The following is a 57,671-nucleotide window of genomic DNA, read 5'->3' on the forward strand; positions in this document are numbered from 1 at the left end:
GCAGCCGCCGAAGCCGCGCCCGCGGCGCAGCCGAGCGCCGAGCTTGCCGCCTTGTTCGAGGCTTATGACAAGGCCGAGCTTGCGATGTCGCCGCTCGGCAAGGCCTATCGCGGCATCCGCGATGCCGATTACGGCAAGTGGGACGATGTCGGCGACGCTGCGGACGAAGCCGATCGTGCGCTCGACCTGCGCACACTGGCCGAGCTGCGCAGCCGGTTCGATCGCGCTGCGCTCTCGCCCGGGGACCAGTTGAGCTACGACATCTTCGTCAACCGCGTCGAACGCGGCGAAACGCTTTATCCCTATCGCAAGCACGCTTATGTGTTCGATCAGATGAACGGCGCCCAGAGCGAAGGGCCCGCTTTTCTGATCAACATCCACCGCGTCGACAGCCTCGCCGATGCCGAGGCCTATCTCGCGCGCCTGCAGACCCTCGACACCTATCTCGACCAGTCGATCGCGGAAGCGAAGGCGCGGCAGGCGCTTGGCGTGCTGCCGCCCAAATGGGTGTTCCCTTATGTCATCGACGATGCCCGCAACATCATCTCCGGCGCGCCCTATGCGCCGGGCGCGGACAGCGCCCTCTTTGCGGACTTCAAGGCCAAGGTGAACAAGCTCGACATATCGGCGGCCGAGAAGACCCGGTTGATAGAGGCGGGGCGCAAGGCGCTCGTCGAGAAGGTGAAGCCTGCCTATCAGCGGGTGATCGCGCTGATGCAGGCGCAGCAGAAGGCGGCCGGCACCGACGACGGCATCTGGCGGTTCCCGAACGGGGCTGCGCAATATGAAGCCCTGCTGCGTTTCTACACGACGACCGGAATGGGTCCGGAGCAGATCCATACGCTCGGCCTTCAGCAGGTCGAGCGCATCCACGGCGAGATGCGCGGAATCATGACGCGGGTCGGCTTCGCCGGCACCTTGCAGCAATTCTTCGAAAAGATGCGCACCGACAAGCAGTTCCTGCTGTCCAACGACGAAGCCGGGCGGCAGGCCTATCTGGCGGAGACCCAGAAGGCCAATGCCGAGATGGAGAAGCTGCTTCCGGACTATTTCGGGACCACGCCGAAATCGCCTCTGGTTGTGAAGCCGGTCGAGCCCTTCCGCGAGAAATCGGCGGGCAAGGCCTTCTATCAGAGCCCGGCACCGGACGGTTCGCGGCCCGGTACCTATTACGTCAATCTCTACGATATGAACGACATGCCCGCGACCGAGATCGAGGCCCTGTTCTACCATGAGGGGATCCCCGGTCACCATCTCCAGCGGGCGGTGCAGACCGAGCTCGGCGGCAAGGTCCCGCCGTTCCGGCAGTTCGGCGGCTTCACCGCGTATAGCGAGGGCTGGGGTCTCTATTCGGAGCGGCTGGCCAAGGATATGGGCCAATACAAGGATCCGTATCGCGATTTCGGCCGGCTGCAGCTCGAGCTCCACCGCGCGATCCGGCTCGTCGTCGATTCCGGCATTCACCACAAGAGATGGACCCGCGAACAGGCGATCAAATATGTCGAGGACAATAGCGCCGACGCCAAAGGCGGGATCGTCAAGGCGATCGAACGCTACGTCGTCTATCCGGGGCAGGCGACCGCCTACATGGTCGGCAAGCTCAAGATCGAGGAATTGCGCGAGCGCGCCCGCGTTGCGCTCGGCGACCGGTTCGACATCAAGGGCTTCCACGACGCGGTGCTGCTGTCGGGACCGGTGCCGCTCGACATCCTGGAGCGCAATGTCGACCAGTGGATCGCCCAGCAGAAGGGCTGAGCCTCAAGGTCAGTCGGTCAGCAGTCGGACCCAGCCGCCGCGATCTTCCCGGATCAGCGGCGGCAGCCCCGCCTTGCGTCCGATCTCGTCGATGTAATCGGCGATATCGATCGTGCGGGCGCCCGCCGGGACGGGCCGCCCCGGCGGCTCGCTCCAGATCGGAATGAAGCCGGTTTCGAGCCGGCCGTCCGAATGCCAGCGCACACGGCCGATCATCCCGTTCACCGCCTCCGGGTGGAACGGCGCCAGCGTGTAGGCGGGATCCGGCTCGAAGCCGAACAGGCGCTTGCGCCGTTCGGCCCATTCGGCGCGGGCGGGGTGGTCCTGGGCGGGGCTGAGCGCGTGGGTAACCACCACGCCATTGCCGAGGCCGTGGAAGATCGGCCTGCCGCGATGGAATTCGATGCCGCGTGCGATATGCGCATGGTGGCCGACCACGATGTCGGCGCCGGCGTCGATTGCGGCGGTAGCGAGCGGACGCTCGTAAGGGGCGAGCGCGGCAGGCCTGTGCGTGATGCCCTTGTGCAGGGCGACGATGACGAGATCGGCGTCGGCTCGGGCCCGGGCGATGGCATCCGACATTGCGGCCACCGATTCCGGGTCGGCCTCGACGAGATCGGCCTGCGGGCGGCTCGGGCCGCCGTCGGCGGCGCGCACCGTCACGTAGGCGCTGCCGGCCTTGCCCGTCCCGGCCCAGCTGATTTCGGGCCCGACCGCATTGTAGCTCAGCAAGGCGATCCGGCGTCCGTCGCGTTCGAGGAGGGCAGGGGCAGTTGCGGCCACGAGGTCGGCGCCGGCGCCGCAATGGGCTATGCCGAGCCGATCGAGCTCGGCGATCGTGTCGGCGATGCCGATCGCACCGCAATCGGCGATATGGTTGCCCGCCATGCTGACCGCCGAAATGCCGGCACGGGCCAGAGCGGCGAGGTGATCGGGGTCGGCTCCCGGTGCGGGGACGTCCCCCGTCAGCTCGACACCCCGCCGTGTGTGCGGCACTTCGAGGTGGCCGATGGCCAGGTCGGCGGCGCGGGTGAGCGGCGCGATGCCGGCGAGCCAATGGTCCGGGTCCGGCACGTCGAGGATGATGTCGCCGAGAAAGAGAAGGTCGAGCGCGGCCATGATCAGACCACGCCGGACGCGTGCAGCCGTGCAACCTCCTGGGCGTCATAGCCGAGCGCGGCCAGGACTCGGTTCGTGTCGGCACCTAGCGCCGGCACCACCGGCGGTGTCGCCTCGCGCTCGGCAGCAAAACCGGGGCCGACCACGGCCAGCGGCCGGTCCGATCCCGGCAGTGTCGCCTCCTGGAGCAGCCCGCGCTGGGCGAGATGCGGATGGCCGGCAATCTGCCCGACATCGCGGATCATCGCCGCGGGAACGCCGGCGCCGGTGAGTTCGCGTTCGAGATCGGCGGCGCGCCGCTCGGCAAGGAAGTCGGTCAGCCAGGCTTTCAGGGCATCATAATTGTCGACCCGCGCCTGATGGTCGCGGAAGCGCGGATCGTCGATCATCGCGGCGTGACCGAACACCCTGAACATCGCCGCGATCTGGTGCTGGTGGTTAGCACCCAGCGCAATCCAGCCTTCGCCGGTGGGGTAGAATTCGGCCGTGGCGACGAGCCGGTAGCCCCGATTGCCGGTGCCCTTCGGCGCGTCGCCGGTATAGGACCAGACCGAGACTCCGGTGGCGATCAGCTTCAGCGCCGCATCGAGCATTGCCACGTCGCAATATTCGCCCAGGCCCGTCGCGTCGCGCTTTCTGAGCGCGGCGAGCAAGGCGATGACGCCGAGATAGCCGGAGAAGGAATCGACGATCGGCATACCCACCTTCTGCGGCCCGTCGGCATTGGCGTTCATGATCGCCATGCCGGAGACGGCCTGGGCGATATGATCGTAGGCGCCCCAATCCTTCATCGGTCCGGTCTGACCGAAGCCGCTCAACGAGAGCAGGATCACCCGTGGATTGTCGGCGCGCAGGATCTCGTAGCCGAGACCGAGCCGGGCGAGCACTCCCGGACGGAAATTCTCGACGACGATGTCCGCTTCGGCGGCGAGCCGGCGCGCGATGCCCAGGCCTTCGTCGCTCTTGAGGTTGAGCGTCACCGATTTCTTGCCGGCATTCACCGCGGCGAACGGGATGCTCATTTTCGGCACGCCGGCATGTTCGGTATAATGTCGAAAGGCGTCACCGGCCTCGGGCGGCTCGATCTTGATCACCTCTGCGCCGAGTTGGCGCAGCATCTGGGTGCAGGTCGGGCCCGAGATTGCGTGGGTGAGATCGAGCACCTTGATCCCCTCGAGGGCGTTCATCGTCTCTCTCCCTGGCCGGCGTCGAATGCGCCGCTCTTGGCCAGCGCCTCACGCGCCGCTTCATCAAAGCCGAGACGTTCCAGGATCGCCTCGGTGTCGGCGCCCGGCAGGCCGGCCACAACGGGCGCGCGCGGCGGGCTGTCGGACAGGTGAAAGGGCAGGCCAAGCTGCACGACCCCGCGATCGTCCCCGTTCACCGCCACATCTCTTACCATGTCGCGCGCACGATTGTGGGGATCGGCAAGCGCCTCGGCGATCGACAGCACCGGCATCGCCTGGGTGTCGGCGGCGGTCAGCAGCGCGAACCAGGAATCGCGCGGCCGAGTCCGGAAAAGGGCTTTCAGCTCCGCTTCGATCTGCGGATGACGGGCGATGTCATGTTGAAGCGGCGCCAGGTCGCTTCGTCCGATCGCCGCGCAGAAGCGGGCCCAGTAGGCCGGCTCCATGTCGGTCGTGCAGAGCCAGCCACCGTCGGCGCATTCCCACACGCCGCCTTTGGGATGCCAGGCGCCGCCGGGCGGTGCGAGCCCTTCGAGGTCGTCATGGCGGCCCATCGTCACCATCAGCAGCGGCATGCTCGCATCGGACATGGCGATATCGGCATGCTGGCCGCGTCCGCTTTTCGCGCGCGCCTGCAGCGCTGCGAGCATGGCGATCGTCGCATGACAGCCGGCGAGGACATCTGCGACTTGAAGCCCGGGCAATGTCGGCGTGGGGAGACCGTTCAGCCGCGACAGCGCACCGGCAAGCGCGAGGGCCGCGGGATCGTGGCCGGCCCGCGCGGCATAGGGCCCGGTCTGGCCCGCGAAGGAGACGGAGCAGTAAATCAGTCGCGGGTTGAGCGCCGCCATGGCGGCATAGCCGTAGCCCATCTTCGCGAGCACTCCGGGCCGGTAATCCTCGATCAGGATGTCGGCCTCGGCGATCAGCTTGTGGAGAACCGGCCGGGCCTGTTCGTGGCCCGGATTGATCAGCAGGCTGCTCTTGTTGCGCGTGTAGGTGGGTCGGGCACGGCGCCGCGCCGCCGCGCGCGGATCCTCGTCGCCGCCGAACATCGCCTTGTGCTTGGCGAGCTCGCGCGGATGCTCGATGCGGATCACCTCGGCGCCGAGATCGGCCGCTATCCAGCTCGCATAGGCACCGGGCAGGAAGCGCGAGAAATCGACGATGCGCAGTCCCTCAAGCGCGGACATCCGCGCCTCCATGGCGGGCGTCCGCGCGCGTACGCGCCTCGCCTTCGATGAAGGCAGTGACCTCGGCCTCAACGGCGCCCTGGTCCTCGCCTTCGCGGCTGAAATTGTCGACGCTCAGTTGCAGCACCGGGATTCCGGCATCGCGTAACGCCCGGACCACGAACGGATCGGCATCGCGCAGCGCCACCACGCCGTCGACCTGATGGGTCTGCGCCTCGCGCACGTTCCACGGTCCCGCCCAGGTCGGCATGCGCAATTCGTCGCCCATCGTCAGGAAGCGCGCGGCGAGCGCGCGCATCGGATCGCGGCCGCCTTCGGTGCTGCGGATATAGCCGTCGGCCGCGAGCGCGAGATACATCGACCAGACGAACACCGCGCCGTGGCTCTCCTCCCATTTCTGGTAGAAGCCCATGTCGCTCCACAGGCCGCGGCCTACCCACATCAGCCGAACGCGCTCGTTCGGCACCGCGGAGAGACCGCCTTCGACGCGTGCGACGACCTCCTCGTAGAATGCCTTGGCCGCATCGCGCGCCCACACCGTTCCGCGATGCCATTGCGGGACCATCGTCGCCGGCATTGAATCGACGATCGAGATCGGTGCCGGGATGGTCCTTGCCATCAGATCGCGGGTGCGGCGGTAATAATCCTCCTGCTCGTTCACCAGTGCCATCACCTCGGCAAAGCGATCGGGCGAGAAGGTCCGGCCGGTCTGCACTTCGATCGCGGCGATCACCGTCTCGAGCTCGGCGACCATCAGGTCGATCCGCTCGGGCTCGAGCACCGAGTCCCAGCGTTCGGGCAGATCCTCCCACCAGCGGGTCGTGATGTCGGGGCGCGGATCGACGGTTCGCTCGTACAGGAACGGAGTCGCGCCCGCCGCGTCCGCCCATTCGCGGAAGATCTTGGCCGTTGCATCGCTCGACAGGATTGCGTGCAGGAAGTTCGGCCGTGGCAGCCCGCCCCAGGGCGCAAGCGCCGCATCCTCGTCGAAGGTCGCGGCGAGGCCCTGCGCGCTATAGGCCTCGACGTCGGTCGGGAAGTCGCGCGCCGCGAGCAGGCCGAGATAGCGGCCGGATTGCTGCTTGGCGGCGACGATCGAGGCCCACCATTGGTTGACCACGAACGGCACGTCGAGCGCACGCAGAATCTCCTGCGGCGCGTTGGCATTGACCATCGCGAACGGTGCTCCGTCGGCGACCTGCTGGCGTACCGAGGCGAACCAGTCGCGCTGGTAGCTGCCGAAGGTCGCGACGGAGTCGAGCGACTTGCGGCTGCGGGCACCCGCGGGCGGCTTCGGCGTGCTTGCCTTGACCGCGGGAATCGCCGACGTCTCGGGCTCGCCCGAGAGGAAGCGCCGGACCTGCTCGCCGAACGCTTCGTCGCCGTCGAGCGAGGTTCGCACGGCAAGAAACGGCACATCAGGGAGCGCACGCCGCATGGCCGCGATATCCCAGGGTGCCGCCTCGTCGCCGTCGATGGAGATGTGGAGGATCATCTCCGCCCTGCACGCCGCGACCCGCTCGACGAGCTGTTGCGCACGGACCCCCGGCGGCACCGTCCGCGCCGGAGGGCGCAGGCGCGGATCGGCGCAGGCTTCGACCGTCGGGTGCGCGAGGTGCGCTTCAAGATAAGGTTCGCCCCAGCCATGATCCTCGCCGACGATGATCGCGCCGGCCCGTTCGATCAGGGCATAGAGATCGGCATGTTCGTGCGCGCTGCCTGTGACGAACAGGCGGGTGCCTGGGCGAGCGGCGAGGGCGTCGGCCGAACCCAGGACATCCCCCATCGCCGCATTATGCGCCTCGGGCGCCATGATCGCCGCTGCGCCCGCGATGCGCAGCATGTCCGTACCGGTGATCCGCGGGTCGTCCGCACGGCGGAGCTGCGCGAGGCGGGTGAACAGGGCATGCTGGCAGTCTGCCGTTGCGATCTGTGCGGCGAGGGCCGCGTCCGAAACGGTGCTGCCGCCGATCCGCTCGAGCCAGGCGGCGCATTGGGCGAGACGATGGCGATTGTAGCGGCGCGACGCTTCGCGATCGAGATGGAGGAGATCGAGGAAGTGGATCTGGCCCGGCACGGGCTCACCGAGCCGGCGAAGCTCGCGAAGCGCGGCGAAGATCTGGGGCTGCTCGGAATCCGCCTGCGTGATCAGCAGCGGAATGTCGCGGTGCGTGGGGTGGAGTATCTGCTCGAGCAGCCGCTTGCCGCGAAGGCCCATTGCGGTGTCGCCCATCAGCGCGTCGGCGCGGGGCGTCGCCAGTCCGGCCGGAGCGACGAGGCGGATCGGCAGCAGGCCGGCGGCGAGCAACATCTCGCGCGGGGCGTCGAGTCCAATCGTGCGCACCACCGGCCGGTCCGCGCCGGCGATGATCGCGGCTGGATCATCGAAGGCGAACCCGTCCGGCATCAGACCACGCCCGCCGCGGAGAGCTTCTCCAGCATTTCGGGCGAGTAGCCGAGCAGGGTGCGATAGATGGCGTCATTATGCTCGCCGATCCGCACCGGCAGCGCATCGTCGAATCCGGTGCGCGCCTCGGAGAATTGGATCGGGATTCCGGCGGTGCGAAGGTCGATCTCCGAGTCATAGTCGGGATGGGCAATCGGCATGGTCTCGTTGCGGCCGACGACCCGGGGATCGACCAGGGCATCCTCGGGGTGGCGGACGGGCGCCACCGGCACCCCTTCCGCTTCGAGCCGGCGGACCACCTCGGCGGTCGGCAGCCCGCGCGACCAGGCGTTGATCCGCTCTTCGAGATCGTGGGCATTGGCGACCCGCACGTCGCGGCTGGCGAAGCGGGAATCGTCGCCAAGCTCGGGCGCGCCCATCGCGCGGAACAGGCCGCGCGCGAGCTTTTCGTGCACCGCGACCAGCGCGACGTAGCCGTCCGCGCATTCGAACACTCCGAATGGGGAAAGCCGCCGAACGGTGAGCCCGGTCCGCGACGCCATGCCTGCCGCCGCCATCGCCGACCAATTCTCGATCGCGACGAACGAGGTCAGCGCACCGAGCATCGACACGTCGACATGCTGGCCGACCCCGGTGCGGTGACGCTGTTCGATCGCTGCGAGGATGCCGATCACCGAGAAGACCGGCGCGAGCATGTCGGCGATGGGAATTCCGAAGCGCACGGGCGGTTCGCCAGGCTCGCCGCTGCTGAACATCGCCCCGCTGAGCGCCTGAATGATCACGTCCATCGCCTTGCCGCCCTCGAGATCGTCGGCGCCGAAGCCGCTCAGGGAACAATAGACGATGCGCGGATTGGCGGCGCGCGCGGCTTCGTAGCCGACGCCGAGACGATCGGCGGTGCCAGCCGTGAAATTCTCGACGACGATGTCGGCCGTGCGCACCAGATCGGCAAAGACCTGTCGGGCCTCCGGCTTCTTGAGATCGAGCGCAACGCCATATTTACCGCGCGCGCGGGTGAGGTGCGAGATCGAGATGTCGTCCTCGTGCCGGCGCTCGACGACGATGCCGTCGCGGCCCACATAGGGGCTGTTCTCGCGGGCGAGATCGCCGCCCTGCGGCTGCTCGACCTTGATCACCTCGGCGCCGAGCCCGGCGAGAAGGAGCGTTGCATAGGGGCCGGCAAGCGCGCGGGTGAGATCGATCACCCGCAGCCCTTCGAGCGGGCGCGGTGGCGTTTGAGTCATCCTCTGGTCTCCAGAATCGGGGTTGCGGCCGGGCCGCAGCTGCTGTCGTTGCGCGATTTTCGCGCGGAAATAAGGGCCTGGGCGGCGTCGAGCACCGGCCGACCTTCGAGACCGAAGGCGGCGAGTTGGTCGGCCTGCAAGCGTGCATACTCGCCGTAAAGACGATCGAAGCTTGCCTGCTCGGATGCGGGCAGCGGCTGGAACTGGATGCCATGTTCGCGACCGAACGCGATTCCCGCCTGTTCCGCCTTGAGGATTTCCCGCCCGAGCGCGGCTTCCCAGACCGGCTTCGACGCCGCCAGCAAGGCCTGCAGATCCGCAGGGAGCCGGCGCCATGCCCGATCGGACATCGCGCGCGCGGGATAGGCGCCGCGGCTGAAGTGTACACTGGTGAAATAGCGCGCGACTTCGGAGAAATGAAGGCTGCGGATCGTGTCGGCCGGAGCGACGACCCCGTCGATCACGCCCTTGGCGAGCGCTGAATAGACTTCTCCCATCGGCATGTTGACCGGATCCGCGCCGAGCCGCTTCAGCACGTCGATCGCATCGCTCTGGGCACGCAGGCGCAGGCCCTTGAGATCGGCAAGCGAGCGCACCGGGCGGTTGCGCGTCAGGACCCCGGGAAAGTTGCCGCCCTGAACCGCCAGCACGTGCAAGCCTTCGAGTTCGTCGCCGAAGGCGGGGAATTTCGCCGCGAGGCAGTCATAGACCCGGACCTGATCGGCGAGATCCACGACCCCGCCGTAGAAGCCGGACTGGGCGCGCAGCATGTGGGCCCCGCCGCGCGAATAGATCGGCGTGATCAGCCCGATGTCCGCAACGCCATGGCGGATCTCGACCATGCTCATGTCCGACGAGATCAGCGCGCCCGCCCAGAAGGGCTTGAACGCGATGCGCCCGCCGCTCGCTTTCTCGACGTGGCGCATCCATTCGATATCGGCACGGCTGAACGGATGTGTCGGCGGATAGGGACTGGCATAGGTCAGCACATGATCGGCGGCCGGCGGCGGCGGCGAGCAGGCCGACGCGACGGCGGCAAGGATCAGCAGGAACAAGGTGCGCATGATCATGCTCCCGTCACTTGGGGCAGCCAAAGGGTGAGGGCGGGGACGGCGATGATCAGACCGAGATGAAGGAAGTCGGCGACCAGGAAGGGAATGATCCCGCGGAAGATCGTGCCGAGCGGGATGTCCTTCGCCATCGCCTGGATGACGTAGACGTTGAGGCCCAACGGCGGGTGGACGAAGCCGATCTCCATCGTGCGGACCAGGAAGATGCCGAACCAAATCGGGCTGAAGCCGAGATCGACGGCGATCGGCAGGAAGATCGGCGTGGTCAGCAGCATCAGGGCAAGCCCGTCGAGGAACGAGCCGAGCAGCAGCAGCACCAGCGCCATGACGATAATCGCGACGATGGGGCTGGCGTGGAAATCGGTGACCGCGCCTGACAGCACGTCGGTGATGCCCGTGACGCTGATGAAGGTGGCGAACAGGATCGCACCGATGATCACGACGTAGATCATGCCGGTGGTGCGCAGGGTCGCGCGCAGCGCTTCGCCGAATGCGGCGCGGTTGAAGCCGCCGCGCAGGGTCCACAGAAGCAAGGCGGCGACGACTCCGACGCTTGCCGCTTCCGTCGGCGTGAACCAGCCGACCATCAGGCCGCCGATGACGAACACGATCAGCAGCAGGATGTCGATGATCTTGCGCAGCGCCGGCAGCCGGTCGCGCCACGGCACCCGCTGTGCGCTCGGCCCCAGTGCCGGCTTGACTGCGCACAGGATCGCGATCGCGATCATGTAGAACAGGGCCTGGCTGAGGCCCGGAATGATGGCGGCGGCGAACAATTTGCCGATCGATTGCTCGGCGATGATCCCGAACACGATCAGTGCCCCCGATGGCGGGATCAGCGATCCCAGCGTGCCGCCGGCGGCGAGCGCGCCGGCCGCGAAGCCGGGATGGTAGCCGGCCTTGCGCATCTCGGGGAGCGCGACCGAGCTGATCGTCGCGACCGTGGCGAGGCTCGATCCGCTGATCGCCCCGAAGCCGGCGCAGCCGCCGATCGAGGCCAGAGCGAGGCCACCGCGGCGATGGCCGACGAATTTGGCGGCGACGTCGAAGAAGTCGCGGCTCGCGCCGGCGGCGAAACAGATATGCGCCATCAGCAGGAACAGCGGCAGCACGCCCAGTTCGTACTTCGAGATCGTCTCGAACGAGACGACGCCGCTCTTGATCAACGCCGCCTCGGGCGAGATCAGCAGGGCAAGGCCGCCGATCCCGACCAGCGCCAGGCTGACCCCGATCGGAACGCCGAAGGTCAGCAGCACCAGCAGCAGCGCGATTCCGGCAAGGCCGATCAATTCGGGGATCATGCGGAATGCCTCCCCGCCGCGCGGACGAAGGCCGATCGCAGGAAGAGAACGGCGATCAAAAGGGCCGCGGCGATCCACAACATCCGGAGCCAGCGGAGCGGAATGCCGAGCAATTCCGTCTGTTCGAAGCCGGACCACAGATCGGACGCGACCCAGATCGATCCTGCCGCCACCAGCAGGAAGAGCAAGGCGCCGAGCAAAGCTGCGCCACGGGCGAGCCGCTCGGCCGTCGCCGGCCTCAGCCGCTCGGTGAGGATGTGCACCGATGCGTGGGCTCCGACGATCGTCGCCGCGACCATCGCCGAAGAGGCGATCAGCACCACGGCCGCCTGGACGACCTCGATTGAGCCGAGCAGGTGGAAGCCGGTGTGGCGGCCTGCCACCGCGATTGCATCCGCGGCGGTGGCGATCAGCAGCCCGGCCGAACCGATCCAGTAAGCGGCATGGCCGAGCCGGCCGAGGCCGGCCTCGGGAGGCGGCGCGAGCGGCGGCTCGAGCGACTCCGTCTCGGCCGTCATTGCGCTTGATCCCGCATGGTCTTGATGCGCATCATTTCCTCTCCGGGCACCTGTTTGCGGCGCTGTCGGTTTCAGTCTCTTGAGCGGACCGTCCGAGTTGCAGAATAACGAAATGGTATGATAGATCAACTATCTGTTTCAACAACCGTGTCGATAGGGAAATGCGTGAGAGGAAGATCGTGAAGAACCCGTCGCGTGCCGTGGCGCCGCGCCCGGGTGCGCTGAACCTTGGCCGACTCGGCGAGTTCGTCGGCTTTCGATTGCGCCGGGTTCAGAACCAATTGTCCAAGGACTTTGCGTCGGCGACGGCGGATCGCGGTCTTCGCGCCGGCCTGTTCTCGTCGCTGTCGCTGATCGCCGCCAATCCGGGCCTCTCGCAGAACGAACTCTCGCGGGAGATCGGTCTCGACAAGTCGGTGACCGTGGCGATCGTCGACGAGCTGGAGCGCTCGGGATGGGCGGTGCGCGAGCGATCCGAGACGGATCGGCGACGTCACGCGCTGCACGCGACTGCCGCCGGCGAGGCCTATCTGGAGGAGTTGTTCGGGATCCTGGAGCAGACCGAGAATGCCGTTCTCCACCAGCTCTCACCAGCGGAATTGCTGCTGCTCAGCGAGTTGCTCGACCGGATGTATGCCGCCGCCTTGCACGAGGACTCCTGATTTCCGTCGCAGAACGTTACTGAAAATAACAGTTGACTAAATCCACCATATTGGACGAGACTTCCCGGACCTGAGGGGCTCGGCGCCCCGGCGGGACGGCGAAGACGCCGCCCGGCAGGCGAAGGTGAGAGGGTGCCCAGGTCGGTCCGCGATGCGCGGGCGCGCTCCCCTTCGGCAATGCGAGCTTGCGACGCCGGCACACCGGCGGGGAGGATTTCGATGGCCGTTTCTGCACTTCTTCGTTCCGGTGGTTCGCTGCTTGCTGTGATGGCGGCGCTCGGATCGGCTAATGCTTCCGCGCAACAGGCGGCCGGCCAGGCCAATGCACAAGCTGCCGAGCAGGCGCCTTCCACGGCCGACGAAGGTCCCGCCCCTGCGGGCGCAGACGTCGTCACCGATCAACCGGGGATCGTCATCACGGGAAGCCGCGTCCGCGGCGCTGCGCCGGTGGGCTCCACCGTCACCCTGCTCGGGCGCGAAGACATCGTGCAATCCGGGCAGGTGACGATCGATCGTGCGATCAAGGAGCTTCCGCAAGTCTTCGATCTCGGCGTCAGCGAGAATTCGCGGGGTCAATCCGGAGGCTCCGGCAACATCGTCTACGGCAATTCCATCAACCTGCGCGGCATCGGGCCGAATGCCACCCTGATCATCGTCGACGGCCACCGCGTCGTGAACAATGGCCGTTCCACCGATCCGTCGATCCTGCCGACGCTCGGCGTCGAGCGCGTCGAAATCGTCGCCGACGGCGCCTCGGCGATCTACGGCTCGGACGCGGTCGCCGGCGTGGTCAATCTGATCCCGCGCCGCAACCTCGACGGCGTCGAAGCCTTCGCCCGCGCCGGCGTTTCCGACGACGGTGCCTATCACGAATATTCGTTCGGTGCGGCCGCCGGGATCAAGTTCAGCCGCGGACAGGCGATGATCGCCTACGAGCATGTCGAACGAACCAATCTCAACGGCGACGATCGCAGCTTCTTTCGCTCGAACCAGACGGCGTCGGGCGGCCGCGACTACAGCGTGACACGCTGCGCACCCGGGACGATCCGCGCCGGTGGGATCAGCTATGCGATTCCCGCGGGCGGCGTGACACAGGCGGGTGCCGCAGGACTCGTGCCCGGAACAAGCAACCGCTGCGATGATCTTCAGGGGCAGGATCTGGTTCCGGCCCAGAGCTATGATAGCGTCAACGGCACCTTCACCTTCGAGGTGACCGACTGGCTCACCCTGTTCGCGGACGGGTTCTACAGCCGGCGCGAGTTCGAACGCAATCCGGCCTACGGGAACGCGACGCTGAACGTACCGCAGACCAACGCCTTCTTCGTACGGCCGCCGGGTTTCACCGGAACGAGCTATTCGCTCGATTACAACTTCCGCAACGATGCGCCGCGCAACTTCAATTTCGGACACGGCGAAAGCTGGCAGGTGACTCCCGGCGTGCGGATCAAGCTTCCGCACGAATGGCAGTTCGAGGCCCTGGTCGGCCATGGCAAGACCGACGACGATGCGGTCCAGCTCACCGGCGTCGGAAACGCCGCGCTGAATGCCGCTCTGGCGAGCAGTGATCCGGCGACCGCCTTCGATCCTTATGGCCTCGGACGCACCCGTCCGGAGACTCTGGCCCGCATCTTCAACCAGATTTCGTATAGCCCCACGGTCGGCCATTTCACCGGCTACGAGGCCCGGCTGAACGGCAGCCTGTTTCATCTGCCCGGTGGCGATGTACGGGCCGCGTTCGGCTATGAAGGCCAGGAATTCACCATCGATCTCGGCCGTGCGGTCGGCAATCCCGGCACGCCCGTCGTCTTCCGCACCTTCGATCGGCGGGTGGATTCCGGCTATGCCGAATTGCTGGTCCCGATCTTCGGCCAGGAGAATGAGACAGCCGGCTTCCGACGGCTCGAGATCAACGCCGCTGTGCGCTACGACCGCTACTCCGATGTCGGCGACACCACGAACCCGAAGATCGGAGTCAGCTGGTCGCCGTTCGAGGGCATGACGTTGCGGGGCAGCTACGGCACCTCGTTCCGTGCGCCGACGCTTCCCCAGATCTACGGCAACAGCAATCAGCTGTTCGTCCAGAATTATCAGAACCCCGCGGGCGGCGCGCCGATCGTCGGCGTCGCCCAGTCGGGCGGCAATCTCGATCTCAGACCCGAGACTGCCGAGACATGGTCGATCGGCGCGGACTTCGAGCCGGTCGATCGCCTCCGCCTGTCGCTGACCTATTTCAACGTCGACTATCGCAACCAGGTCATCGCTCTGCTTTCCGATCTCGCGGTCCTGACCCGGCTCAGCCAGTTCGACGGAACCGGACTGATCCTGCAGGGAACTCCCGCCGGGCAGCGGGTCGCGCAACTGATCGCCGATGGCCTTCCGGTCGCGGGCGCGCTCCCTGGCGGCAGCCCGCTCAACGTCAACGTCTTCGTTGATGGCCGAAGCCAAAACCTCGGAAGCTCGGTGACCAAGGGGATCGATTTCCAGGCGAACTACTCGCTGCCGACGGCGTCCGCGGGCACCTTCCGCGTCAATGTCAGCGGCACCTATCTGACCGGCTTCGAGACCGGCCAGACCCCGACTGCCCCGATCATCGATCAGCTCAACCAGATCTTCCAGCCGCTCCGCTTCAAGGCGCGCGCCTCGCTCGGCTGGGAGAAGGGGCCGTTCACCGCAATGATCCGTGCGACCCACCTCAACGGCTACAAGAATACCGCGATCACGCCGAACGAGCGCGTGAAGAGCTACACTCCGGTCGACCTGAACCTCTCGTGGCAGGTGGGCGATGACGCCAAGCCGATGACCTTCGGAATCGAAGTCCGCAATCTGTTCGATACCAAGCCGCCCTACGTCAATCTTGCCCCGAGCGTGAACGGCAGCGGCGGCTACGATGCGACGACCACCGATCCGATCGGCCGGCTGTTCGCGGCGAGCGTGAGGAAGACATTCTGATGCGCACAGTGGCTGTGGCGCTTGCGGCCGTTTGTCTCTCTATCGTCAGCGCTCCCGCGGTGGCCGGGAATGTGGTTCCGCCAGGCGCAGCTTTCGGCGCTTATGCATCGTCGCGCGCCTATACGGAGCAAATCTCCTCCACCTTCTATTTGCCGATGCGCGACGGCGTTCGCCTGGCGATGACCGTGTCGCGCCCGGCCCGCAACGGCAAGGCGATCGAGGGGCGCTTTCCGGTGATCTGGCATCACAGCCTGAGCGCCACCCAGGAGCCGAATGACGGCACCGGGCCGTTCTCCGGCGGCTTCCGATCGATGCCGCAGCTCACCGATTTCGGCTATGTCGTCGTGCAGGTCGCGCGCCGCGGCAACGGCCAGTCGTTCGGGGAGCGGCGCGGCTATCATGATCGCAACGAGGCGCAGGATGCCTATGACGTCACCCAGTGGCTGGCGGGACAGCCTTGGTCGGACGGCAAGGTCGGTATCTACGGCTGCTCCAACACCGGTGATGCCGCGCTGCATGCCGTCTCGATGCGACCGCCGGCATTGAAGGCTGCCTTCATGGGCTGCTTCTCGTGGCACAAATATGATGCGTTCCGGCGCGGCGGCATCTTCGCCCAATGGGGCACCGGGCCGGCCCGCACCGTCGAAGAGGACATGAAGCAGAAGGCGGTAGACGCCGATCCGCAGAAGACATTGCTTCGCCAGGCCGCCGAGGAGCACCAGCGCTCCACGCCGCTGTTCGAGATGTGGAAGGGCATGCCCTACCGCGACAGTTACTCGCCGCTCGTCGCCAGCCGCTTCTGGGCGGAAGGGAGCGCCGCCCATTATGCCGATCAGATCCGCCGCTCCGGCGTCGCGCTCTATGTGGTCGGCGGGTGGATGGACGAATTGCGTGATCAGGGGCTGATCACCTTTCTCAACGTGCCCGGATCGCGGATCGTCATTGGTCCGTGGAAACATTGCGCCAACGACGATTTCCCGCTCGTCGAGGAAGCACACCGCTTCTTCGACGAGCATCTGAAGGGCATCGACACCGGTCTCCGCAACGCGCCGCCTATCCACTATTTCGTCCAGAATGCGGGCACGGCCGGCGAATGGCGCAGTGCCGCGGCCTGGCCGGACGCGGCTGGAACGCTGACCAGCTTCGGCCTTGGCGCGGATGGGACCTTGGGCGGCAAGGCAGGCGCCGGTTCCCCCCGTGCGCTCGACATCAAGTACGATGTCGCCTGTCCCGACCCCGGCAGCGGACCGTTTGCGCAGCCCTGTCACGTTCCCGGCGCGGGCATTTCTTATGCCGGGAAGCCGCTCGATGCAGAGACCGAGGTGACCGGCAGCGGCGTCGCCGATCTGTGGGTCTCCGCCGATGCCGCCGACGCCAATCTGTTCGCCTATCTCGAGGATGTCGCGCCGGACGGTACGATCCGGGTGATCACCGAGGGGCGTCAGAAAGCCTCGCTGCGCAAGACCGCCGAGGCGCCGTGGAGGCTGCCCGCGGGCGTGCCCTGGCATCGCGGCTTCGCCGAGGATGCCGAGCCGCTGGTCCCCGGCACGCCGGTGCGGCTCACCTTCGAGCTGATGCCGACATCATGGGTGTTCAAGCCTGGCCACCGCATCCAGATCACCGTCACCGGCGCCGATTATCGCGAGCGGGCGCGGGACAAGGCGGCGCTCGCCACATCCGTGCGTATCTATAGCGATCGTGCTCGTCTCTCGGCGGTGATGCTGCCGATCGTCTCCCGCAAATGAGGCTGGCGGCCGCCGCGCTCGCTGCGGCCCTGCTCGCCGCCGCAGCGCCGGCCGCGGCCTCTCCGTGCGACGGAGTCGACACGATCCGGGTCGCGGACGTGCGCATCGTCCGAACGACGGAGGTCGGCCCGGAGAATCCGTTCACGCCGCCCTTCGCCGCTGCCCAGCCGCTCACCACGCCTTTCTGCCGGATCGAAGGCGTGATCGAGCGGGAGATCGGTTTCGAGCTGTGGCTCCCGGCCCCGGCGGCGTGGAACCGGCGGCTGCTGGTCGGCGGCGTCGGCGGGCAGGCAGGCAATCTCAACTATCGCGAGCTCGCCCGCGGCGTCACGCGCGGTTATGCGTCGGCGAGCAACGACACCGGCCACAAGGCGGACGATCGCCACTGGCTGCTGGGCCGGCCCGACCGTGCGGCCAATTACGCGCACCGAGCCAACCATCTCCTCGCCGTCAAAACCAAGACGATCATCGCCGCTTACTACCGGGCGGTGGTGCGCAATGCCTTCTTCGTCGGCTGCTCGGGCGGCGGCCGCCAGGCGCTGACCGAGGTGCAGCGATATCCGCAGGATTTCGACGCGGTCATCGCCGGCGCGCCTGGTGTCAACACGCCGGCGATGAGCGCGCGGCGGATGTGGGAGATGCAGCAGCATAGCCGCTGGGGTACCCTCCTCGACGCGGCCGACTGGAAGCGCGTCGCCGATGCCGCGGTGGCTTCATGCGACGGCCTCGACGGCGTCGCGGACGGGGTGATCGACGATCCCACGCGCTGCCGGTTCGATCCGGGGATCCTCGCCTGTGCCGCGGGATCGCAGGACGGCTGCTTGAGCCCGGAGCAGCTCGCCGCCGTGCGCACGCTCTACGCACCCCTGAACGACGAGAATGGTCGGCGGGTCGACGATGGCCTGCTTCCGGGCATCCTGGTGTCGCCGACGCAGTTGCCGGAGCCGTTCACGCCGGGGCCTCCCTACCTCGCCGTCTCTCTATTCGGCGACGGCGTTCACGCCGATCCGAACTGGGATCCACGCGGCTTCTCGATCGCCCGCGATTTGCCGGCGATCGACCGCGTGATGAACCTCCACGCCGACAATCCCGATATCCGCCCGTTCCTGCGCAACGGCGGCAAGCTCATACTTTATCATGGCTGGGCGGACCCGCTGGTCGCGCCGCAATCGACGATCGCCTATCATCGTGCGTTGCTTGCCCGGTCCGGAAATGAGGCGGTGCGGGGCGTGCGGCTGTTCATGGCACCTGGCGTCGATCATTGCGTCGGCGGCGCGGGGCCGGATCTTTTCGGCGGGGCAGGGGGCGATGCCCCGATCGCAGATCCCGAGCACGATCTCCTGTCCGCGCTCGAGCGCTGGATCGACGAGGGCCGCGCGCCGGAACGCATCGTCGCTTCGAAGCGGAAGGGCGACCGCATCGTTCGCACCCGCCCGCTTTGCGCCTGGCCCGCACGCCCCCGCTACCGCGGCAACGGCGACACCGACGATGCCGCAAACTTCACCTGCGAAGCGAAAGGACGCTGATGGCAAGCCGTGCATTCCGATCCCTGGTTGCGACGGTCCTGATCGGCTGGGCCGCCATGGCGCCGGCGCAGGAGGCGCTCCCGGAGCCGCTGCGGCCCGGCGTAATCGGAGCGGCTTCGGGCACCGGTCCATCCCCGGCGATCGCCGAAGTCGCCGCCGGTTTCCCCACCCACACGCTCTACCACCCGCAAAAGATGACGACAGGACGCCTGCCGATCGTCCTCTGGGGCAATGGCGCCTGCCGCGACAATGGCCTCGGCAATGCCCGCTTTCTGCGGCAGGTCGCGTCCCACGATTACTTCGTGGTCGCCGTGGGCCACGCCCGGCGCGAAGACCCGGTGCGGCCGCGACCGGCGCCGTCGACCACGCCTGCCGCGCCGGCCGGCACGCCGGGCGCGCCCGGCCCCGCGCGCGGCGCCGACGAGACCCAGGCGGCGCAGTTGATCGAGGGTCTCGACTGGGCGATCGCCGAGAATGGCCGCCGCGACAGCCCGTTCTACGGCAAGCTCGACACAGGCAAGGTCGCGGTGATGGGGCATAGCTGCGGCGGTCTGCAGGCGATTTCGGTCGCCGCCGATCCGCGCATCCGCACCGCGATGATCTGGAACAGCGGCGTCTACAATCGCGGCCCGGCAACGGGGCGCAGCGGCATCGCCATCACCAAGGAGGCGCTGAAGCGGATCCACACGCCGATCGCCTATGTGAATGGCGGCCCCTCGGACATCGCTTTTGCCAACGCGCTCGACGATTTCGAGAAGATCGACCACGTCCCGGCGCTGTTCGCCTGGCTGCCGGTGGGACACGGCGGCACTTTCTACACCGAGCCGAATGGCGGCGCCTATGCGGACGTCGCGGTCGCCTGGCTCGACTGGCAGCTCAAGGGGGCCGAAAGAGGTCGTGCGATGTTCGCCGGTGCGGAGTGCGGCCTGTGCAGGAACCCGGAATGGACAGTGCGCCGCAAGGGGTTCTAACCTGAGCAGTGCTGCCCCCCTCTCTGGCATGACTTGGCTGCGCGGCTTCGCATGCGTACGGCGTCCGCATGCCAGTCAGAGCCTTTCGACCCGACGATGCTGCGGCGATCGCCGCGCTCTTCTACGCCGCCGTGCACGAGATCGCCGGGCGTGATTATAGCGAGCGCCAGGTGAGGGCATGGGCACCCGACGTGCCGAGTGTCGACCGTATCCTCCGATGGGCTGGCGACGGCCGCCTGTTCCTCGTCGCAACGGATCGCGAAGACGCGCCGCTCGCCTTTTGCGATCTCGAGGCCGACGGTCATATCGATCACCTCTTCTGCCGCCCGGACGTCGCAGGCATCGGCGTCGCGTCCGGCCTGTACGACACGCTTGAGGCAGCAGCGCGAACCCAGGGGCTGGCCCTGCTCTACGTCGAAGCGAGCGAACCCGCACGCCGCTTCTTCCTGCGTAAGGATTTCGCCGTCACGGAGCGCCGCGACTTTGAGATCGGGGGTGTGCCCATTCACAACTACCGCATGGAAAAGCGGCTCTGACCCCTTTCAATGAGACATGGCCAGTAGCGGCGTCGCATGGCCGGCCCTGGCGGTGCTTCGGCCCCTTCGTGGGGCGTGATCGTGGAGCGGAGCCGGGGCCGGCAGGTCGTCGTCGATCATGATCGTCACGTCGGCATCAACCTCGCGAACGCATCCGTAACGAGTTGCCGACTTTGTCGAACAGTCCTTTCGAACATATCCGGCTTCACGCTGGCGCGCCGCAGCCTCACTTGTGCTCCAAGCCCGATCCGGGGCGCAGAACGGAGTGTGAGATGAGCTACGCAATCATTGGTTCGGGTGCGATCGGCAGCGCGCTCGCGCGGGCCTTCGCCCGCAAGGGGATCGACGTCGTCATTGCCAACAGCCGCGGCGCCGCGTCGCTCGGCGCGTTGACCCAGTCGCTCGGCGACACCGTGCGCGCCGCCGAGCTGACGGAGGCGCTCGCCGCCGACATCGTCATCCTTGCGGTGCCGTTTGACGCGGTCGGATCGGCCGTCGCCGGGGCGGACGCATGGAACAAGCGGATCGTGGTCGACGCAACCAACGCGATCGACTTCCCAGCCTTCACGCCGCGAGACCTTGGCGGGCGTCCATCGTCGAAGATCGTTGCCGAACAGGTGCCGGGTGCGCGCGTTGTCAAGGCGTTCAACACCATTCCGGCGGCGATCCTCGCCTCGGATCCGGCCGACAGCGGCGCCAACCGCGTGCTGTTCGTCTCCGGAAACGAAGCGCATGCCAGTCAAGAAGTGGCCGATCTCGCCGAGGAGCTTGGCTTCGCGCCGATCATCCTTGGCGCGCTCGACGACGGCGGCCGCCTCCAGCAATTCGGAGGACCCCTGACCGGCCAGAACCTGCTGCGGAGGAAATGAGCATGTTGTATCCGGGGATGGCCATGGCCCCGGATGCTGCGAACCGGGGCGTCAGCGCCCGCTGACGATCGGATGGCTGAGGCGGACATCATCGAGCAGTCGCTCGACTGCCGCGATCTCGCTATGGCTGCCGGACGGGGCAACCGACCAATTGCAATGCGGGTGGGTGGCCGCATCGAGAACCCGCACTGGTCCGATCGCGATCCGCCACTGGCGCCGGGATCCGCCCGCCTTGCGGACGAGGGTGGTGATCAGTAGATCCTGGAGTTCGCTTGCCGTCATCGCGCCTCCTTCTCCGGGCGCGCCGCGGATAGCAATCGCAAAAACTTCCAGGCCGGATGCGCGTTCAGGATGGTGCAGCGGTCGAGCCGCGGACGATCAGCTCGAACGGCAGCACGTTCGGAGTGTCGTATGCGAGCTCGCCATTTGCGGCCTGGATCAGCAAGCCGGCGGCGCAGGCGGCCATCGGTGCAATCGGCTGGCGGATCGCGGTCAGCGGCGGGACGCTGAACTTGACGATCGGGGTGTCGTCGAAGCTGATGATCGAGAGGTCGCGCGGCACTTCGAAGCCGAGGGAGCGCGCGACTTCCAGTGCGGCGAGCGACATCTGGTCGCTGCTCGCGATCACCGCCGTCGGCCGCTCGGCGAGCGACAGCAGCGATCGGGTCGCCTCCGCGCCGGAGGCGAAGGTGAAATCGCCCCGGGCGACCAGATCGGGAGCTTCGGGTAAACCGGCGGAGTGCATTGCTTCGCGGTAGCCCTCCAGCCGGGCACCGCTCAGCGCATATTCGTCGCTTCCGGTGATGAAGCCGATCCGGCGATGCCCGATGGCGAGGAGGTGCTCGGTGGCGGCGGCGGCGGCCCGCTTGTCGTCCATCGAAATGGCGAAGCCCGGGCCAGTGCCGGTCGAACCGATGCGCGCGAACGGGATGTGTCGTCCGGTCAGCATCCCGGTGATGATCGGATTGTCGCCGTGCGGCGGCGTGAGGATCACACCGTCGGGGTGCAAGGCGGCGAGGGCGGCGCCGAGCTCGCGCTCGACATGGGCGCTGTGGGTATCGACCAGCTCGACGATCATTCGATAGCCGTGCCGGGCGCATTCCAGCATGCCGCCGAGCATCATCTGATCGACCCAGTCGGTGCCGTCGCCGGAGCGCCACCCTTCGATCGTGCGATCGCGGTCATTGAGCGCGAGCAACACGTAGGAGCGGGTGCCGCCCATCCGCCGCGCCGCGAGGCTCGGCACGTAGCCGAGCTTCTCGATCGCCGCGCGGACGCGCTCCTTGATTGTATCGCGGACGTTCGGCCCGCCATTGATCACCCGCGACACCGTCTGCAGCGACACGCCGGCTTCGGCGGCGACATGTTTGATCGTGACGGCGCGCGGCCGCCGCGCCGCGCTGTCTTCGTTCGGCATATCGGTCAAGCGGCCCCCATCAGGATCACGGCCCCCCCGGGCACAGGTGCTTCGGTCACGCCGCCGCAGCCCGAACGGCGCCGCAATAGTGTTCGACATAGGCGGAATGCTGCGGCAGGCCCGCCACCGTCTTCGTCACGGTCTCCCGCAACATCGTCAGCAATCGCGCAAGTTCGTCGTCGCGCAGTTTTTCCGCGATCGGATGGTAGGCACGGGGCATGATCCCCTGGCCCATCATCACCTGCACCCAGCTGTTCTCGGCGAACAATTCCTCATTCTTGCGGAACACGCGCCCGGTTTCGCGGAACAGTTCGATTTTTTGCGCAAGCGTGTCCGGGATCTCCATCGTTCCGCAAAAGCGCCAGAAGGCGCTGTCGCGGCGTTCCGTCGCCTTGTAGTGCAGGATCAGGAAGTCGCGGATCTGCAGCATGTCGGCATGCTGCTGATCGTTGAATTCGGCGATGTCGCGCGCGCTGATCTCGTGCAACGGCATCATCCGGATGAAGCGCAGCACGGCGCGCTGGATGAGGTGGATGCTGGTCGATTCCAGCGGCTCCATGAAGCCGCCCGACAGGCCGATCGCGACGACGTTGCGATGCCACTGCTTGCGTCGCGCGCCGGCGCCGAAGCGCAGGAAATTGGGCTGGGTCAGCGTCTGCCCTTCGATGTTGCCGAGCAGCCGCGTCAGCGCCGCGTCCTTGTCGAGGTAGCGGCTGCAGTAGACGATGCCGTTGCCGGTGCGATGCTGCAGCGGAATGCGCCACTGCCAGCCGGAATCATGCGCCATCGCCCGCGTGTAGGGAACCGCCGGGCCGACGCTCTCGGTCTGGATCGCGATTGCGGAGTCGCACGGCAGATAATGGGTCCAGTCGTCGTGGCCGGCATGGAGCGCCTCCTCGATCAGCAGGGCGCGAAAGCCGGTGCAGTCGAGGAAGAGGTCGCCCTCGATCCGCAGCCCGCTGTCGAGCTGCAGGGCTGCGACGTTGCCGCTTTCGCCGTCGAGCTCGACCCGCGCGATCTTGCCCTCGATCCGGGTTGCGCCGTCGCCTTCCGCCATGGCGCGGAGGAACTTGGCGTAGAGCGTCGAATCGAGCTGATAGGCGTAGTTCATCGCCTCGTCGGGCAGATGGGCGAACTTGCCCTCGAGCGCCGCCTTCAGTTCCAGGCAATAAGCATCGTAGGGATCGTCATAACCCTTTTCGCGCCCATGGAGCCAGAAATGCTGGAAGCCGGCCGACCAATGATCCTTGCCGGTCATTCCGAACGAATGGAAATAGCTGTGGCCCGGCTCCTTCCAGCCGTCGAACGCGATCCCGAGCTTGAACGTCGCCTGGGTCGCCCGCATGAATTCGGCTTCGTTGATGCCGAGCAGGCGGTTGAAATTGACCAGCGGCGGGATGGTGGATTCGCCCACGCCGATCGTCCCGATCGCATCGGATTCGACGAGGGTGAGATCGACGGCGCGGCCCATCGTCCGCGCGATCGCCGCCGCCGCCATCCAGCCGGCGGTGCCGCCGCCAGCGACGACGATCCGGCGCAGTCGCCGATCCTCGGGCATGGTTTCGTTCATCGGCTGAGGGCTCGCAGAAGGAAAGCACGGATGCGTCCGGCGCTCTCGGGGGTGAGCGGCGCAAGGATCGAGCGTGCCTGGGGTGGGATATGGGCGACCACAGCCTCGTCATTGTCGAAGACATAGTGGTCGAACAGGTCGCGCCAGTGCTTCTTCTCGTGCGGAGGGAGATCGCGGATCGCCATCATCGCGTGGTTCAAGGCATCCTGTGGCTGACCCAGCCAGCGCGGTGTCTCTCGCCACCAATAATTGATCAACACGTTGAACGAATCCAGCCCTTCGACATGATGCCACCACATCGACGGAATGTAGAGCGCGTCGCCGGCGTCGAGCTCCGCCACTTGCGCCTGTTCGAGTGCCTGTCGGAAGCGCGGGTATGCAGCATAGTCCGGAGCATGGAAATCGACCATGCTGACGGCGCGGCCCGCAGGCGTATTGTCGACCGGGCCAAGATAGAGATTACGGAACTGATCCGGCGGAAACAATGTGAAGCGCCGGCGCCCGACGGCGACGCAGGCGAGATTGTCCGGAAAGTCGTTGTGCGCGGCAATCCGCGTCGGCGTGCCCATCCAGATGGAGGCCAAACAGGAACGCTCGCCGAGATCGACGTGGTTGGCTTCGTGCAGTCCGTCGAAGAACTGGCCGACGTCGATCGAGGCGAGATAGATCGGCGAAGTATCGCCGCTGTGCTCGCCCCGGTCGATGCGCTCGAATACTTCCGGCAGTCGTGCACTGACGTTGCGGAAGTTCATCGCCATGGCATCGTCGTAGAACATCCGCCCACAACTATCCGGGGCGCCGATCGAGACGACGAACGGCACATCACGATGCCGCTCCACCAGATAGTCTCGTGCCTCCTTTGCCGAGTTGCGGCCGGCCCGGACAAGCGGCCATTCGGACACCAGTCTCCGCACGACAAAGGGCGCCCTGGCGCTGCGGAGGGCGGCGTCGAGCTCCCCCGGATCGGCGACCGTGATCTCCGGAATTCGCGGCAGCATAGCCAACGGAGCACCTTCGGCGTCAGCCATAGGCTAGGCGCCGGTTCTTGCGTGCGACCAGCGCGCCCAGATTGGCAAGCGACGCGAGTGCCATGAAGATCGGCATCAGATGGCCGTCGGCGTGAAGGCTGGACAGGGACTGTGCATCGAGTGCTCGAAAGCGATCCTCGTCGATGACGTGAAAACCGACCAGCCGGTTCGTGCTTCCGTCGTCGAGGGTGATCTCGAGAGACATCGGTTCGAGCAGGTCGTGGCGCTTCAGCGCGTCGAGGAACGCGGCGGATCCCCGATAGCCTTCATCCAGCGCACCCAGTTTCTCGGTGATGCCGTCGAGATAGGGGGTGGGCTGCCCGAACTCGTCGAAGAGACGCATGCCTTCCTCGCCGGCGATGCGCGGGCTCGCCATATCTATATGCACCTGCCGCGGGCCGGTCCCGTCGATCGCGCCACCGATCAGGAACGGCTGGATATCGAGCGCGAGAGGAATGTAGCGCGCGTCCCAGCGTCCATTGTCGAGGTACAGATTTTCGCCCGCCTCGAAGCCGAACATCGCCAGGGCGTTGAAAGCATCCCGCTCCAGGTTGAGCCGGAACAGGATCGCATATTCGTTCTGTACCTGCCGGAACTCTGCCGGAACGGTGATGCAGCACATCATTGCATCCCCGAGTTCCGGGCTCCGGTCGGTGCGAATTCTGAGGTCGCGGTGCGCCGCGGTGTCGAGAATGGCATGTTCGGACATTTAGCAGGTCGTCACCAAAGGAGGGGAGGAAGTAGCCTGAGCGCGCAACGCATCGAGATAGGAACGATTGGTCGGCAGGCTGGCGGCGAGCGCCCGGCCACGCTGTTCCGCCTGGCGCAGCAGCGGCTCGACGGTGCTGGCTGCGTCCGCCTGCACCGGCGCCTGCGCGGGTGCCGGGAAGCCCATGCCGTAGAGCACATATTGGTAACTGGCCGCCGGAAAGATCTCGTCGGCCATCGGCAGATCGGCACGCGACGGCGCCTGGTGCCGCCAGATCTGCAACAGCTCCGACAGGCGGGCCGGGATCGAGGCCGGATCCCGGTGGGCACGCCAATAAGGCTCCGAGCGCCGGCTCAGCACATAGTGAAGCTTCAGGAACTCGACGATGCGATCCCAGCGGTACAGGAACAGCGCGTTGAACCGGCGCGCGTGGATGTCCATGATGCCGCGGGTCACGGGGAAATTGTCGAGCAAGGCGTCGAGCGAGAGTTCGATCAACACGATCGCCGAGGCTTCGAGCGGCTCGAGAAATCCGGCGGACAGACCGACGGCGAGACAATTCCGTTCCCAGAAGCGCTGGCGGTGGCCGGAGCGGAAGGTCAGCCGGCGGAACGCTCCGGGATCAACCGGGATGCTCGGCGCAGTCTTGCGCAAATAAGCTTCGAGCGCCGCCGCTGCCGTGTCGTCGCTGGCATGGGCCGACGCATAGACGCATCCGATGCCTCGCCGGGTGGGGAGGCCGATGTCCCAGATCCATCCGGCGGAATGGGCGGTTGCGCATGTCTGGGATGCGATCGGGCTCTCCGGCGCGACCGGCACCTGCACGGCAAGCGCGCGATCGTTGAACAGCACGTCCCTGCGATCGACGAACGGAACACCATAATGTTCGCCCAGCAACAGGGCTGAATGTCCGCTGCAATCGAGGAAGAGGTCGCCTTCTACGGTGCCCGTCGATCGAGTCCCCACCCCCGCGATATCGCCGCTTGCGGCGGCTTCGACCGAGACGACGTGGTCGCGCACATGGCGGACGCCCAGGCGCTGGGTCGCGTGGCGCCTGAGCAGGTCGACGAGCTTGCCGGCGTCAAGATGATAAGCGTAATTCAGGGCACCGGCGAAATCGGCCATGGTCCGCTGACGGGGCGCCAGATTGAGACCGCAAGCGCGTGCCTGCGGGCTCACCGTCTCGGCGAAGCTGCGGGCATCCGACGCTTGCCAGGCCTGCACTACCGCATCCGGATCGGCCTCCACCGGCGGCGTGAAGGGATGAAAATACTGGTCGTCGGCTTCGCCCGAGACCCAGCCGTCGAAGCGGGAGCCCTGCTTGAACGCCGCGTCGCAGAACAGCAGGAATTCGGCTTCGGATATGCCGATGCGCTGAAGCGTTCGGCGCATCGTCGGCCAGGTGCCTTCGCCGACGCCGATGGTCGGCACGTCGGGGGATTCGATCAGAGTGACGTGGAGCGGCCCGGCAGGAGCCCGTTCGGTCCGCGCCGCGATCAGGCATGCCGCGAGCCAGCCTGCCGTCCCACCACCCACCACGACGACGCGCGTGACGGCCGCTTCGCGCGGCGGAGGCAGGTCTTGTGTGTCTCGCTTGTGCACCGAAGGCGTCCGAATTTTCCTTGTGCCGGCAATCTGCCCGCGCGAGGCAGGAAAAGCCACCCTGAGACGGGAGGCATTCGATCAGGAATGCCTCCCGCGCTTGTACGCTCAGAAGGTGAAGCGAAGCCCTGCCGAGTAGCGGGCATAGCCCGGCTGCGAGAAGGTCACGAAATTATCCGACCGGCGGTGACCGCGGCGCCGCTCGCCCGTCAGGTTGATCGCTTCAACGAAGGCGGTCAGGCCCGGGATGAACTCGTAGCTGGCGCTTGCGTCGACCTGGCCATAGGCCTCGACATAGGTCGGGTCGAACGCACCCCCGGCGTAGAACTCATCGCGCCAATTGTATGCGACACGCGCCTGTATGCCGCCCTTGTCGTAGAACAGCACGGCATTGGCGCTGTCGCTGAGGCCGGTAAGTGCGAACTGGCCGATGTTGGGGTTGATGTTATTGTCGTACGTCGCGTCGCCCCGGACGATGGTATAGTTCAGGATCGCTCCGAAGCCAGTGTTCCAGAACTGGTGCTGGACAGCGAATTCCCAACCGTGGATCTTGGCGGTCTGATCGCTGTTGAACGGCTGGTTGATCTTGAAATTGAAAGGGTTATCTCCGGCTATTCCAAAGATATTTCCTCCAAGGTATGTTACTCCATCGATGATGGTCGAGCCCGTTACGTCCGAAGAGTCCGGGAAGTTGCGCAGGATGTAGTCTTTCACCCGGATCGCGTCGGTCGTGCCTAAGGCTGCCACGGCCGCCTGGTAGCGTGGCCCGTCGCCGGGGTTCAGTAGGCCAAATGCTGGAGTTTCGATCTGAGTCGTTCCAATGAAGTCCTGCACGTTCTTCCGGAAGAAGCCGACAGAGACGTAGCTGTCCAGGCCATAATACCACTCCGCCGAAAAGTCGATGTTCTTTGACTTGTATGGAAGGAGGCCAGGATTTCCTTGACTTCCGGTGCCTCCGAAAATGCGTGGATTCGAGTCGATCGTCCGGCCTCCCTGGAGGTTCGCATAATCGGCGCGCGTTATCGTATGGCTATATGAAGCACGCAACTTGACATTTTCCAATGGCTCGATGTCAAAGTCGATCGCTGGCAGCCAATTATCGTAATGACCCCTGAAGCGCGTAAAATCGCTCTCGCCCGAGTAGATGATCGCGAACTCATTGGCGGAAGTCCACTGGGTGCCGGTCGGTATCGGAACCAGTGCACGGGAATCGACGCTTGTCTGATCGTAGCGGAGGCCCGCGATGACGTGCGCCCGCCGGCTGAATGCGTCGAAGCCGGCGTTCAACTGGATGTATGGCGAGATCGTCTTCTCGCGGATCCGACGATCGACCGTAAAGTCGGCAAGACAGGTGCCCGCCTGCGCCGAGCCGGTCCGGGGATCGCTGCAAATTTGATATTTGCTCTCGAGCAGGTCGGCCATCTGCTCGAAATTGAATACGTAAAGTGACGAAATCATGCCCGACGTGCCGGCGCCTGGCACCCCATCGAACTTGTCCGGCACGGAGACGAGGTCGAACAGGTCGTCGGGAGTTTGTGATGCTCCGCCGGGGAGCCCGTCCCACCTGTCGTTTTGAATGAAGCCGTAAGCGGAGCGAACCTTGTTGTCGACGTAGGAGAAGCCGACGTCGATGCTGTCGAGGAAATCGCCGTCGTGGTCGTAGCGGCCTTTCAGCTGCACCTGGTTGATCTCGTCCCGGAAGTAAGCGTTGCGGAACGAATCGCCCGTAGGCGTGATCAGTGCCGCGTTGAGCGGGTCGATGCCGGGGTACATCGTCACCGAGATGACCGGCAGGTCCTTTTCGAAATTTACCGTCTGGCTCTGCACGCCGAAGACTGCGTTTCCAAGCGAGGTGCTGGTGCCGTACTTGTTGGTCGGCTTGGATTCCGCCGTCGAGTGATGCGCATCTAGCGACACCGTGACTCGGCCGGGTGCCTCCCAGGTGAGGTTGCCGCCGAGCGATTTGTTCTCGGTCCGATTGGCCGTGAGCGCGCCGCTGTAGGAGAGATCCTTTCCGGGCCCGAATCGCTCCGTGTAGAAGATCGGACCGGCATTCGGACCATCCGTCCAGGAGCTGGACGTGCCGCCGCTTTCGGAGTTGAACCAGATGCCGACGCTGCTGTCGCGCACTTCGACGGTGTTACGCGAGTAGGTGTAGTCGACTGTGGCCGTAACCGAGTCGATCGGCCGAAATTGCAGCGCGACCTGTCCGTTGATCCGTTCACGCTTGATGTCGATGAGGTCGTAGGCGGCGCCTTGCGGAATCTCGTAGACGTCGTTCGGGCCGGGGCGATTGGTGATGTTCGCTGCGCCGGGCGTGCCGGGCTGCGGCAGCAGCCCTTCACTACCGATAAAGCCGTCACGGAAACCGACGCTGGCAGAGTTCACGCTCGCCTTGCGCTTCTGGTACGAGCCAGAGAACAGGATGCCGAAACGACCGTCCGCGAACGTATTTGAGAAGATTCCGGACACTTCGGGCGTGATCGGATTGCCCTCGTTGCGTGACGTGTCCATCACGCCCTTGACGGCGATACTGCCGCGCATGCCCAGCTTGTCGAGCGCCCGCGGCGTGCGAATGTTGATGCTGGAGCCGATGCCGCCGGACGGGACGGCCGCCCTGCCGGTCTTGTAAACCTCGACCGCTGCGATGCCCTCGGACGCGAGATTGGCGAAGTCGAACGAGCGGGAGGCGGGCGCGCTGGCGCCATCGCCAAGCGAAGCGGTGGGCATTTGCCGACCGTTGAGCAGGACCAGATTATATTCCGGACCAAAGCCGCGAACGGTGACGGTGGAACCCTCGCCATTGGCGCGGTCGATCGAGACGCCGGGTATGCGCTGCAGTGACTCGGCGAGATTGGTGTCCGGAAACTTCCCGATATCTTCGGCTGAGATCGCGTCGACCACACCCTGGGCGTTACGCTTGATGTTCGCCGCAGCCTGCAAGCTGGCGCGAATGCCGGTGACGACGATCTCGTCGCCATCGGCCGGACCCGCCTCCGCGGCCTGCTCGGGAACCTCGGAATCGCCCGGTGCCCCGACGGTGTCGTTGGCATCCTGCGCGGCGGCAATGCCTGGCACGGCGGCGATCGCAAGTGCCGAGGCGCCGATGACGAGATGCGAAAGCGAACGAGCTCGGAAGCTGCGCATAGATCCTCCCCTGATTTTCTGACAGCGCTGTCTTGCGATGCCGTTGTGAACGTTCACTCTCGGAAGCAGGGGAGCCTGTCAAGATCTATTGAGGGTCCGAAACGGAGAAAATGAGAACGTTATCAGCAAACGGTTTCAAGCAGCGCACGAATGCTGGAAACCTGTGACCGCGCTGCAACGCATATCGGTCATGCGCGCTCTTAGAATGCCGTCCCACAAGGGGCCGTCATGCCACCGAGTCGGATACCATGCCGAGGCACTGCGGCAGGCGGTCGTACGCAACAATGCTGCGCTCCCGCCGCGGGAGCGCAGCCTTCCGGACTGTTCAACGAAGGTGCGGCCGCGTCAGAAATCCTTGCGCAGCAGCAGCCCCGCATAGCGCTTGTCGTCGCGCGGCACGAAGCGCGTCGAGCCGGCGGCGGATCCGTTCTGCAGGAAGCTCGAATAGCTCTCGTTGGCGATGTTCTTGACGAACAGCCGCGCCTGCCAGTCTCCCGGCGTCGACAGCAGGGCGATGCTGGCGTTCCAGATCGCGTAGGCGGGCTGGATCGTGTGCGCTGTCGCCGACAGGTTATATTGCGTCTCGGTGCGGAACGAGATGTCGGACTGGAGCTCCAGCTGCAGGTCCCCGCTCACCGCGAAGCGGTATGCAGCGTTGGAGTAGAGCTTGAACTTCGGCGCGAACGGCAGCGGCTCCCCGTTGATGTTGCAGCTCGTCGGCGCCCCGACCGGGCAGTTGAATTCGCGGACCTCGGCATCGGTGTAGGCCGCGGCGATGTCGATCGTGAATCCGCGCGTCGGCCGCAGCGTGAAATCGCCCTCGATGCCCTGTGCGCGGACCGAACCGGCGTTGATCAGACGGGTGACCTGCAGCCCCTGGACGGTGTCGGCAAAATTCGCCTGATAATCGTCGAAGTCGGTGCGGAATGCCGCGAGGCTGTAAGAGAAGCTGCGGTCTGCGGTGTTGCCCTTGATCCCGAACTCGAACGCCTTCGACGTTTCCGGCTTCAGCGGCACTTCGTCGAGCGGCACCACCGGCCCTGCCAGCGAGTTGGTGGTGTTGAGCGAGCGCATGTTGAAATAGACGTTGTAGCCCGGACCCTTGTAGCCGCGCGAATAGGTGAAATAGGTCTGCGCGCGCTCGCCGAGGTCGAGCTGCAGGCCGAGCCGGTAGCTGTCGCCGCGCTCGCTCAATTTGCCAGTGGCATTGTGGTAGGAACGGATGCCCGGGCGATCGAGCGCGGGGTTGATCGCACCCTGGTTCGTCGGATCGTTGGTCGACGTGCGGACGTGATAGAAGTCGATTTCGTCCCACACCGATCGATAGCCGGCGATGCCGCGGAAACGCTCCGTGAAGTTGATGTTGGCTTCGCCGAACAGGGCGTAATTGTCGTTGGTGATCCCGTAATTGGCGACCCCGGTGGTGGTGACCGGTCCGGGCAGGGTGGTGATCGTGCGCTGGTAGCGCTCGTCGGTGTCGGCATGCAGGTAATAAGCGCCGAGCACATAATCGATCAGACCGCCCTTGGGCGAAGTCAGCCGCAGCTCCTGGGAGAATTGGCGGGAGTCGACGTCGCCGAAATCCTCGCCCTGGGGAAATCCGACGGCGAGGGTTGCGATGCCGTCGAAATCCTGGTGCTGGCGGTTCAGCCATTTGCGCCAGGCGGTGATCGCGGTCAGCTGATACTCGCCGAGGCCGAGTTCGCTGGTCAGCGATACGCCGAAATTCTTGTCGCGGACATCGGCGTTGAAATTGTTCGCGGCGGTGCGGTTGGTCGGAGAGGCGACCACGCCAAGGCCGGCGAGGATACCGGCGAGTGCCGGTGAGTTATTGACGACGCCCGTCGGATAGACGGTCTGCGACGTGCGCTCGTAGATCGCGGTCGGCACGATGTCGTGCGAATTGAGATAGTCGCCGATCAGCGTGAAGCTCAGGTTCGGCGCCGGCGTGAACAGCAATTTGCCGCGGGCGCCATAACGACGGAAGCCGTTGACCTCGTCGCCGGTGACGATGTTGCGGGCGTTGCCGTCGAACTTGGTGTACAGGCCGCCGATCAGTGCCTTGAGCGTGCCGGGGATGATCGCGCCGGACACGCCGGCCTTGACCCGATATTCTTCGTCGGTCGTCGCTCCGACTTCGCCGAACGCCTGGAGCTCGTCGGTCGGATTGCGGGTGACGATGTTGACCACACCGGCGCTGGCATTCTTGCCGAACAACGTGCCTTGCGGCCCGCGCAGCACTTCGATCCGCTCCACTTCGCCGAGATCGAGCGTCGACTGACCCGGGCGCGTGAGGACGACTCCGTCGAGCACGGTCGAGACCGATGGCTCGACGCCGGGCGAGGTGGTGATCGTGCCGACGCCGCGGATGAAGATCGTTCGGTCCTTGTTGGACGCGCCGGTGCGGAACTCCACGGTGGGCACGGTGGTGCTGATATCCTGGATGTTGTGGAGCTGGCGGTCGTTCAGGGAGTCGCCGCTGATCGCCGTGATCGCCACCGGTACGTCGAGCACGGATTCGTTGCGGTAGCGCGCGGTGACGATGATCTCGCCTTCCTCGCTTGCGGGCGCCGCCTCGGGCGCCGCACTCTCGTCCTGCGCCTGCGCGAAGGCCCCGGCCGGCGCGACCAGGCTGCTCGCGAGTAGAAGGGCGCGAAGCGCGCGGAAGCGGTGATAAGGCTGCATGAAACGTCTCCCCGTATGTTATGTCGACCAATTTGGTAGAGAATCAACTTTGCGCCGTCAATGCGCGCCGGCGAGCCTGATTTCCGGACCGCTCGGCTCCGCACGCCGGATCACCGGGAGCAGCAGATGGATCCAGCCGAGAGCGAGCAGATACGAGCTTGCGGCGAACAGGAAGAGCGGCCCGTAGCCAAGCCCCGCGGCAAGGACGAGGCCGGCGATCTTGGCGATCGCCATGCCGCCGAGATTTCCGCAGAAGGCGCCGAAGCTGGTCACCCGGCCGACCTTGGCCCGCGGCGTGACGTCGGCGATCACGGCGAACAAGGTGGTCGAGAAAGCCTGGTGGCCGCCGAGCGCGAGCGCCAGCAGGAGCACCGACGGCCAATAGGAATCAAGCTGCAGCGCAAGCGGCAGCGGGGTGACGCACAGCGCCGCCACGAGCATCACGCTCTTTCGAACCGCGTTTTCGCTGCGGCCGCGATTGAGCAGATAGGCGGCGGCGGAGCCTGCGATCAATGATCCGATTGCGGATCCGCTGTAGGCGATGGCAAGCGGCGGCCCGAGTTCGGTTCCCGAAAGCCCGAACTGGCGATTGAAGAAATCCGGCATCCAGAACAGCATCAGCCACCAGGTGGAATCGGAGAGTATCTTGGCAACCGCGATCGCCCAGGTGCGGCGTTCGGTAAGGATCGGGCCGTAGGGGGCAACGGGCGCGTCGGCGTCGGCTGCATCTGCCGGCTGCGCGGTGTCGGAAAAGCGGATGCCCCTGGTCGCCAGCAGCCAGGCCGCGGCCCAGACGAGACCGGCAAGGCCGGCGATGACGAACGCCGATCGCCATCCCCAGAGCGCGGCCACGGCAGGGATCAGCAGAGGGGTCACGATCGCGCCGAGGCTGTTGACGCCGTTGAGCAGTCCGAAGGCCAACGAGCGCACGTCCGGCGGGAAGATGGTCGCGATGCTCTTGATACCGGTCGGCGTTCCCATCGCTTCGGTCGCGCCGAGCGACGCGCGGACCAGGATGAACTGTGTGAAGCTGCTCGCCCATCCATGCGCCATCGCGGCGAGACTCCAGGCGGCCACGCCGACCGGATTGGCCCATTTGATGCCGAGCCGGTCGACGATCGCGCCGGTGAACAGAAAGCCGATTGCGGCGGCGCCCTGGAACCAGGCGGCGAGCGAACCATAATCATTGTCGCTCCAGCCGAGATCTGCCGAGATCACCGGCTTCAGCACCGATATGATCTGGCGATCGACGAGGTTGAGGATCCCTGCGCTCAGCACGAGCACGAACAGCAGCCAGCGGCGGCGCGGCGACATCGTCACGCGAAGGCCACCTGGCGGCCGTGCGCGAGCAGCCGCACCGCATTGCGGCGCGGTTCTCCGGAGGCCGGATTGAGAAGCGGCTCGGGCGTGTATTGCGCGAGATAGACGCGGCGCGGCGCGGCGCTCCGATTGGTGCCGCTGGCGTGGAGCAGCAGGCTGGAAAAGGCGACCACGGTACCCGCTTTCGCTTCGATCGCGACACCTGCGTCTGGCGGAGATGCGGCGAGGTCGTTGCTGCCCGCGCGGCGCGTGTGCGGAAGCAGGCCGCGGTGATGGCTGCCGGGGATGATGGTGATCGTGCCATTCTCGATCGTCGCATCGTCGAGCGGGCACCAGCAGGTGAGGTATGGCCTGTGCTCCGGCCCGCCATTGCCGACGACATAGCCGGAATCCTGGTGCCAGCTGAACGCCATCCCCTGTTCGGGCCCTTTCACGACATATTGATCGAGGAAGAAATAGGCGTCGCCGCCGAGGGTCGCGCGGCAAATGTCGGCCATGGCCGGGCTGAACAGCATTCGCCGCAAGGCGGGGCGCTCGCGCTGGCACTCATTGGCGAAATAGCGGCTGCCGCGGTGGCTGATCCCCAGACAATCGGTGCCTGCCTGGTCCATGCGGGCGTTCTCGCGAGCGACGAAGCCGTCGCATTCGTCGCGCAGAAGCGTCAGCAGATCCTCGTCGAGCGCCGCTTCGAACACGGCATAGCCGTCGCGCGCGAAGTCATCTTTCCGTCCCTGATAATCCATGGACCCTCCCGCGCCGAAATTAGGCGGCGGCGGGAGTCGGCACCAGTGAGATTCTTTTTGCCCGACGCCGCGCGCGCGTGGCCGATATTGCCAAAGTCGGCCCCGATTTTGGCAGAAACAACCTGGGAGCCGGGCTCTTGGTCAGCCGGCCTCGAGTGGCCCATGGTCGAGGCGTGGAAGGACGTGACGTGCGAACAGATCGGCTTCCGCCGCATGCGGGTAGCCCGACAGGATGAAGGCATCGATGCCCTCGGCCCGATAGGCCTGCAGCTTGGCGAGCACCTGATCGGGATCGCCGACGATCGCAGCGCCGCAGCCGGAGCGTGCTCGGCCGATCCCGGTCCACAGATTGTCTTCCGCATAGCCCTCGCGGCTTGCCGTCTCGCGCAGCTCCGCCTGGCGGCGGACTCCGGCGGACTGGCTGTCGAGCGACTTGGCACGGATCGCCGCGCCTTCGGCGTCGTCGAGCCGCGATAGCAGGCGGTCGGCGGCCGCGCGCGCCTCCGCTTCCGTCTCGCGCACGACGACATGGACCCGGTAACCGAAGCGCAGGCTCCTGCCGTGGCGGGCGGCACGCGCGCGCAGATCGGCGACGATCTCGCGAACGGCCTCCATCCGGTCCGGCCACATCAGGTAGACGTCGGCGCCCTTGGCGGCGGCTTCGCGTGCGTCGTCCGACAGGCCCCCGAAATAGAAAAGCGGGCATGCGCCGGAGACGGTGGTGACTCGCGGCGGATCCAGCTTGAGTTTCCAGAAGGTCCCGTCGTGATCGAGCGGCCGGCCGTCGAGCAAGGTGCGCAGGATGTGCATCGCCTCGAGCGTGCGCGCATAACGTGGCGCGCTGTCGAGTTTCTCGCCGGGAAGGTCGCTCGAGATGATGTTGACGGTGAGGCGTCCGCCGAGAATGCGGTCGATGGTGGCGATCTGACGAGCGAGTTGCGGTGGCCAGCTCTCGCCGATGCGCACCGCCATCAGCAATCGGATGCGACGGACCAGCACTGCGATCGCCGCAGCGAAGGCAGTGGTGTCGATGCCGAGGGCATAGCCGGACGGGAGCAGCACATTGTCGAAACCCCCGGTCTCGGCCTGGAGAACGATGTCGCGGCAATGTTCCAAGGTCGATCGCAGCCTTTCGTCTGGAACGCCGAGGAACTCGTAATCGTCGTCGCACAGGGCGGAAAACCAGCTGACTTCACATCGGTCCACGACATTTCCTTTCGAGCGCCACTTGGCAATTGATCGGCCCTTGCAGCGCCGGCGCGATTTGGGAAGAGGGCTCCCGAAGCGATCTCTTGCACAGGAAAAGCGTCGATGGGAGACCACATTCGTTACGGCATCGTTGGCACGGGCATGATGGGCGGCGAGCATATCCGCAACATCCGCCTGCTCGACGACGTCTCGATCACTGCGATCGCCGATCCGGTCGAAAGCTCGCTCGATTGGGCCGCGCAGTCGCTCGGCGACCAACAGCCGGCGCGGTTCCGCTCGGCCGAGGAACTGGCCGAGAAAGGCGAGGTCGATGCGGTCATCGTCGCCTCGCCCAACTTCACCCATCGCGCGGTGCTCGAGCCGTTGTTCGACCGGGGCCTGGCGATTTTGTGCGAAAAGCCGCTGGCGACGACGATCGCAGACGCGGACTGGATCGTCGAGCGCGCGGCGAGGAACCCGGCGCCGTTCTGGACGGGTATGGAATATCGCTACATGCCTCCGGTCGCGCGGTTCATCGCCGATGTCCATGGCGGCCGCATCGGCGCGCTGAAGATGTTGTCGATGCGCGAGCATCGCTTTCCCTTCCTGGTCAAGGTCGGCGACTGGAACCGTTTCTCGCGCAACAGCGGCGGCACGATGGTCGAGAAATGCTGCCATTTCTTCGATCTGATGCGGCTGATCGTCGGCGCGGAGGCCGAGCGTGTCTATTGCTCGGGCGGGATCGACGTGAACCATCTCGACGAGCGCTATGACGGCGAGACCCCGGACATCCTCGACAACAGCTACACGGTGGTCGATTTTGCCAACGGCGTTCGCGCCATGCTCGATTTGTGCATGTTCGCCGACGGCGCCGAGCACCAGGAGGAGATTGCCGCCGTCGGCGATGCGGCGCGGCTCGATGTCCTGGTGCCGCCGGGCGATCTCGTCTTCTCGCCGCGCGTCGGCTTCGGCGCGCCCAAGCAGGTCGTTCGCGAACATGTCGCGGTGGACGATATGGCGATGGAGGCGGGTTCGCACCACGGCGCCACCTTCTACCAGCACGCCGCCTTCGCCCGGGCCGTCCGCGGCGAGGGACCGGTGGAAGTCACCGCCGAGGACGGGCGGCGGGCGGTGTTGATCGGCGCAGCGGCGGAAATCAGCGCGCGGGAGAAAAGAGCGGTGGAAATGCGCGAACTGGATACGACTGGGTAAACGTTTATCCGTTCGGGCTGAGCCTGTCGAAGCCCACTCTTCTGTTGCTCAAGCAGGGGAAGGGGAGGGCTTCGACAGGCTCAGCCCGAGCGATGATCGGGCGCCGAACGGGCTCAGGCACCCAAGTTACGCGCCGATCCCTCGCGCAATTTTCGCACCAGGTCGCTCAATGTCTCCGCCGGCGCGCGGAAGAAGCGGGGCGGGAACGGGGCCGCCGCCGGTCCCTTGGGGTCGCGCAGCTCGTTGCGGACGCCTGCATCGGCGCTGAGCGGGATCGCCATGCCGCCGGTCTGCTCGAGAATGCCGAACAATTTCTTGCTCATCGTCTCGGCAAGCGCCTCGTGGCCAGGTCGCGCGAGGAGGTTGTTGGCCTCGTGCGGATCGGCGTCCAGATCGTACAATTCGTCGATGTCCCAGATGCCGTGGAAGTGCATATATTTGTACCGGTCCTCGCGCAGCGCATGGACGGTCGGAGTCTGCGGGAAATTGCGTTCCCAATAATATTCGTAGAGCAATTCGCTGCGCCACGGCACGGACTTGCCCTGGGCGAGCGGCAGCGCGTTCGAACCGGCCATGTCCTTCGGCGCGGCAAGCCCCGCAGCGGCGAGCAGGGTCGGGGCGACGTCGATATTGGCGACGACCTCCTGAACGGTCCGGCTTTGCTTGCCGAACAAGGCCGGGCAGCGCGCCAGCATCGGAATGCGCATCGATTCCTCATAGGCGGCGCGTTTGTCGATCAGCCCGTGCTCGCCGAACATGAAGCCATTGTCGCCCATGTAGAGGATCAACGTTTCGTCGAGTTCGCCGCGCTGCGCGAGCAGATCCATGATCCGTGCCAGCCCTTCGTCGACGGCGAGCAACGTCTCCATGTAGCGCTTGTAATAGTCGCCGACATCGAGCGTGCCGTGATAGGGATATCCGACGCCGTGCCAGCTGTTGCGCTGGTTCTCGACCCAGGCGGGGCGCCCCGCCGCGCCGGCCGCCATCGTCGGGGGAGTGCGATAGGTCTCCTTGTCGTAGCGGCCCTTGTGACGCTCGGCGGGGATGAATTCGGAGTGGACCGCCTTGTGCGCAAGGTGGAGGAACCACGGCTTGCTGCGGTCCCGCTTGTCGATCCAGTCGAGCGCATACTCGGTCAGTTCGTCGGTGATATAGCCTTTTTGCGGCACGCGCTTGCCGTTGACGTTGAGCCCGTCGGCACTCGGCAGATAAGTGCCCTGGCCCTTGAAGCTCACCCAATGGTCGAAGCCCGGCTGCGGCTGATCGCCTTCGTCGCCCATATGCCACTTGCCGATGAATCCCGTGGCGTATCCCGCGGCCTGGAGATGCTGCGGGAAGAACACCAGGCCCGGCGGAATCGGGTGATTGTTGTCGACGACCTTGTGCTGATGGGCATAGAGGCCGGTGAAGATCGAAGCGCGCGACGGCGAGCACAAGGCAGTGGTGACGAAGGCGTTGCGGAAGTGGACTCCTTCGCGCGCGAGCCGATCGAGCGTCGGCGTGTCGCCGAAGCTCTGCGCGCGCATGAAACCCATCGCGTCGTAACGATGGTCGTCGGTCAGCACGACCAGGATGTTGCGCGGCCGCACGCCCGGGACGCGCTCGAGGCGGAGGTCGGCCCGTTTGCGCGGCGCCGCGCCCGCCAGCGCCGCCCAGGAAAACAGGCCGAAGGCGCCGCCGCTTCCGGCCAGCAGAACACCCCGGCGATTCACATCCTTGGTCATCGATTCGTCACTCCGTCGTCCGCGCATCGCTGCGGCATGGGCATAGCTATTCACTGTTGATACCGGCGGCAATCGAGCGCTGTTGAAACTCGATTCCAACGGTGCGCGCCGGCCGATAACACGCGCCTTCCCACGGTCGCTCACACGCATTCTGCCTAGCGCAGCCTCTCCGCCGGCGCCTCGCATCTGCCGGCACATCCAGCGAGAGCAGGGAAAGGCAAGATCATGAACAACGGCAAGCTACACGCGCAAGGCAAGACGCAGGTGAAGAAGGATGACGAACCGCAGGGCTTCAGCCTGGCGGCGGTGAACGCGACGTTCATTCCGGCGGCGGGGGTGTTGAGTACCATCGCCGACGGGCTCGACAACAATGTCGTCGTCGCCCGCGATGCGGCCGGCAGTTTGAACGTCAACGGTGGCGCGGTTCCAATCGTCGGGGGAAGCCCGACGATCGCCAATACCCGGCTGATCCAGATGTTCGGCCAGGGCGGCAACGACGTCCTCACCCTCGACGAGCGCAATGGCGCGCTGCCGGACGCCAATCTGTTCGGCGGCGCCGGCAACGATACGCTGACTTCCGGTTCTGGAACCGACCTGCTCTTCGGGCAGGCGGGCAATGATATCCTGCTCGGCAAGGGCGGTAACGACCTGCTGTTCGGCGGCGCAGACAACGACACGCTGATCGGTGGCACCGGCGACGATCAGATGTTCGGCGAAGCCGGCAACGACCGCATGATCTGGAATCCGGGTGAGGGTACCGATCTGATGGAGGGTGGGGCCGGCATCGATACTGCGGAAATGAATGGGAATAATGGCGCCGAAAGCTTCACCGCAACGGCGAACGGCACCCGCGTTCGCTTCGACCGGGTGGCGCCCGCACCCTTTGCGCTCGACATCGGCACGACCGAAGATCTGGTCGTCAACATGAACGGGGGCGACGACAGCTTCTCGGCGGCCGGCAATCTTGCGACACTGATCAGGCTCACCGTCGATGGCGGCACTGGCAACGACAGCATCCGCGGCTCCAACGGCAATGACATCCTGCTCGGCGGAGACGGTGACGATTTCATCGACGGTCAGCAGGGCGCGGATATCGCCTTGCTCGGCGCCGGAGACGACGTCGCCGCATGGGATCCGGGCGACGGCAACGATGTGATCGAAGGGCAGGCGGGCTTTGATACGTTCGTCATGAACGGATCCAACATCGCTGAGGGGATGGCGGTCTCGGCCAATGGCGGCCGTATTCTCTTCACCCGCAACGTCGCCAACATCGTCATGGACCTGAACGACGTCGAGGCGATCAATGTCAATGCGATCGGCGGGGCCGACACGATCACCATCAACGATCTGAGCGGCACTGACGTAAGCGAGGTCAACGTCAACCTCGCTGCTCCCGGCGGGACCGGCGACGGCGCAGCCGACACGGTCGTCATCAACGGCACCGGCGGAGACGACGTCGTGTTGGTGTTCGGAAATTCTGGCGAGGTGACCGTTCTCGGCTTGGCCACCGAGTTGCACATCACCGGGTTTGAGGCGGGCCTTGATCGGCTGGTCTTCAATGGGCTCGGCGGTGACGACATCGTCGATGCTTCAGGACTCGCTTCGAACGGCATCCTGCTCACCCTTGATGGAGGGACCGGCGACGACATTCTGATCGGCGGCGATGGAAACGATGTTCTGCTTGGAGGCCTTGGCGAAGACGTGCTGATCGGCGGACCCGGGCTCGACATCCTCGACGGAGGGATCGAGGCAGACGTGGAGATCCAGAGTCTGGTCGATTTCAGCCCATCGGCGCTGCCGCCGATCCTCGCTTCACCCGAGATGCTGATCGGCTGACCCGCGGGTTTGGCCGGGCGCCCGCTCGCAACCCCCGGGGCGGGCGCTTCCTTTCAACGGAAAACTCCCTCCAACGAGACGGATACCATCGTCTTGCGCCGCGTTCAGGAAAACTTGGGTAAAGGTGTTGGAGCGGGATTTGTCGACCAGAGTAGAGAAGGCGACGAGACTTTCAGCAGAGCAGCCCGCCGCATCGACCCCCCAAGGTTTGGCCGATCGCAAGGAGTTGGCGTTCATCGCCATGGAGCGCACACGCATGCCGATGGTGGTGACGGATCCGCGGCAGCCGGACAATCCGATCGTGCTCGCAAACCAGGCCTTCCTCAATCTCTCCGGTTACTCCGCGGACGAGGTCGTGGGACGGAACTGCCGGTTTTTGCAGGGGCCGGACACCAACGAGCGCGCGATCGGCGCGATCCGCGATGCGCTTGCGTCGGAGACTGAAATCACGATCGAGCTGCTCAATTATCGCAAGGACGGGACCAGCTTCTGGAACGAGCTGTTCCTCAGTCCCGTGCATGATGACGACGGCCGGCTTCTCTACGTATTCGGCTCGTGCAAGGACGTCACCCGGCGCAACGAGGCCAACCATCTCAAGGCCGAGGAGCATCGGCTGCTCAAGGAAGTGGATCACCGCGCCAAGAATGCGCTCGCTCTGGTTCAGGGCATCGTCCGCCTCAGCTCGGCGGAAGATCCAAAGATCTATGCGGAATCGGTGCAGGGGCGGGTCGAAGCTCTTGCGCGTGCCCATTCGATCCTTGCCGCCGGAAATTGGCGCGAGGTGCCCTTGCACCGGGTCGTTACCACGGAAGCGGAGCCGTTCGGGCGCTCCCGCATCTCTATCGAAGGCCCCGAGTTGCTGCTGGCGGCCGAACAGGTTCAACCGCTGATGCTCGTGTTGCACGAAATGTTTTCGAACGCCGCCAAGCACGGGGCGCTCTCCGCGAGCGCGGGAGTCGTCTCGATCCTCTGGCGCAAGGCCGAAGACGGACGGATCGTGCTGGAATGGCAGGAAACCGGCGGCCCTTCCATCGACGCGGAGCCGAAGCCCAGCTTCGGTTCGATGTTGATCGAGACGACGATGAAGCGCCAGCTCGACGGCCGGGTGGGTTTCACCTGGAAGGCTTCGGGTCTCGAGAGCCGGCTGGAGATCGCGCCGATGTCCCCTCGCGGCGTTCCGGCCCGTTAGCCGGAGGTCGATTTCGATCGCGTTTTCGCCGGTAAAGCCGATTCACTCCTATAGAGGAGGTGTGGAGCCCGTCGGGGCATTTCGCGCAGCTCCTGCGGCATAAGCGCCACATCCGCATCACCCCTTACGTAGCCTCCCGGATCTGTGAATCCGCCGCGAGATCATGCATTTCAAACACGTCGGCCGGGAACAGGCGCTGGCCGACGAATGCGATGATCCGAGGAGAGACGAAGTGACCGCCAGCGTATCCAAGACCACGATTGCTCTGGAAGCTCTCGTCGCGGACGTTATCGCCAATCGCGCCGATGCCGGTGCCAGGCAAACCGGCCGTCAGCGTCTCAACACGGATCGTGCCTTTGCTTCGATCCTTAAGCTCATCGCTCCGCGTATTCGTCACTTCACCCGTCAATATGGTCTGGTTGCGCATTGGGAAGACGCTGAGCAGGCTGCCGCGATCGCCGTTCATCGCGCCATCGAAGCCTATGATCCGGCCAAGGCGCAGTTCACCACCTTCGTCAATTGGCAGATCCGCGGCGAGATGCAGAGCCTGCGCTTCCGCCTGATGACCGACCAGCGCTCGTCGGCGAAGAAGGTCGAGGCGCTCACCGTCTCGCTTCAGGATCTCGGCCGCAGCCACGACGGTGAGGATATGCCGTTCGAAGCCACGATCGAGGACGAGGATGCGCTCGGCGCCACCGAGGCCGGCGCCTCCGCCTATCTTGCAAAGGGTGCAACGGCGGCCCTGATCGACGACTATATCGACCATCTCCGTGCAGTCGGCATCGAGCAGCTGAAGAAGCGCCCGCGTGCCAAAAAGGCGATCGAGAGCCAGCCCGGCGACATCAAGGATCAGCTTCCGGTCCGCCGTCCGCGCTTCCGCGAGATCGACCCGGTCGAGCTCGCCGGCCTCGAGCAGAAGCTCGTCCGCAACCGCGCAATCGTCGAGCGCCGTGTGTTCGAAGCCGGCACGCTCGATGCGCTGGCGCTCGACACCGATCTCACCAAGGAGCGTGTCCGTCAGATTACCAAGCGCGCCGCCAAGACGATGGGCGAGCTGGTCGCGGGCAGCTCCAAGTTCCAGGTGATGGCCGAATACAAGGCTGCCGCGGCCGGTAAGGCAAGCGCCCGCACCGCGACCGGCAATGTCGTCGCGATCGGCGCCTTGCCCGCGCAGACTTTTGTTCCTGCACCGGAAGACGCGCGTCAGGCAGCCTGAGAGGCGCGTAGCTGAGCAGCTCGTTTCCGGGGGGCAACGATCGCCGTTGCACTGCCAGCCGATCAATCGACGAACTTCGGCACCACCGCACGGGGGCTGACGCCGATCCATTGGCGCTTGCTATCCGCAGGGGCGAGTCGCCTTGGGTGGATTATCGACGATTAAGCGCGCGGCTTTCACGCTCGATTCACGCATCCGCCTGCTGTCTCGCACGCTCCATCTGCAGACCCGAGATAGACGCTGCGACCGGTCCGGTTGCGGCGCTGTCGATAAGGATCGTGAGATGAAGCTACGCCAGGTCTCGGCGCTGCCGGCATTGCTTGCGGCAACGGCCGCTATGGTCCCGCTGCAGGCGCAAACTGTATCCGTCGCCGCGCCGCCGTCTCCAGCCGAGCGCAGGCCATTGCCTCCGCCCAGTGCCGCCGACACGGCACTGACCTGCGCCGAACTCGGAACCGAGATCAATGGTCTCTACGCGTCGCTGAGCGGGCAGGCGCAGGCGCTCAGCGACACGATGGACGGCGTCATTCAGCTTCACAAGGACAATGCGGCAGACGTCGCGGCGACGGCAAGAGCCGCAGAGGCCCGCGCCGCGCTCTCGGGGCTGACCGACCTCGCCAACGTCATCCCGGGCGCCGGCATGGTCGCTGGCGTCACCGCCTCCGCGGCACTCTCGGCGGCGACCGGTCCGTTGAGCACCTCCGGCAAGATCGCGGAGCAGCAGGCCGCGCTGCGGTCTTTGGAGGAGAGGATGAAACAGGTCAAGGCGCACGCGTCCAGGGCTCTCCCGGACGCGGCACGCCTCGAGCAATTGCTGGCGCTGAGCGTAGCCAGGCATTGCTGAGGCCCCGCCGGGTTCAGGGCACCACGAACGTCGTGGTGCTGATCCGGTGGAGGACGGCAACGGATCCGCCGGGCAGCTGGGCGCCGCCTTCCTCCTTCTGCGTCGCGGAGAGCAGATAGCGGCCCTGTTCACGGGTCGGCACGTCGACCTCTCCGCGCGCGTCGGTGACGAGCGTCTTCGACCATTTGTCCGGCGTGATGACGACGATCTTCGCAGCGGGAACCGGCTTGCCGTCGCGGATCAGCACGAAACGGGTGCCGTTTGCGCGTACGGGGGTGATCTCCAGCGGAAGCAACGCCTTGGGATCGCTGCGGCCGGCGCGCGCGTGATAGACGACACCCTCTTTCCGGGCGTCGGGTCCCCATGGCACGAACACGGTGTCGTCGGTGGCGCGAACGTCGCCGGCCGCGACCTCCACTTCGAGGTAGCCGGCCTTGCGGACCGGGGCGGCGCCGGCCGGGGAGAGCAGGCGCGGTGCCTTCAGTTTCTCGAATTCGGGATCGCCACCATCAGGCAGAGGCTCGGCAGGTTCGCCGAGATAGATGCGCGCCGGCCCGTCGCCGTCGCGCTCGATCCAGATTTCATGCGCTTCGGCCGTACCCGACAGCGCGAGCAGCACGGCCGCAAGTGTCTTCTTCATCGATCTTGCTCCTGAATGGACGAGGGAAGATTGCGGTCAACGATGCCCACGTCGCGGATCCTGCCGGCGACCGGGAACCAGGTTGAGGAACAGGAAAACGATCGCGGCACCGAGCATCGTCGCGCCCGTCCACAGGATCGGTCCGACGATGCCGCCGGCGACCGCCCAGGCGAGGGGCAAGGCACCGACAAGAGCCCCCCAGCCAGCGGCGCGCATCCGCTTCTTGCGCCTCGCCGTCGGGAATCGTCCGAGCCAGCGTTGGTGATGACCCTCGCTCGCGAGCCCGAACAGAGCGAAGCCGAGAATACAGAGCAGAAGGACGAGGATGGTCATTCGGCGGGCTCCAGGATCGGCGTCGCCGGCGCAGGGACGACCCGCCTGGCGCGGCTTTTCCGCAGTTCGGGACGAAAGCGCGCGACCCGAACCGCGATCGTTCCGGCGAAGAGCCCGAAGGCCGCGAGGGCGAGGTCGATTGCGGCGAGCATCCAATCGCCCGCGGCCAGCCAGGCGGGCAGGCCACGCTCCGTGGCCGCAACATTGTAGACCGGGATCGCGGCAAGCAGCGCGCCGGTGATGCCGAACAGAGCCGGCCATGCCGCCTTGGGGCGACAGGCGAGGGCGACGAGACCGGCAGCGGCCCAGGCGATGAAGAGCGCATGCACCTCCCACTCCGCACGGCCCCGCATTCCCGCCGGCAGCAGGCGGTTCGCCCACAACAGGCAGGCAATGCCGAGTGGAAAGCCGGCGATCACCGCAACGTTGAGCCGCTCGACGACTCGGAAGCCGAAATAGGGCCTTGCCGGATCGGGCAGCTTCTCCCGGCGCTTCACGGTCCACAGCACCAGGCCGCTCGCGACCATGGCGCTGCCCGCAACGCCGCACAGGAAATAGATCCAGCGCAGGCCGTCGTCGGCGAAGCGGCCGGCATGGAGGCCGATCATCGCACCCGCGGTCACCGCCGCCCCGCCCGGCGCGGGCGATCGCCACACCAGGCGGCCGGAGACGCCATCATAGGTAAGTCGCGGCGTCCGCGACGACAGCATCGAAGCGGAGCTTTGGCTCACCGTGATCCGCGCCGCGGCGTCGCCGGGATCGCTGACTTCGATGAATCCGGCGGGGGCGCCGAAGCGGCGCTGGGCGTCCTGCACCACGATGCGAAGATCGGCGAGCGGTGCTGCCCGGCCGGTCCGCTCGACCGCCTGCGCCTGCGGGAACAGGGCGTCGAAGATCCTTGCTTCGTCACTGTAATTGGCGACCACCGCCCAGGGCATCAGCATCGCCATTAAAGTGACCAGACCCGTGTAGGTGATCATCAGGTGGAACGGGAGCGCGAGAACCGCGGTGGCATTGTGCCCGTCGAGCCACGACCTCTGGCCCTTTGACCGGCGCAACGTGAAGAAGTCCCGGAAGATCTTCTTGTGAGTGACGAGGCCGCTGAGGATCGCAACCAGCATCATCATCGTCGCGAAGCCGACCAGCCATCGCGCCCAGATCACCGGCATGTAGTGAAGATCGAAGTGGAAGCGGTAGAAGAACTCGCCGCCGCGGGTCTCGCGAGCATGCGCCGGAGCGCCGTCCGCGCCGATCAGCGCCTGGTTGTCACGGCGGCCGCCGCGTCGCCGCGGCTCGCCCTTCTTGACCTGCGGTTGCCAGAACAGCTGTGCGCCCGGTGTCCGTGCACTGGGCATCGTGATGAACCAGCTCTTCGCGTCGGGCGCCTTCGACTGCAGAAAGCGCTGTGCGCCGGCGAGGACCTGCATCGGCTGCTCGACCCGGGCGAGTTCCGGCCGCATCCAGCGGTTCATGCCTTCGCGCCAGAAGGCGATCGTGCCGGCGACGAACACCAGGAACAGGATCCAGCCGAGCAGCAGCCCCGACCAGGTGTGGAGGAACGCCTGTGATTGGCGGAAGCCTCTGGTGTTGGTGTCCATGGTGTTCATGGCCGCCCACTCATCGCGATCGACGTCCAGGCGATCGTGCCGGCGGCTCCGCCGGCCAAAGCGAGCGTCCAGAAGGCCCGCCAGCCGCTGCGGGCGGCAAAGGCCCACATCGCGGCGACTGCGCAGATGACGAACGCGATCAGCGAGGCTACGATCGTGGCCTCGCTCCGTGCGCCGGGTAGCAGCCGGGCAATGGCCATCGCCCAAAGGCTGGCCACTGCATAACCGAGCGGTATCGCCGAGACCACGCGCAGGGCCATGTCGCCGCGGCGACGCCAGGCGCTCGCCTCGAAAGTGCCGGCCCTGCTCACGGGAAAGCGACCCTGACGGTCGCGAACACGGAGCGTGGGCTTCCGTAATAATTGCCCCGCCCTGTCGACGAGATCCGCGAATAATATGTGCGGTCGAGCAGATTGTTGACGTTGACCGATACGGACAGCTGCTCGCTGATCTTGTAGCCGGCGCGCAGGTCGAGGACCGCGTAGCTTCCCTGTCGAACAATCGACGAACGCGTGCGCAGGCTGCCATCGGCGTTGAACGCCGCGGGGTTGCCGCCGTGGGTCGCGCTGAACCAGGTGAGGCTCCCGCCAAGGCTGGCGCCCTTGAACGGCCCATCCGCCGGCGCGTAATTGGTGAACATCTTGACCATGTGCTTGGGGATCACCGGCACGAACGAGATGCCTTCGAACTGCGCGTTGGTGTCCTCCAGATATTTGTTGCGATTGTAGGTGTAGCCGCCGTTGACGCGCCAGCCCGGCAGGATCTCGCCATTGGCTTCGACCTCGATGCCGCGCGAGCGCACCTTGCCGATCTGGAGCACGACTCCGGGCAGATCGGGATCGCTGAACAGGCGGTTCGATTGAGTGATCTGATAGGCTGCGGCCGATAGTAGAAGGCGGTCGCTGAACAGGGCAAGCTTGCTCCCGGCTTCATATTGCGATCCGATCAGAGGCTGGATGTCGCTGCCGTCTGCCCGCGGCAGTGACGAGCTTTGGGGGGTGAAGCTGTCCGCATAGCTCGCGTAGACATTGAGCGCGTCGGTGATGTCCCAGACGAGCCCAACATACGGCGTGAAGCGTTCCTCGATGCTGTAGCCGGTCTGCGGCAGCAATCGGGGCAGCAATGTCGTGCTGTTCGTGTCCCACCAGGTGACGCGTCCGCCGCCGACCAGGGTAAGGCCCTGCACTGGCGACAGGCGCATCTGCCCATAGAGTCCGTATTGCTCGATCTCGGTCTCGGTGCCGCCATAGACCTGGGTGACCGGCCCGGCCGGTCCCTGGAACGGCGGCAACGGGCCGTAGGGATCGAGCGGCGGCTCTGTCGGGGAGACCGGATCGTAGACGTCGATCCGGGCATAATTGGAGAGTCGCGTGAAGTAGGAAAGCGAGGAGCTTGCCTGATAATCGGCGCCGAGGATCAGCGTCTGGTCGCGTCCGAAGGCAGAGACGCTGCCGATGCCGTTCACGTCGAACGAGCGGGTCTTGAGGAAGCTGTCGCCGCGATAGGCGATGTGGCTGGTGACGCCGTTGTTCGGCGTGATCGGCTGGTTGCCGATATAGGAATAGACGTCGATGCGGTCGACGTCGGTGACGAGCCCGGTTGCCCGCAAGCTCCACCGGTCGCTGATCTGATGGGCGAGCTCCACGAAGCCGGTCCAGCTTTCCGAGCGGAAGCGATTCCAGTCGGCGCCGAGATAGGTAGAGCGGGGAATGTCGAGCAACTGGCCGTCGCTGCCGTCGAGCCCGCCGATCAGGCCGGGGAGGCCGGACTGGATTGCCGGCTTGAAGCGATCGTAGGTGGCGCCGAAGGTGAGGGTGGTGCGAGCGTCGAGGTCGATCGATCCGACGGCGAATGCACCGATCCGGTTGCGATGCGCGACATCGAAGAACTGGTCCTGGTCCTGCAGCATCGCGCCGACACGGAGCCCGGCGGCGTCCCCGATCGGGGTAGACGCATCGAGCTCGAGACGGACATTGTCGTAGCTGCCGTAACCCGCAGAGCCCTGGATTCGCAGCGTGTCCAGCGGCCGCTTGCGCACCAGGTTGATGCTGCCAGCAGGGTTGCCCGATCCGCTGAACAGGCCGGCCGGCCCGCGCAGCACTTCCAGGCGATCATAGAAGAACAGATCCGGCACCACGGCGGGGAAGCCGAAGGCGAGGGTGGGCACGCCGTCCACCAGGTAATTGTTGATCGCAAAGCCGCGCGACAGGAAGGACGGATCCTCGCTGCCGACGCCGTTCACGGTGATCCCCGCCGTGGCGGTGAGTGCGTCCTCGAGCGTGAACAGATTCTGCGCCTCGATCTGCTCGCGATCGATCACCGTCACCGTATTGGGGACGTCCTTCAGCGGAGTCAGCGTCTTGCCGACTTCCTTGCCATAGCTCTTGCCGACAATGACGATCTCGTCGGCCGCATCCGCCGCGTCGATGCCGGCATCGGCTTCAAGGCTTCCGAAAGCGTCAGCCACTTCTCGCGCCGTGCCTGCAACCTCGCCTGCAAGAGCGGGCACCGCTCCACCGACCGCCGCAGCACCCGCAAGCAGCACACTCAAACTTCGCACGTCCTTTGACCCCCGTAATGATTCGTCAGGTGCTGATAGCTGTGGCGCTCTTGCGAGTCATTAGCATTATCAATAGCAGGGCGGTTATTCTCAGCAGCGGCTCATTCGATCGTCGCGTCCTATGATGCATCCTGGGGCGAGCAGGCTTTCAAATATGCCGGGCGGACCCAGGAACCAGATCGAGTGCTCGCGAGGCTGTGGCCGCCCGCGATGCAGATCGGATCAGGCGATCGGCGGCCGCGACGACTCCGTCGGAGAGAAGGTTATCGGAGTCACTGCCGGTGTGCGGCATCCGGAAGATGTCGCCGGGCTCGTCGATGCCGCCGTGGCGCACTCGGGAGGCTGGATCTCGTGGATGGCGACTATATCGCACGTTGATCCGGTGCGTCGCGGGATCGATCGGATGCGCTGCCGTTCGCCTGATGAAGCATCGGAGTGTTGCAGGGTCGGCCGGAGGGGAAGGAGCCGGCCCTGCATCGAGAGCGACGTCAGCCCACGTCCGCGGGCTCCGGAATACACGTGCCGACATAGCGGCTCTCGATTTTGATGTCGGTGTTCTCGATCTTCTGGCCAGGTACGCCCAGGCCGAGCTTGAGATCGGCGGTCATGTGGGTGCTGAAGTCGCCGGAATAGGTGCCCTGGAGCGTCGCATTGGCATGTTCGCTCGAGCAGACCGCATCGATCGCGATGGAGTTGCCGCTGCGGCGAAGGTCGAACTTCGAGCAGGATTTGGCATCGAGCGCGCCGAATTGCTCGAGCAGATTGTCCTCCGCCCCGATGCACACGGTTTCGGGCTCCTCCCCGGGTTCGTCCGTCGACGAGGTGGATCGCCAGAGGCCTGGCCGCAGCTGCGGCAGGGCGGAAACCTTCTCGCCGGCCTTTGCCTCCGCGGTGACGGTCGGGGCCGCCCCGTTGTCGGCATGGTCGGGTCGGCCGCAGCCGGCAAGCGGCAGAGACAGCGCCGTGATGACCGTCGCCATCAGGGCGAGGCGCGTGTTCGATTGAAGCATCTTGTTACGTCCTGTTCGGTCAGCGGCGAGTGTGCAGTGGCGGCGAGATCGCCTTTTCGTGCTCGCCGGGAGCAAGGCCGATCCAGAGCAGGAAGCCGAGCGCCAGGATCATCGACAATGTGCCGACCAGAACGGCAATTCCGCCGGGGACCATCGCGGTGCCGAGGAGCGCCGGGTTGGAGATGCTCGCCGCAGTGACGATGGCAAGCAGCGCGGAGACGGTGCAGAGGCCGATGGGCAGCAGCGCGATGGCCGGTGCGCGGCCCATGTCGCGAAGGCGACGCATCGCGAGGCAGGTCCACGGGTAAAGAAGCAGGATCGAGGCGATCGATCCGACGATCGGGATGAAGCCGAGCACGATGCCCGCTACGAGCAGCACTGCCCCCGCCACCCAGAAATCTCGTCGCGAGACACTGCCGTGGGCGGAGGTATAGAGCGGGAGGAGGTCTTGCATCTGGAATGGTCCTTTGATTGTGCGTGTGCGGGGGTAAGTGTCGCGCCGCGCCTAGGCAGGCGCGGCCGAGTTCATGATGGGGGGATCGTGCCGACGGATGGCAGTCACCAGTCCGGCTCCTCCGCGGGCGGTACGACCAGGGTGGCGGTGAGGGTGCCGTCGGTGACGGTGAACGGAGCCACTAAAGTGGGTGCATCGAACAGCACGCGCAGCCGCGCAGCCGCCCCGGGCTGGATCGGCGCCATGCCGGTCGGAGCGGCGCGCGGGCCGCGGATCGAGAAGGTCTCGCGGCGGCTGACGATCGCCTGTCCGGCGGCGCTGCGACCAGCGAAAACGAGGTTGCTTCCGCCGAGATACTGAAGCGCTGCGCTGCGATTTCGGGCCGTGAAGAACAACTCGAACTTGCCTCCGGGAACCGGTGACGCCTTGTCGAGCCGAACCTCGACATTCTTGAGCGGCACGAAAGCGGCGTTGGAGACGTCGGGCGCAGGCAAAGCGGGGCTGCGCAAGGCCGGATCGCCGGGAAGATCGAAGGTGGCGGGCGGGGCGCCGTTCTGTTGCACGGAGAGACTGACGAGGTTCGATCGGACGGCTTCCGGATCCAGCACGAACCGCAATTGCTGGGTGTTGCCGGGCGCTACATTGGGCATCAGCGCGAACGGGCGGGTCGGGCCGCTGCCCGGCATCCAGATCGCGCGGGTGCTGACGGCCAGTCCGTCGGCATCGGCGATCGACACGGTCCAGTCGCCGTTCGCGAGCAATTTCGCGGCCCGCGAATCGTTGCGCAGCGTCAACGTGACGCTGACCGCGCCTTTCGCCTCGACGGCGACCCTGTCGAGCCGCGCCGAGAATTCCCGGAGACGCGCAAAACCGTCCCTCCCTGGCCGGACCGGGGCTGCGGTGCTGCCACCGGCTCCCGGCTGCGACGGTGCATTGCCGGGCGCGTTCGGTCCTTCCCCGCTGCCCGAGGGGCCCTTCGCGCCGCCGCCACCACCACTCCCAGCACCAGCACCAGCACCAGCACCAGCACCAGCACCACCACTAGCACCACCACCAGCACCGGCGCCTCCACTTCCCCCCAGGCCGCCAGTCGTCTTCGAAGGGGGACTGCTGGGAGGCGAGCCTCCCAGCGGCCCGCCGGCACTATCGTCCAAGGCGAGCTCTTCGCCGCCATCTTCCTCTTCGGAGGGAGGCGTGCCGGCGGGAACAAGTTCGTGATATTCGCGCACTGTCTGGTGGCACGTCTTGCGGCCCCCCCAACTGATCTCGAAATCGCCACAGGGGTCGATGCGCTTGCGGGTCACCAGCACCCAGCCATTTTCGGGCTTCGCGATTTCGATCTCGTCGATGTGGGTGGTCTTGCCGGGCTTGCGGGCCTTGCGGGGCTTCTCGGGGATCAGCGGTGCCAGCGAATCGCTATCCTCCGGCACGAGGGGGGCAAGGAGATCGTCGTCGGATTGCGGCGGCGCCGGCGGGACCAATGGCGCCAGCATGTCGCTGTCGCTCGACTGACCGACAGCGGGCGCAGCGACGCTCGCCGCGGCGGCGGCGGCGAGGAGGGAGGGAAGCATTTTCGAACGGGCGCGGAACATCGGGTCGCTTTCAGCCTTGTGTCGGGTCGGCCGGTCGGATGTCCGACGGGCGCGTGTCGGCACGGCGAGACAGCGTCAAAATGGCGTGAAACTCGGTCCCCTGGGCTCTTTCGCATCACTGCGTGGCCCATCACTGCGCTGGCTCAACACTGCGATGGACGATATAGGCGCCGGTCTCGCGTAGCTTTTTGGGGTGTTCGGTGGGCGCGGATTCAGGCTGGCAGTTGCGCCTGCTCGACAATTTCAGGCTGATCGGCACCGCTGGCGACGTCCCGCTGAGCGCACGCAAGGCGGTGGCTTTGCTCGCCTATCTTGCAATGCAGCAGGACAGGATGGCGCGCCGCGAGGTGCTCGCGACCTTGCTCTGGGAAAATGCCGATCCCGCTCAGGCGCGGGTCAGCCTGCGTCAGGCGCTCGCCGCGATCCGCAAGATCGAAAGTGAGGAGAGCCCGCTTCTCTCGGCCGAGGGCGATTTCATCCGGCTCGCTCCGGAAGTCGATGTCGATGCCCGCCGGTTCGAACGGCTCGCCGAGGGAGATCATGCCGCGCGAAGCGAAGCGCCGGAGCTTTATCGCACCGATTTGCTGGGCGGCTTCTCGCTGAAAGATTCCATCGGCTTCAACGAGTGGCTCGGTGTCGAGCAGGCGCGGCTGCGACAGCGCGCCGTGGGCGTGTTGCACAGCCTCGTCGAGGATGCGCTGCAGCCGGGCGGCGATCTCAACGCAGGAATCGCCTCGGCGCTGCGCCTGCTGACTCTCGATGCCTATAACGAGGCCGGCCATCGCGGGCTGATGCAACTCTATACGCGGCAGGGCAGGGCCGCGCTTGCTCTCGCCCAGTATCGCAGCCTGTCCGATCTCCTGCGCCACGAGCTTGCCGTGGCCCCGGAAGCCGAAACGTCCCGCCTGTACGAGGAGATCAAATCCGGCCGCCGGCGTCTCGTTGAAGATGCTGTCCCGCAGCCGGCGACAGACCGGCCGGACCCCGGTCGAAACGCATTGGTACCCGGTCCGGAGATCGAGCGGCTGGCGCTGCCGGGATCCGAGCCGAGTGGTCCGGCACCGCTCCCCGCTCAGCCGCAATCGCGCGGGCGTCTCAAGTCCTGGCGCCTGCCCGTCGCCGGGATCGCGGCGCTCTGTCTTGCAATCGCCGTGCTCGGCTATTTCTGGACCCGCGACGGTGGCGCGCCGCCGCGTCTTGGCCAGGTCTTCCCGATCGCCACCAGCGACGAAATCGAGGCTGCTCCGGCGCTGTCGCCGGACGGCGAGCAACTTGCCTATACGATGACGCGAAACGGCAACCGGGACATCTATCTGCTCCCGGCCTCCGGCGACGGCGCGCCAATGCGGCTGACCGACAATTCCGCTGGCGATGGGGCCGTTGCCTGGCGCCCTGACGGGCTTGCCATCGCGTTCGTCCGAACTGCGCCGTCGGGAGACAGGCCGTGTGAGATCATCCTCAAGCCGGTTCCGGTCGGCGACGAACGGGTGATCGGGCGCTGCATCACCGATTATGGCACGTCTCTGTCCTGGATGCCCGATGGCCGGTCGCTGGTGTTCCGGGACATGCCTGCGTCCGGCAAGGCGATCCGCCTCTATCGCCTCGATGTCGAAAGCGGAAAGGTGCGGCCGATCAGCAATCCGCCGCAGGCATCGATTGGCGACTTCGAACCTTCCGTGTCGCACGACGGACGCTTTGTCGTCTTCCAGCGATCGAGCTCGCTCGACACATTCGATCTGATGCTGCTCGATCTCGAAACCGGCGAAGAGCAACGGCTGTCGGCGGGACATTCGTGGAGCGCTGTTTGGGAACACGATGATCGTGGCCTGATCTATTCGGCGCGACGCAAGGGCGATTATGGCCTTTGGTGGATCGATCCGAGCCGCCCGGGCGAGCCGCATCGCCTCTCTGCAGGCGTGTCTCAATTCCGCGCTTTGTCCTATTCGGCACGCCGCAATCGCCTGGTGTTCGAGGCGATGCAGGAGCGTAATTCGCTGCTTCAGCTTCCGAAAGACGCCTCGCCCGACACCGCGCCGACTTCGTTTCCGGCCGTTCGGCCAGGCGTGTTCACGCGGTTCGTAGCCGAGGCGAACACCGGCGACGTCCTGTTCGTGTCGGGGCGGTCGGGTCACGACGAAATCTGGATCGCACCCGCCGGACAGCCGGCAAAGCAGCGAACCCGATTCACCGGGTGGCGGTTCGAAGATCTCAGCTGGTCGCCTGACGGCAGCTGGATCGCGTTCGTCGGCCTGCGCAACGGCAGCCCCGATCTTTATCTGATCCGGCGCGACGGGGGCGAGCCTGTCCGTCTCACCAACGACGCGGTCGAGGAGATCATGCCGGCCTGGTCTCCCGATGGGCAGACCTTGTACTTCGGGTCGCGGCGTGGCGGCGCCTGGCGGATCTGGCGGATGGACCCGGCGCAGCCGCGATCGGCCCACCCGGTCACGGACGCGGGGCCCTGGCGCGCGGTTCCGTCGGCAAACGGCAGGAGCCTCTATTACGTCGTCGACGGACAGCGGGGCATACGCCGCCGCGATTTCGGCGCCGATGGTCGCTTGAGCGGTCCAGAGACAATGGTCGTGCAGGATGTCCATCCGAGCGACTGGCGCAACTGGGCGGTGACGTCCGACGCGATCTTCTACGTGCGCCGGGCCGGTCCCTATTCGCCCGGATGGCTGAGGCGCTACGATCTGGCTTCGGGGGAGGATCGCGCGGTCACGGACGCGACGAACCTCGCATGGATGCAGAGCTTCGCGCTTCGACGGGATGGCGGACTGCTGCTGGCGCGGCGGGATGTGCAGATCGATATTTACGGATCCGACCTCGATTAGGGGGGCGCGCCGCCCCGCTTTCACGTCGCTTTCACGCTCGCCGGCCGGCCCGGCAAACCCTTTCGATGGCAACAGGTCCTCACGTCGCAGCAGCCGATCCGGTTTGCCGACCCAAGAAAGGACCCAGTCATGAAAACGGCATGTCTTGCCGCAGGCGCGCTGCTTCTGGTCGCGCTCGATCCCGCTGCCCATGCTGCTCCGGCCGTGCCCGGCGCCAAGCCCAACGACAAGCAGATGACGTGCGAGGACGTCGCCAGGGAGCAAGCGGAGATCAACACCGCGGTCGCCAAGCGCGCCGAGAAGAAAGCCGCCGGCAAGAAGCTCGGCAAGGGCCTGTTCGGCTTTGCCAAGACTTTTGCGGGAGCGGCCGTGCCAAGCGCGATCGGCACAATGGGCGGCACCAGCGTCGCAGGCAGCATCGCCGCACGCGCGGCCAGCCAGTCCGCCGGAGAGGCGATCTACAACGCCGGACGTGAGACCGGCTCGACCCCGGCCCAGACCGGGCCCCAGCCGACTGCGGAGCAACAGACGCGGCTCGACCGGCTTGCCAAGATCGGTGCCTATCGCCAGTGCCCGGCCGCCTGACGCGGGCATCGCGGGCGGACGTGGGAGCGGCACGCGCTGATCCCTCCGTCAGCCGTCGACGCAGGCGGATGGTCTTCCTGCTCCTGCTGGGCGTCTCGATGCCGGCACTGGCAGCGTCCGTCGGGATCGAACCGGGCCTCTACGAGCTCACCACGGTCGGTACCGACACCAGCCTTCCCTCGGTGACGCGCAGTTGCTTCCAGTCCGTGCTTGCCGAGGGCGGATTTGCCCGGCCGGATCTGTCCGGCGGCTGCCGGCTGTGGAAGGATGTGGTTGCGGGTGGCCGCATCGACATCGTCACCAGCTGTACCGGGTCAGGGGGCGTGCGGTCGACGGAGACGGTCACCGGCCACTACCGGCCCGACGGCTTCGTGCTGAGGCGACGTGTCGAAGGCCAGCTCGGCGGATCGCCACGCGAGATGGTCTTCACCACAACTGCGCGCCGGATCGGGGCGAGCTGCCCGGCCTGAGCGGACGGAGGGCGCATGGCTCGATCTCCGGCACGGCTTTGAGGCAAGTCTGGATCCGGCGCACGTCGCCGATTGCACAGGGATGGGCGCTCGGACGCGGCCATCCGCAACCGCTTCCGAGCGGACAATAGGTGGATAATCTGAACATGACGATCTCTCTCTTCGCGCCCGCGCCGGGGCGTTCCCGGTCGTGCGCGGCACGCCTCGCCGCCGGGTTGATGACGGCAGGCGCGATCCTGTCGTCCGGTGCCGTCAACGCCCAGATCGCGCCGGGTCAGCTTCCGAGCCGCGAACAGGTTCAGCCTCCGGTACCGCAGACGTCCCGTCCTCCGGCGGAGGCGCGCGTCGACGGCAGCCGGGCTTTCCGCGAGGTGCCGTGCCCCTTCGAGCAGTCGAACCAGCAGGTTGCGCTCGCTGGCGTTCGTTTCGTCGCACCGGATGGCACAACGATTGCGCCGGAATTGGCCCGGCTTCTCGCGGGGGTTCGCGCGGAGGAGGGCGCCCGTTCGGTCGTTCAGCTCTGCGACCTTCGCGATACCGCCAACCGGCTGCTTCGTGATGCCGGCTATGTCGCGTCGGTCCAGATCCTGCCGCAGGATGTCTCCAACGGCGGCGAATTGACCCTGACCGTCGTCACCGCCCGCCTGGTGCGGCTCGATGTCGAAGGCAGGACCGGCGGCCATTATGCCCGACTGATCGCCGACCGTGCGGCGCAGCTCAAGGCAATGGATCCGTTCAACGAACGCGCAGCGGAGCGCCTGTTGCTGCTGGCCGGCGATGTGCCCGGCCTCAGCGTCGAGCTGTCTCTAAGTCCGGCCGGGACCAATCCAGGAGATGTGATCGGAACATTGCGCGTTTCCTATCGCCCGATCGCGCTGATCGGGAACATCCAGAATTTCAATGGCCGGTCGGCCGGGCGCGAGACCGCTTATGGCAGGATCGAGGCTTATGGTCTCACCGGCCTCAGCGACGTCACCTACATCGGCGGCTCCACCACCCTCGACCTCGACGAACAGCAGGTCCTGCAGTTCGGACACAGTCTGGGTCTGAACCGGGATGGCGCTCGGCTGGACGGGAGCCTGACCTTCGCCTGGTCTCATCCCG

At 66.0% G+C, this 57,671-nt stretch carries 45 protein-coding genes (2 of these 45 only partly in view); 17 read left to right on the forward strand and 28 right to left on the reverse strand.

The features are described 5' to 3' along the window. On the forward strand, nt 1-1,755 hold the 3' portion of the coding sequence (locus C7I55_RS11700; protein WP_106513074.1) for a DUF885 domain-containing protein. The gene continues 102 nt to the left of window position 1, outside the view; only the last 1,755 of its 1,857 coding nucleotides appear in the window; the start codon falls outside the window, past its left edge; the stop codon is at nt 1,753-1,755. A 9-nt stretch (nt 1,756-1,764) separates the two neighbouring features. On the opposite strand, the gene C7I55_RS11705 is transcribed toward C7I55_RS11700, so the two are convergent. Genes C7I55_RS11705 through C7I55_RS11740 form a run of 8 tightly spaced genes read right to left on the reverse strand, consistent with a single transcriptional unit; the run spans nt 1,765 to nt 11,794 of the window. After that, complete coding sequence (locus C7I55_RS11705; protein WP_106513075.1) at nt 1,765-2,874, reverse strand: CapA family protein; 1,110 nt, start codon at nt 2,872-2,874, stop codon at nt 1,765-1,767. Between the two features lie 2 nt (nt 2,875-2,876). Next, a complete protein-coding gene (locus C7I55_RS11710) occupies nt 2,877-4,061 on the reverse strand; it encodes a CaiB/BaiF CoA transferase family protein (RefSeq protein ID WP_106513076.1) in 1,185 nt (394 codons plus the stop codon). Next, on the reverse strand, nt 4,058-5,254 hold the full coding sequence (locus C7I55_RS11715; RefSeq protein ID WP_158266393.1) for a CaiB/BaiF CoA transferase family protein: 1,197 nt from the start codon (nt 5,252-5,254) through the stop codon (nt 4,058-4,060). Before C7I55_RS11715 ends, C7I55_RS11710 begins: the two co-directional genes overlap by 4 nt. Next, nucleotides 5,241-7,661, reverse strand: coding sequence for a 2-hydroxyacyl-CoA dehydratase family protein (locus tag C7I55_RS11720; protein WP_199192792.1), 2,421 nt, complete (start codon nt 7,659-7,661; stop codon nt 5,241-5,243). The genes C7I55_RS11715 and C7I55_RS11720 overlap by 14 nt, the downstream gene beginning before the upstream one ends. Then, nucleotides 7,661-8,905, reverse strand: coding sequence for a CaiB/BaiF CoA transferase family protein (locus C7I55_RS11725; RefSeq protein ID WP_106513078.1), 1,245 nt, complete (start codon nt 8,903-8,905; stop codon nt 7,661-7,663). The genes C7I55_RS11720 and C7I55_RS11725 overlap by 1 nt, the downstream gene beginning before the upstream one ends. Continuing rightward, nucleotides 8,902-9,969 (reverse strand): TRAP transporter substrate-binding protein, encoded by a 1,068-nt coding sequence (locus C7I55_RS11730; protein ID WP_106513079.1) that lies wholly within the window; start codon nt 9,967-9,969, stop codon nt 8,902-8,904. Before C7I55_RS11730 ends, C7I55_RS11725 begins: the two co-directional genes overlap by 4 nt. A gap of 2 nt (nt 9,970-9,971) precedes the next feature. After that, the gene (locus tag C7I55_RS11735) at nt 9,972-11,276 is read right to left on the reverse strand and encodes a TRAP transporter large permease (RefSeq protein ID WP_106513080.1); all 1,305 of its coding nucleotides are present in this window, start codon (nt 11,274-11,276) and stop codon (nt 9,972-9,974) included. Next, the gene (locus C7I55_RS11740; RefSeq protein ID WP_106513081.1) at nt 11,273-11,794 is read right to left on the reverse strand and encodes a TRAP transporter small permease subunit; all 522 of its coding nucleotides are present in this window, start codon (nt 11,792-11,794) and stop codon (nt 11,273-11,275) included. The genes C7I55_RS11735 and C7I55_RS11740 overlap by 4 nt, the downstream gene beginning before the upstream one ends. Nucleotides 11,795-11,955: 161 nt before the next feature. Between C7I55_RS11740 and C7I55_RS11745 the strand changes: the two genes are divergently transcribed. From C7I55_RS11745 to C7I55_RS11780, 7 genes are all read left to right on the forward strand, one after another. After that, nucleotides 11,956-12,456 (forward strand): MarR family winged helix-turn-helix transcriptional regulator, encoded by a 501-nt coding sequence (locus tag C7I55_RS11745; protein ID WP_106513082.1) that lies wholly within the window; start codon nt 11,956-11,958, stop codon nt 12,454-12,456. Nucleotides 12,457-12,675: 219 nt separating this feature from the next. Further along, the gene (locus C7I55_RS11750) at nt 12,676-15,405 is read left to right on the forward strand and encodes a TonB-dependent receptor (protein ID WP_158266394.1); all 2,730 of its coding nucleotides are present in this window, start codon (nt 12,676-12,678) and stop codon (nt 15,403-15,405) included. Further along, the gene (locus C7I55_RS11755; protein WP_106513084.1) at nt 15,405-17,150 is read left to right on the forward strand and encodes a CocE/NonD family hydrolase; all 1,746 of its coding nucleotides are present in this window, start codon (nt 15,405-15,407) and stop codon (nt 17,148-17,150) included. Before C7I55_RS11750 ends, C7I55_RS11755 begins: the two co-directional genes overlap by 1 nt. Next, nucleotides 17,147-18,676 (forward strand): tannase/feruloyl esterase family alpha/beta hydrolase, encoded by a 1,530-nt coding sequence (locus C7I55_RS11760; protein ID WP_106513085.1) that lies wholly within the window; start codon nt 17,147-17,149, stop codon nt 18,674-18,676. Before C7I55_RS11755 ends, C7I55_RS11760 begins: the two co-directional genes overlap by 4 nt. After that, nucleotides 18,676-19,647, forward strand: a complete 972-nt coding sequence (locus C7I55_RS28125) for an alpha/beta hydrolase (protein ID WP_158266395.1) — start codon at nt 18,676-18,678, stop codon at nt 19,645-19,647. The genes C7I55_RS11760 and C7I55_RS28125 overlap by 1 nt, the downstream gene beginning before the upstream one ends. 68 nt (nt 19,648-19,715) lie before the next feature. Further along, the gene (locus C7I55_RS11775) at nt 19,716-20,183 is read left to right on the forward strand and encodes a GNAT family N-acetyltransferase (protein WP_106513088.1); all 468 of its coding nucleotides are present in this window, start codon (nt 19,716-19,718) and stop codon (nt 20,181-20,183) included. A 272-nt stretch (nt 20,184-20,455) separates the two neighbouring features. After that, nucleotides 20,456-21,052, forward strand: a complete 597-nt coding sequence (locus C7I55_RS11780) for an NADPH-dependent F420 reductase (RefSeq protein ID WP_106513089.1) — start codon at nt 20,456-20,458, stop codon at nt 21,050-21,052. 51 nt (nt 21,053-21,103) lie between these two features. On the opposite strand, the gene C7I55_RS11785 is transcribed toward C7I55_RS11780, so the two are convergent. The 11 genes from C7I55_RS11785 to C7I55_RS11835 form a co-directional block, all read right to left on the reverse strand. Then, on the reverse strand, nt 21,104-21,334 hold the full coding sequence (locus C7I55_RS11785) for a hypothetical protein (protein WP_106513090.1): 231 nt from the start codon (nt 21,332-21,334) through the stop codon (nt 21,104-21,106). A 64-nt stretch (nt 21,335-21,398) separates the two neighbouring features. Then, nucleotides 21,399-22,469, reverse strand: coding sequence for a LacI family DNA-binding transcriptional regulator (locus C7I55_RS11790; RefSeq protein ID WP_106513091.1), 1,071 nt, complete (start codon nt 22,467-22,469; stop codon nt 21,399-21,401). Nucleotides 22,470-22,524: 55 nt separating this feature from the next. Next, nucleotides 22,525-24,039 (reverse strand): tryptophan halogenase family protein, encoded by a 1,515-nt coding sequence (locus C7I55_RS11795; protein ID WP_233222164.1) that lies wholly within the window; start codon nt 24,037-24,039, stop codon nt 22,525-22,527. Beyond that, nucleotides 24,036-25,067: a cupin-like domain-containing protein gene (locus C7I55_RS11800; RefSeq protein ID WP_106513092.1), complete on the reverse strand. Its 1,032-nt coding sequence runs from the start codon at nt 25,065-25,067 to the stop codon at nt 24,036-24,038. The genes C7I55_RS11795 and C7I55_RS11800 overlap by 4 nt, the downstream gene beginning before the upstream one ends. Then, on the reverse strand, nt 25,060-25,776 hold the full coding sequence (locus C7I55_RS11805) for a SapC family protein (RefSeq protein WP_106513093.1): 717 nt from the start codon (nt 25,774-25,776) through the stop codon (nt 25,060-25,062). The genes C7I55_RS11800 and C7I55_RS11805 overlap by 8 nt, the downstream gene beginning before the upstream one ends. Beyond that, complete coding sequence (locus tag C7I55_RS11810; protein WP_233222165.1) at nt 25,777-27,378, reverse strand: tryptophan halogenase family protein; 1,602 nt, start codon at nt 27,376-27,378, stop codon at nt 25,777-25,779. A 108-nt stretch (nt 27,379-27,486) separates the two neighbouring features. Then, nucleotides 27,487-30,525, reverse strand: coding sequence for a TonB-dependent receptor (locus tag C7I55_RS11815; RefSeq protein ID WP_106513094.1), 3,039 nt, complete (start codon nt 30,523-30,525; stop codon nt 27,487-27,489). A 345-nt stretch (nt 30,526-30,870) separates the two neighbouring features. Continuing rightward, on the reverse strand, nt 30,871-33,210 hold the full coding sequence (locus tag C7I55_RS11820) for a TonB-dependent receptor (RefSeq protein WP_106513095.1): 2,340 nt from the start codon (nt 33,208-33,210) through the stop codon (nt 30,871-30,873). A gap of 57 nt (nt 33,211-33,267) precedes the next feature. After that, nucleotides 33,268-34,524, reverse strand: a complete 1,257-nt coding sequence (locus tag C7I55_RS11825) for an MFS transporter (RefSeq protein ID WP_106513096.1) — start codon at nt 34,522-34,524, stop codon at nt 33,268-33,270. A gap of 2 nt (nt 34,525-34,526) precedes the next feature. Continuing rightward, on the reverse strand, nt 34,527-35,273 hold the full coding sequence (locus C7I55_RS11830; RefSeq protein ID WP_106513097.1) for a phytanoyl-CoA dioxygenase family protein: 747 nt from the start codon (nt 35,271-35,273) through the stop codon (nt 34,527-34,529). A 141-nt stretch (nt 35,274-35,414) separates the two neighbouring features. Beyond that, on the reverse strand, nt 35,415-36,479 hold the full coding sequence (locus C7I55_RS11835; RefSeq protein WP_233222166.1) for an LLM class flavin-dependent oxidoreductase: 1,065 nt from the start codon (nt 36,477-36,479) through the stop codon (nt 35,415-35,417). A 105-nt stretch (nt 36,480-36,584) separates the two neighbouring features. Here C7I55_RS11835 and C7I55_RS11840 point away from each other — a divergent pair, with 105 nt between their 5' ends. After that, nucleotides 36,585-37,673 (forward strand): Gfo/Idh/MocA family protein, encoded by a 1,089-nt coding sequence (locus C7I55_RS11840; RefSeq protein WP_199192793.1) that lies wholly within the window; start codon nt 36,585-36,587, stop codon nt 37,671-37,673. A gap of 113 nt (nt 37,674-37,786) precedes the next feature. On the opposite strand, the gene C7I55_RS11845 is transcribed toward C7I55_RS11840, so the two are convergent. Beyond that, the gene (locus C7I55_RS11845) at nt 37,787-39,397 is read right to left on the reverse strand and encodes a sulfatase family protein (protein ID WP_106513098.1); all 1,611 of its coding nucleotides are present in this window, start codon (nt 39,395-39,397) and stop codon (nt 37,787-37,789) included. Nucleotides 39,398-39,622: 225 nt separating this feature from the next. Here C7I55_RS11845 and C7I55_RS29215 point away from each other — a divergent pair, with 225 nt between their 5' ends. From C7I55_RS29215 to C7I55_RS11865, 4 genes are all read left to right on the forward strand, one after another. Further along, complete coding sequence (locus C7I55_RS29215) at nt 39,623-41,233, forward strand: calcium-binding protein (RefSeq protein ID WP_106513099.1); 1,611 nt, start codon at nt 39,623-39,625, stop codon at nt 41,231-41,233. 139 nt (nt 41,234-41,372) lie between these two features. After that, on the forward strand, nt 41,373-42,422 hold the full coding sequence (gene lov, locus C7I55_RS11855; RefSeq protein WP_106513240.1) for a blue-light-activated histidine kinase: 1,050 nt from the start codon (nt 41,373-41,375) through the stop codon (nt 42,420-42,422). Nucleotides 42,423-42,654: 232 nt separating this feature from the next. Further along, nucleotides 42,655-43,638, forward strand: coding sequence for a sigma-70 family RNA polymerase sigma factor (locus tag C7I55_RS11860; RefSeq protein ID WP_233222167.1), 984 nt, complete (start codon nt 42,655-42,657; stop codon nt 43,636-43,638). A 283-nt stretch (nt 43,639-43,921) separates the two neighbouring features. Then, nucleotides 43,922-44,482, forward strand: coding sequence for a hypothetical protein (locus C7I55_RS11865; RefSeq protein WP_106513101.1), 561 nt, complete (start codon nt 43,922-43,924; stop codon nt 44,480-44,482). A 13-nt stretch (nt 44,483-44,495) separates the two neighbouring features. Here C7I55_RS11865 and C7I55_RS11870 read toward each other — a convergent pair whose 3' ends face one another. The 8 genes from C7I55_RS11870 to C7I55_RS28130 form a co-directional block, all read right to left on the reverse strand. Continuing rightward, complete coding sequence (locus C7I55_RS11870) at nt 44,496-45,122, reverse strand: DUF4198 domain-containing protein (protein WP_106513102.1); 627 nt, start codon at nt 45,120-45,122, stop codon at nt 44,496-44,498. Between the two features lie 36 nt (nt 45,123-45,158). Then, nucleotides 45,159-45,455 (reverse strand): DUF3325 domain-containing protein, encoded by a 297-nt coding sequence (locus C7I55_RS11875; protein ID WP_106513103.1) that lies wholly within the window; start codon nt 45,453-45,455, stop codon nt 45,159-45,161. Beyond that, nucleotides 45,452-47,062 carry a PepSY-associated TM helix domain-containing protein gene (locus C7I55_RS11880; RefSeq protein WP_233222168.1) on the reverse strand — a complete coding sequence of 537 codons (1,611 nt, stop codon included), beginning with the start codon at nt 47,060-47,062 and terminating at the stop codon, nt 45,452-45,454. Before C7I55_RS11880 ends, C7I55_RS11875 begins: the two co-directional genes overlap by 4 nt. Further along, nucleotides 47,059-47,373 (reverse strand): hypothetical protein, encoded by a 315-nt coding sequence (locus C7I55_RS11885; RefSeq protein ID WP_233222169.1) that lies wholly within the window; start codon nt 47,371-47,373, stop codon nt 47,059-47,061. Before C7I55_RS11885 ends, C7I55_RS11880 begins: the two co-directional genes overlap by 4 nt. Next, on the reverse strand, nt 47,370-49,529 hold the full coding sequence (locus C7I55_RS11890) for a TonB-dependent siderophore receptor (protein ID WP_233222170.1): 2,160 nt from the start codon (nt 49,527-49,529) through the stop codon (nt 47,370-47,372). Before C7I55_RS11890 ends, C7I55_RS11885 begins: the two co-directional genes overlap by 4 nt. A gap of 581 nt (nt 49,530-50,110) precedes the next feature. Continuing rightward, on the reverse strand, nt 50,111-50,632 hold the full coding sequence (locus C7I55_RS11900) for a DUF3617 domain-containing protein (RefSeq protein ID WP_106513106.1): 522 nt from the start codon (nt 50,630-50,632) through the stop codon (nt 50,111-50,113). A gap of 19 nt (nt 50,633-50,651) precedes the next feature. Then, nucleotides 50,652-51,086, reverse strand: a complete 435-nt coding sequence (locus tag C7I55_RS11905) for a DUF805 domain-containing protein (RefSeq protein WP_146151002.1) — start codon at nt 51,084-51,086, stop codon at nt 50,652-50,654. Nucleotides 51,087-51,190: 104 nt separating this feature from the next. Continuing rightward, on the reverse strand, nt 51,191-52,678 hold the full coding sequence (locus C7I55_RS28130; RefSeq protein ID WP_158266397.1) for a hypothetical protein: 1,488 nt from the start codon (nt 52,676-52,678) through the stop codon (nt 51,191-51,193). A gap of 200 nt (nt 52,679-52,878) precedes the next feature. Between C7I55_RS28130 and C7I55_RS11920 the strand changes: the two genes are divergently transcribed. From C7I55_RS11920 to C7I55_RS11935, 4 genes are all read left to right on the forward strand, one after another. Then, nucleotides 52,879-55,512 (forward strand): BTAD domain-containing putative transcriptional regulator, encoded by a 2,634-nt coding sequence (locus tag C7I55_RS11920; protein WP_146151003.1) that lies wholly within the window; start codon nt 52,879-52,881, stop codon nt 55,510-55,512. Nucleotides 55,513-55,641: 129 nt separating this feature from the next. Beyond that, nucleotides 55,642-56,097 carry a hypothetical protein gene (locus tag C7I55_RS11925; RefSeq protein WP_106513111.1) on the forward strand — a complete coding sequence of 152 codons (456 nt, stop codon included), beginning with the start codon at nt 55,642-55,644 and terminating at the stop codon, nt 56,095-56,097. Between the two features lie 68 nt (nt 56,098-56,165). After that, a complete protein-coding gene (locus C7I55_RS11930; protein ID WP_106513112.1) occupies nt 56,166-56,567 on the forward strand; it encodes a DUF3617 domain-containing protein in 402 nt (133 codons plus the stop codon). Nucleotides 56,568-56,713: 146 nt separating this feature from the next. Continuing rightward, a protein-coding gene (locus tag C7I55_RS11935) for a ShlB/FhaC/HecB family hemolysin secretion/activation protein (protein WP_106513113.1) crosses the window boundary here: on the forward strand, nt 56,714-57,671 show its 5' portion. Its footprint extends 833 nt past the window's final position; 958 of the gene's 1,791 nt are visible here — the first part of the coding sequence; its start codon is at nt 56,714-56,716; its stop codon lies beyond the right edge, outside the window.

The sequence above is a fragment of the Allosphingosinicella deserti genome (assembly GCF_003012735.1).
In the GTDB taxonomy this organism is placed as follows: domain Bacteria; phylum Pseudomonadota; class Alphaproteobacteria; order Sphingomonadales; family Sphingomonadaceae; genus Allosphingosinicella; species Allosphingosinicella deserti.

Excerpts from the sequence above, each read along its gene's own strand:
- C7I55_RS11805 (WP_106513093.1), bottom strand. The coding sequence starts at position 25,776 with ATGTCCGAACATGCCATTCTCGACACCGCGGCGCACCGCGACCTCAGA.
- C7I55_RS11875 (WP_106513103.1), bottom strand. The coding sequence starts at position 45,455 with ATGACCATCCTCGTCCTTCTGCTCTGTATTCTCGGCTTCGCTCTGTTC.
- C7I55_RS11930 (WP_106513112.1), top strand. The coding sequence starts at position 56,166 with ATGGTCTTCCTGCTCCTGCTGGGCGTCTCGATGCCGGCACTGGCAGCG.
- C7I55_RS11865 (WP_106513101.1), top strand. The coding sequence starts at position 43,922 with ATGAAGCTACGCCAGGTCTCGGCGCTGCCGGCATTGCTTGCGGCAACG.
- C7I55_RS11905 (WP_146151002.1), bottom strand. The coding sequence starts at position 51,086 with ATGCAAGACCTCCTCCCGCTCTATACCTCCGCCCACGGCAGTGTCTCG.
- C7I55_RS11880 (WP_233222168.1), bottom strand. The coding sequence starts at position 47,062 with ATGAACACCATGGACACCAACACCAGAGGCTTCCGCCAATCACAGGCG.
- C7I55_RS11830 (WP_106513097.1), bottom strand. The coding sequence starts at position 35,273 with ATGGATTATCAGGGACGGAAAGATGACTTCGCGCGCGACGGCTATGCC.
- C7I55_RS11790 (WP_106513091.1), bottom strand. The coding sequence starts at position 22,469 with ATGCCGAACGAAGACAGCGCGGCGCGGCGGCCGCGCGCCGTCACGATC.
- C7I55_RS11745 (WP_106513082.1), top strand. The coding sequence starts at position 11,956 with ATGCGTGAGAGGAAGATCGTGAAGAACCCGTCGCGTGCCGTGGCGCCG.
- C7I55_RS11720 (WP_199192792.1), bottom strand. The coding sequence starts at position 7,661 with ATGCCGGACGGGTTCGCCTTCGATGATCCAGCCGCGATCATCGCCGGC.
- C7I55_RS11840 (WP_199192793.1), top strand. The coding sequence starts at position 36,585 with ATGGGAGACCACATTCGTTACGGCATCGTTGGCACGGGCATGATGGGC.
- C7I55_RS11760 (WP_106513085.1), top strand. The coding sequence starts at position 17,147 with ATGAGGCTGGCGGCCGCCGCGCTCGCTGCGGCCCTGCTCGCCGCCGCA.
- C7I55_RS11750 (WP_158266394.1), top strand. The coding sequence starts at position 12,676 with ATGGCCGTTTCTGCACTTCTTCGTTCCGGTGGTTCGCTGCTTGCTGTG.
- C7I55_RS11735 (WP_106513080.1), bottom strand. The coding sequence starts at position 11,276 with ATGATCCCCGAATTGATCGGCCTTGCCGGAATCGCGCTGCTGCTGGTG.
- C7I55_RS11900 (WP_106513106.1), bottom strand. The coding sequence starts at position 50,632 with ATGCTTCAATCGAACACGCGCCTCGCCCTGATGGCGACGGTCATCACG.
- C7I55_RS11800 (WP_106513092.1), bottom strand. The coding sequence starts at position 25,067 with ATGGCTGACGCCGAAGGTGCTCCGTTGGCTATGCTGCCGCGAATTCCG.
- C7I55_RS11740 (WP_106513081.1), bottom strand. The coding sequence starts at position 11,794 with ATGACGGCCGAGACGGAGTCGCTCGAGCCGCCGCTCGCGCCGCCTCCC.
- C7I55_RS11705 (WP_106513075.1), bottom strand. The coding sequence starts at position 2,874 with ATGGCCGCGCTCGACCTTCTCTTTCTCGGCGACATCATCCTCGACGTG.
- C7I55_RS11825 (WP_106513096.1), bottom strand. The coding sequence starts at position 34,524 with ATGTCGCCGCGCCGCCGCTGGCTGCTGTTCGTGCTCGTGCTGAGCGCA.
- C7I55_RS11780 (WP_106513089.1), top strand. The coding sequence starts at position 20,456 with ATGAGCTACGCAATCATTGGTTCGGGTGCGATCGGCAGCGCGCTCGCG.
- C7I55_RS29215 (WP_106513099.1), top strand. The coding sequence starts at position 39,623 with ATGAACAACGGCAAGCTACACGCGCAAGGCAAGACGCAGGTGAAGAAG.
- C7I55_RS11715 (WP_158266393.1), bottom strand. The coding sequence starts at position 5,254 with ATGTCCGCGCTTGAGGGACTGCGCATCGTCGATTTCTCGCGCTTCCTG.
- C7I55_RS11710 (WP_106513076.1), bottom strand. The coding sequence starts at position 4,061 with ATGAACGCCCTCGAGGGGATCAAGGTGCTCGATCTCACCCACGCAATC.
- C7I55_RS28130 (WP_158266397.1), bottom strand. The coding sequence starts at position 52,678 with ATGTTCCGCGCCCGTTCGAAAATGCTTCCCTCCCTCCTCGCCGCCGCC.
- C7I55_RS11845 (WP_106513098.1), bottom strand. The coding sequence starts at position 39,397 with ATGACCAAGGATGTGAATCGCCGGGGTGTTCTGCTGGCCGGAAGCGGC.
- C7I55_RS11820 (WP_106513095.1), bottom strand. The coding sequence starts at position 33,210 with ATGCAGCCTTATCACCGCTTCCGCGCGCTTCGCGCCCTTCTACTCGCG.
- C7I55_RS11730 (WP_106513079.1), bottom strand. The coding sequence starts at position 9,969 with ATGCGCACCTTGTTCCTGCTGATCCTTGCCGCCGTCGCGTCGGCCTGC.
- C7I55_RS11725 (WP_106513078.1), bottom strand. The coding sequence starts at position 8,905 with ATGACTCAAACGCCACCGCGCCCGCTCGAAGGGCTGCGGGTGATCGAT.
- C7I55_RS11795 (WP_233222164.1), bottom strand. The coding sequence starts at position 24,039 with ATGAACGAAACCATGCCCGAGGATCGGCGACTGCGCCGGATCGTCGTC.
- C7I55_RS11785 (WP_106513090.1), bottom strand. The coding sequence starts at position 21,334 with ATGACGGCAAGCGAACTCCAGGATCTACTGATCACCACCCTCGTCCGC.
- C7I55_RS28125 (WP_158266395.1), top strand. The coding sequence starts at position 18,676 with ATGGCAAGCCGTGCATTCCGATCCCTGGTTGCGACGGTCCTGATCGGC.
- C7I55_RS11815 (WP_106513094.1), bottom strand. The coding sequence starts at position 30,525 with ATGCGCAGCTTCCGAGCTCGTTCGCTTTCGCATCTCGTCATCGGCGCC.
- C7I55_RS11870 (WP_106513102.1), bottom strand. The coding sequence starts at position 45,122 with ATGAAGAAGACACTTGCGGCCGTGCTGCTCGCGCTGTCGGGTACGGCC.
- C7I55_RS11925 (WP_106513111.1), top strand. The coding sequence starts at position 55,642 with ATGAAAACGGCATGTCTTGCCGCAGGCGCGCTGCTTCTGGTCGCGCTC.
- C7I55_RS11755 (WP_106513084.1), top strand. The coding sequence starts at position 15,405 with ATGCGCACAGTGGCTGTGGCGCTTGCGGCCGTTTGTCTCTCTATCGTC.
- C7I55_RS11775 (WP_106513088.1), top strand. The coding sequence starts at position 19,716 with ATGCCAGTCAGAGCCTTTCGACCCGACGATGCTGCGGCGATCGCCGCG.